The following is a 57671-nucleotide window of genomic DNA, read 5'->3' as shown; positions in this document are numbered from 1 at the left end:
GGTCTCGCAATCCCCTCAGGAACTGAGCATGAAAATCAAATATGCTCCGGCTTATTGGGATGACCGGGAGATCGAAAGAGCGTTCGTTTGGTACGAACGAATCCTTGAGGCTCTGTGTGTTGAGGAGACTGATCTCTTGTCGATAGAGCAGCTGATGACGGCTGGGGAACGGCAAGAGATCGTGTATGAAAAGAATCGGACGGATATGCCATATGCAGCAGAGAAGACACTGCACGGACTGTTCGAAGCGCAGGCGGAGAAGACGCCGGATGCGGTAGCGGTTGTGTATGGGGATCAGCAGCTGACCTACGCGGAGCTGAATGCGCAGGCGAATCAGCTGGCGTGGATGCTGCGCGGTCACGGCGTGGGGCCGGAGCGTATCGTTGCGGTTATGGCGGAACGCTCGCTAGAGCTGATGATAGGACTCTATGGCATCCTGAAGGCCGGCGGGGCGTACCTGCCGATCGATCCGGCGCTGCCTGCAGAGCGCATCCGCTATATGCTCAGCGACAGCGGCGCGGCGACGCTGCTGATACAGCCTGGGCTGGATGCATGCGGATTTGAGGGCACGGTAGTCGAGTTAACACCTGGGGGGCAAGCGCAATCTGAAGCCAATCCGCCGCTAGAGATGGATTCCCGGGGGCTGGCGTATGTAATCTACACCTCAGGGACAACAGGCAACCCCAAGGGGGTCATGATTGAACACCGGGCGGTTATTAACCGCCTGGAGTGGATGCAGAACCGCTACCCGATCGGAGCACAGGATGTCCTTCTGCAGAAGACGCCGATTACGTTCGACGTTTCGGTGTGGGAGCTGTTCTGGTGGGGCATGACGGGAGCCCGGGTCTGCATGCTTGCGCCGCAGGGAGAGAAGGATCCGGAGGTGCTGGCCGAAACGATTGGGCGTCACGGCGTCACGGTAATGCACTTTGTGCCGTCGATGCTGAGCGTGTTTCTGGAGCAGGCGGGGCAAGGTATTGGCAGGGAGCAGCTGGGCAGCTTGCGCCGGGTATTTGCCAGCGGGGAAGCATTGAAGCCGCAGCACGTGACTGGGTTCTATAAGGTCATGCAGGGTAGCGGAGCGACGCTTCACAACCTGTACGGACCAACGGAGGCTACGGTGGATGTCACGTATTACGACAGTGCTTCGACGTTCGCAGAGACGGCTGTGCCGATTGGCAAGCCAATCGCCAACACGCAGCTGTACATTGTCAATAGCGCCTATCAGCTGCAGCCGGTAGGCGTCGCGGGTGAACTGTGTATTGCAGGGGACGGCTTGGCACGGGGGTACTTGAACAATCCGGAGCTGACGGCGGAGAAATTCGTGGATAACCCGTTTGAGCCGGAGACACGGATGTACCGGACCGGAGATTTGGCGAGATGGCTGCCGGACGGCAATCTGGAATACCTGGGCCGGATCGACCATCAGGTGAAGATTCGGGGCTACCGGATCGAGTGCGGGGAGATCGAGGCGCGGCTTCTGGCGCATACGTCTATCCGCGAAGCGGTAGTCATCGGCCGGAAGGATGAGCAGGGACAGGCGTACTTATGCGCATATGTAGTGAGCGATAAGGCGGCTATGGCACCGGAGCTGCGTTCGCACTTAGCAGGACAGCTGCCGGATTATATGATCCCGTCCTATTTTGTTGAGTTGGAATCCATACCACTCAACACCAACGGCAAGGTGGACCGCAAGGCGTTGCCGGAGCCGGAAGCAGCGCATACAAGTAGGGTTTACGAAGCACCGCGGACAGCGCGGGAAGCCTTGTTGGCATCGGTTTGGCAGGAGGTTCTGGGCGTAAAGCGGCTGGGAATCAAAGATTCCTTCTTTGAGCTGGGCGGGGATTCGATCAAAGCCGTTCAGATAGCTGCGCGGCTGCGGGGACATCAGCTGCACCTGGCGATCCGGGATCTGTTCCGGTATCCGACGGTCCTGGAGCTAAGCCCGCATGTACAGACGCTGACACGTCAGACCGATCAAGGGCCAGTAGAAGGTGAAGTGCGGTTAACGCCAATCCAGCAGGGACTGTTTGAACGGTCGGCGCAGCTGCCGCACCATTATAACCAGGCGGTGATGCTGTATCGGCGGGACGGATTTGACGAAGCCATCCTGGGCCGTGTATTTGAGGGGATCGTGTCGCACCATGATGCGCTGCGGATGAGGTACCGGAAAGAAGCGGAGGGCATCGTGCAGTGGAACGGCGGGCTGGCAGAGGCGGGCTTTAGCCTGGACGTCATCGACTTGCACGCTGAACCTGACGTGGAGACGCGGATCGCGGCGGAAGCTGAGCGCCTGCAGCGGGGGCTGCACCTGGAGCAGGGACCGCTGCTGCGCCTGGGGCTGATGAAGACCGGTGAGGGCGATCATCTGCTGATCGTCATCCACCATCTGGTGATGGACGGGGTGTCATGGCGGATTCTGTTCGAAGATGTGCAGACGGGTTATGAGCAGGCAGAGCGGGGCGGGGAGATCCGCTTCCCGGAGAAGACGGATGCGTTCCGGACGTGGTCGGAAGCACTAGCGCGCTATGCGGACAGTAAGGAACAGCTGGGTGAAATCGCCTATTGGAAACAAATCGAGCAGACGCCGGCTGGGGTGCTGCCGGAGGAGGAAAGACCGGGAGAATCCGACCGGAGCGGCGGAGCGGTGACCATTGAGCTGTCGCAGGAAGAGACGGATCAGCTTCTGAACCAGGCGGGCCGGGCGTACCATACGGAAATCAACGACATCCTGCTGACGGGGCTAGGGCTGGTGCTGCGGGAATGGAGCGGCGGGCGGCAATTTGTAGTGGACCTGGAAGGGCATGGCCGTGAAGAGATCGGGGAAGCGGTGGATGTGAGCCGTACGGTCGGCTGGTTCACGGCGGTCGTGCCGACGCTGCTTGACCTGGGGGCATCCGAGGCGTTGTCCGACTGTATCAAAACAGTGAAAGAAGGGCTGCGCAGCGTACCGAACAAAGGTCTGGGGTATGGCGTGCTGAAGTATATGACGGCAGCGGAGCACAAGGGGGAGCTGAAGTTCGACCTTCGCCCGGAGATCTGCTTCAATTATCTGGGCCAGTTCGATCAGGACGTGACCGGTGGCGTATTCGAAGCGTCGGAGTACGGGACAGGCAGCAGCATGGATCGGAACCTTCAGAGTGAGTACAAGCTGAGTCTGAACGGGATGGTGAGCGGCGGGAAGCTTATGTTTACGTGTAACTATGCGGCGGATACTTACCGGAGGGCAACGGTGGAACGCTGGATGGCGCGTTATGCAGAGCAGCTTCGCAGGCTGATTGCCCACTGCACCGGGCAGGCGCATAGGGAGAAGACCGCGAGTGACTTCCGTTTGGCGGATGTGGAGCCGAAGGAAGCGAGAAGCTTGCAGGAAGCTTACGGCTACAAGGTGCAAGACATCTATCCGCTGACACCAGTGCAGGAAGGCATGCTGTTTCACGCCCAGCTGGATCCGGAGTCCACTATGTATTTCGAGCAGTTTACGCTCCTGCTGGAAGGCACGCTGGATGTTGCGGTGTTCGAGAAAAGCTTGGAATGCTTAACGCAAAGGCACGAAATGCTGCGGACGGTATTCGTAAGCGCGCAGGTGAGACGGCCAGTGCAGCTGGTGCTGCAGGAACGGCAAGCAGATCTGCAGGTCAGGCATCAGGCAACAGATCTGGAGAAGATCAAACAGGAAGACCGGAAAAGAGGCTTTGACCTAAGCCGGGATGCACTGATGCGCGTCACGGTCGTGGTCGGGAAGGACGGAAGGCGGCATGTCATCTGGAGCTTTCATCACATCCTCATGGACGGCTGGTGCACAAGTATTCTTATGCAGGAGCTCATGACCATTTATCGGGGGATAAAGACGAAGCAGCCGGTGGAGCTAAGGCCTGTGGAGCCCTTTAGCCGGTATGTGCAATGGTTGAACAAGCAGGACCGGGAAGCGGCGCTTCAGTACTGGAGCGGATACTTGGCGAACTATGAGCAGCAGGCGAGTGTACCTCAAGCGGTTTGGAAAGCAGGACATGGGGAAGCCAAGCCGGAGGAGCATGGCTTCCGACTGGAGCGGGAGCTGACCCGGGGGCTGGAGCAGCTGGCCCGCCAGGCACAGGTGACGCTGAATACAGTGATGCAGACGATCTGGGGACTTCTGCTGCAGAAATACAACCAAAGAGACGATGTGGTATTTGGAGCGGTTGTATCGGGAAGACCGGCGGAGGTGCCGGGGATTGAGCGGATGATCGGCCTGTTTATCAATACGACGCCTGTACGGGTCAGCAGTTCTCCCGGTCAGAGTGTAACGGCACTGCTGCAGCAGGTACAGGATGCGGCGTTGGCATCGGAAGCACACAGCCATTACCCGCTGTATGAAATCCAAGGGCTCAGCGCGCTTAAGCAGGGCCTTATTGACCACATTTTGGTGTTCGAGAACTATCCGATCGCCGAAGCGATTGGCCAAGCTGGCGGTACAGACGAGGCAGTGTTTAGAATCCGGGATATCGAAATATACGAGCAGACCAACTATGACCTCACCGTCGTGCTAGCCCCGGGCGAAACGATGTCGATTGAATTCCGGTACAATGCCAAGGTATACGATGGGATGTTCATCCGGCGAATGGAGGGGCATATCCGGGAGATCGCACGGCAGCTGCTGGAGGATGCTCAGCGGACAGCGGCCTCAATATCGCTTGTAACGGCAGAAGAGAAGGAACAACTGCTGTACGGGTTCAACGACACATCGGCAGCGTATCCGCGGGAAGCGACGATCCACGGGCTGTTCGAAGCACAGGCGGAGAAGACGCCGGATGCGATAGCGGTTGTACAAGGGGATCAGCAGCTGAGCTATGCGGAGCTGAACGCGCGGGCAAATCAGCTGGCCTGGACGCTGCGCGGTCACGGCGTGGGGCCCGAGCGTACCGTGGCGATTATGGCGGAACGCTCGCTGGAGCTGATGATCGGGGTGCTCGGCATCCTAAAAGCTGGCGGGGCGTACGTGCCGATCGATCCGGCGTATCCGGCAGAGCGGATTGCTTACATGTTGGAAGACAGCGGAGCCGGTCTGCTGCTCATCTCCGGAGACACGCAAGTACCAGCAGCCTATGCGGGAGAAGTGTTAACCCTGAACACGGCGCAGCATGCAGGGGATCCGGAGAACGTACCGGTAGTCAGTGGACCGGAGAATATGGCGTATGTCATCTACACGTCCGGATCGACGGGTCAGCCCAAAGGAGTCGTGATTACCCAGCAGAACCTGGTTAACTATATCAGTTGGGCGTGCAAGGTGTATGTACAGGGAGACCCGCTGGATTTCCCGCTGTATTCGTCGGTTGCTTTCGACCTCACGGTCACTTCTATGTTTACTCCGCTTGTGAGCGGCAATCGGGTTGTCATCTATTCCGGCCAAGACATCGTCCTGGTGCTGGAGCGGATGCTGACTGAAAATCAAGTCGGGATTGTGAAGCTCACCCCGACGCATTTGAGTCTGCTGGGCGAAATCCCGGCTGCCGGTTCGAATCTGAAGCGGATTATCGTGGGAGGGGAGCAGCTCGAAGCTCATGTGGCAAGGAAATTTGCCAGCCGCTGTGCTTTTCCCGTTGAAATCTATAATGAATACGGGCCAACGGAAACCACGGTCGGCTGCATGATTTACCGCTATGACGAGTCCCAAGGAGGCATGCATGCGGTTCCTATCGGCATACCGGCAGATAATGCAAAAGTCTATGTGCTGGATGGAAGCCGGCGTCCGGTAGCCACGGGCGTTCCCGGAGAAATGTATATCGGAGGGGAAGGGCTGGCTAGAGGATACCTCAACCGTCCGGAACTGACGGCGGAGAAATTCGTAGCCAATCCGTTTGAACCGGGAACGCGGATGTACCGGACCGGGGATTTGGCGAGAAGGCTGGCGGACGGGAATCTGGAGTATCTGGGGCGGATCGACCAGCAAGTGAAGATCCGGGGCTACCGGATTGAGTGCGGAGAGATCGAGGCGCGGCTTCTGGCGCATACGTCTATCCGCGAAGCGGTAGTCATCGGCCGGAAGGATGAGCAGGGACAAGCGTATTTATGCGCATATGTAGTGAGCGATAAGGCGGCTAAGGCACCGGAGCTGCGCTCGCACTTAGCAGGACAGCTGCCGGATTACATGATCCCGTCTTACTTTGTGGAGCTGGAGCAGCTGCCGCTGAATACTAACGGCAAGGTAGACCGCAAGGAACTTCCAGCGCCGGACCGGGAAGCGTACACCGAAGGCTACGAAGCACCGCGGGATGCGCTGGAGATACAATTATCAGAGTTGTTCGCGGTGGTGCTCGGGGTCAATGAGGTCGGGATCAGCGATTCGTTCTTCGAGCGCGGCGGCCACTCGCTGAAAGCGGTGACGCTGGTATCGCAGATTCATCAGCAGCTGGGCGTCGAGCTGCCGCTGCGGGAGCTGTTTGCGCGTCCGACAGTGAAGGCGCTGGCGGCCTATGTGCGCAGCGCGGAGGAAAGCGGCTACGGCCGGATCGAGCCGGTTGCAGCGCGGGCCTCGTACCCGCTGTCTTCGTCGCAGCGGCGGCTATATGTGCTGCATGAGATGGAGCCGGAGAGCACGCGCTACAACATGCCGGGGGTCATGGAACTCACGGGGTCGGTGGATACGGAACGGCTGGAACAGGCTATCCGTTCGGTCATCGCCCGTCATGAGTCGCTGCGTACATCGTTCACGTGGGCTGACGGCGAACCGAGACAGGAGATACACGAAGACATAGCGTTTGAATGGGCATGCCGCGATGTGGAAGAATCGCAGGCACAGGAGTTCATCCGGAATTTCGTACGGCCGTTCGCATTGGATGAGGCACCGCTGCTGCGCATTAAACTTCTGCGGCTGGCGGCGGAACGCTACTGGCTGGTGTGGGACATGCATCATATCGTGTCAGACGGTGTGTCGATGAATATTCTGGTGTCGGACTTCATGGCGATGTATGCCGGTGAGGAGCTGGCGCCGCTGCGGATCCAGTACAAAGACTACGCGGTATGGCAGCAGGGCACGCTCGAAATGGAGCGGATGCAAGCGCATGAGGCGTACTGGCTATCGGCTTATGCGGAAGAGGCGCCAGTGCTGGAGCTGCCGGCCGACCGGCTGCGTCCGGTGGTGCCAGGCAGCGAAGGCGGCCGGATACACACCGAAGTAAACGCCAAGATGTTAGATGCCCTAAAAAAGATCGCAGCAGAGACGGGAGCAACACTGTACATGGTGCTGCTGGCAGCGTATAACGTGTGGCTGCACAAGTATACGGGGCAGAGCGACATTGTGGTGGGGACGCCGGTGTCGGGCCGGACACATGGGGATACGGAGCCCGTGATCGGGATGTTCCTGAACACGCTGGCGCTGCGCAATGCCCCGTCCGGGGAGAAGCGGTTTATCGATTTCGTGCGCGAAGTGAAGGAACGGACGCTGGCAGCGTTCGAGCATCAGGATTATCCGTTCGAGGAACTGGTGGAGAAGCTCGACGTGCGGCGCGATCTAAGCCGCAACCCGCTGTTTGACACGATGCTGGTACTGCATAACATGGAGCAGGCCCGCTTTGGGCTGACGGATATTGACGTTCGTGCAGTCGAGCTGAACAACCCGGCGGAGAAATTAGACTTAACGCTGAACGCCATGGAAGCCCATCAAAGCCTGCACCTGACGCTGGAATATAGCCGTGCATTATTCAGCGTGGAGACGGCTGAACGGTACCTTATGCACTTTGTGCAGCTCTTATCCCAACTGGCGGAGCAGCCGGAAGCAAGCATCGGCGTGTATGAGCTTGTTATGTCGGAAGAGAAGGAGCAACTGCTGCACGGATTCAATGACACGGTGGTAGTGTATCCGCAGGAAGCGACGATCCAAGGGCTGTTTGAAGCACAGGCGGAGAAGACGCCGGACGCGGTGGCGGCCGTGTACTTGGATCAGCGGCTGAGCTATGCGGAGCTGAACGCGCGCGCGAATCAGCTGGCCTGGACGCTGCGCGGTCACGGCGTGGGGCCGGACCGCATCGTGGCAATTATGGCAGAACCCTCGCTGGAGCTGATATTCGGAATGCTCGGCATTCTGAAGGCCGGCGGGGCGTACCTGCCGATTGATCCGGCGCTGTCGGCTGAACGCATACAGTATATGCTCAGCGACAGCGGCGCGGCAGTGCTGCTGATGGGGCCTGGCCTTGATGCAGGCGGATTTAAGGGCATAGTGCTGGATCTGGCGGAAGCCGGGCATGCCCCGGCCGGGGAGAATCCCGCACTTCACGCAATGCCGGGCGATTTGGCGTATATGATCTACACTTCAGGCACGACCGGAAACCCCAAAGGAGTCATGATAGAACACCGCTCGGTGGTTAACTTCATCACCGGGATGACGCAGGTGGTTCCTTTTGCCCCAGAGAAGACAATATTATTTGCGACCACACTGTCGTTCGACATTTCGGTGGTGGAGACGCTGCTGGCGTTGACTCAAGGCATGCGGGTGGTTGCAGCGAGCAAAGAGCAGCAAAAGGATCCTCAGCAGCTGGCAGAGCTGATTGAACGTGAGCGCATCGGCATGGTGCAGATGACGCCGTCGCGGGTGAAGATGCTGTTGTTGGCGGGCTGCGAGGCGTGGCTGGAAGGGGTAACCGAAATCCTGATCGGTGGAGAGGCCTGGACGGGTGAGCTGCTGACGGAGCTGCAAAGCAAATCGAGGGCGTCTTTGTTCAATATGTACGGTCCGACTGAGACAACCATTTGGTCTGCGGTGCGGGAAGTCACTACCGAGCAAATGGTGACTGTCGGGGGGCCGATGGCCAATACGCGGATGTATATTGTGAATGGCGACTGTCAGCTGCAGCCGGTAGGCGTTGCGGGTGAACTGTGCATAGCAGGAGACGGCTTGGCACGCGGGTACTACAACCGGCCGGAGCTGACGGCGGAGAAATTTGTGGATAACCCGTTTGAGCCGGGGACTCGGATGTACCGGACCGGTGATCTGGCGAGACGGCTGGCGGACGGCAGCCTGGAGTACTTGGGCCGGATGGATCATCAGGTGAAGATCCGGGGTTACCGGATCGAGTGCGGGGAGATTGAGGCGCAGCTTCTGGCGCATGCGTACATTCGCGAAGCAGTCGTGCTGGCCCGCGAGGATGAGCAGGGACAGGCGTATCTATGCGCATATCTGGTATGCATCAAGCCGGTGACAGTAGACCAGCTACATGATCACCTGTCTAGATATTTACCGGACTATATGATTCCGTCCTATTTCGTTGAGCTGGACAGCATTCCGCTGAGTAATAACGGCAAAGTGAATCGAAAGCTTCTGCCTGTTCCAGCGTTGTCCATGAATACTCAAGAAGACAAACTGCCGCCTGCTACGGAGATTGAGTCGGATATTCTGAAGGTATGGCAAGCGGTTCTTCACAATAACGACATTGGGGTTAAGGATAACTTCTTCCATGTTGGTGGAAACTCACTGAGGATTGTGGAAGTATACGCCAGATTACAGCAAAAGTATCCGGATGTACTAGTTGTAGCGGATTTGTTCGGAAAACCGAATGTGCGTCAATTGGCCCAGTATATCGAAACGGTTTATGCGCCAAAACAAGCATTTACATGGAAGCCCCTCGTATTTCCAACGACAGGTATGGTCGGGCAAGGAGACTACATTCCGGGCAATGTATTGCGCTTTGAATTCCCTGAACGAGTAATTCAAAGCTTAGAATGTATTTCAACTCACTACAGCATTCAAAAAGTGTCTGTACTGATGACTGCTTTTGCATATTTGATGTCAGAATACGCAAAGACAGAAGTTGTTACTTTGCCTTGTTTGTTAGAAGGAAACGTTTTGTGCCAGGTTGAGGTTTCGTTCCAGGAAGCCGAAGAGCTGGAGGAAGTTTTTGCAGCAGTAGACGGTTACCTGCAAACAGAGGAACGTTTTCACTGGGATCAGGTGAGGTACACTGCTTATCAGCCGCAAGAAGGCCAAATTCTTTGTGCATTTACAGACGCTGTTCCATTACCAGCGGGCTTTGCCGAACAGTTCGATCTCGTGCTCAACTGTGGAGAAGAGGGTCGTGTCCTATTTATGACATGTGAGTATAATCAGGGCAGGATTTTACAAGCATCTGTAGAGAGGCTGCTTCGCCAGTTTGTAGGTCTATTGGATAAAATACTTGAAGAATGTGAGAAAAAAACCGGTCTGCTATAGCTGTAAAATGAACTGAAGAAAAGAGGGGAAGATAAGCAGCTGTTCTTCTCCTCTTTTCTACCGGTTAAACATCAAGAGTAAGTTTAGGATTGGAGGGCGCGTTGTGAAAAAAAGACTGGTCAATTTCGATGCTTCCGAAGTGCTGCTAACGAACGAGAATATCAAGTTTGAACAAATTTCAAGTAAGGATATTGCAGTGATTGGTATGTCGTGTCAGATTGGTAGCGCCAAAAATACGAATGAATTCTGGAATTGTATGGTTGAAGGGAAAACGCTGATTGAAGAACTGCCGCAAACCCGCAAAAAAGATATTACAGACGCACTAAAGCAAAGAGGCATCACTCATCAGGAATTTAAGAAAGCTACATATCTTGGAAATATCGATACGTTCGATTATAAATTTTTTTCTCTAACCGCTATTGAAGCTCAGTTAATGGATCCGCATCAACGGCTTTTTCTGGAGACTGTCTACGCCACTATGGAGGATGCAGGATACGGGGGGAGGGAACTGATTGGCAGCGAAACTGGTGTATTCGTCGGACTATCAAGCGGTGGGGCAATTGAATACAAAACATTCGCTCAAATGTCCGCGCCGGAGCTTGTGGATATTATAAATTCAGGCAATTCAAATTCGGTTATTGCAGGCAGGATTTCCTATACATTTGATTTTAAAGGCCCCAGCAGTGTAGTGGATACTGCATGCTCTTCATCCTTGTCTGCACTTCATCTGGCATGCCGCTCCATTCACACAGGCGAATGCAATACTGCCATAGCTGGAAGCGTCAAGATTAATATGTTACCGGCTAGCCAGTCGAATGACTATAAAATGGGAATTGAATCATCAGACGGGTATACGCGGGCATTTGATGCAGATTCGGATGGAACAAATTTTGGAGAGGGAGTCGCGGCTGTTCTGCTGAAACCACTGCATCAAGCGGTGTTAGACCATGATCATATTTATGCAGTCGTGAAGGGCAGCGCATGGAATCAGGATGGGAGTTCCTTAGGACTAACAGCACCGAATCCGGCTGCGCAGGAGCGGGTCATTCTAAGAGCATGGAAGGATGCGGGAATCCATCCTGAATCTATTTCATATCTGGAGGCCAATAGCACGGCAACAAAGCTGGGAGATCCCATCGAAATCCAAGGATTACATAATGCATTCCGCAAGCATACCCCGAAGCTGCAATTTTGCGCAATCGGTTCTGTCAAAACAAATATTGGCCATTTGGATCATGCAGCGGGAATTGCGGGTTTTATTAAAGCAGTGCTCTCGTTAGAGCATCAAAAAATTCCGCCGATGCTGCATTTTAAAAAACCTAATCCTAATATATCCTTTAAAGACTCACCAGTTTATGTGGCGGACCGGTTAATCCAGTGGGAGCGTTCACCAGGTACGGTAAGAAGATGCGGTGTAAGTGCATTCGGTATAAGCGGAACGAATTGTCATGTTGTATTAGAGGAGGCACCTGAACGAACGGAGACTTCCGAGGACCATTTGCATCATATTTTCACCTTATCTGCTATGGAACAGACGAACCTGTTAGATATTGTGCAAAGATATATACGTTTCCTTTCCAGCTCTGTCAGCAGGTATAGACTCGGGGATGTTTGCTACACCGTTAATACAGGGAGAGGCCACTACCCTCACCGCCTGGTGCTGAAGGCATGCAGCATAGAAGAACTGCTTCTGCAATTGGAACGATTCGTTAATACTCCATTTGTTACGATGGAAGAGCATCATATTTATTACGGCAAACATAACATCAGCCCCAACAGAACTACCGGGCCGAATGCTGAAAGTATATCCGCTTCCACCTTCAAGCACGTGAAAGAGCTGCTGTTCAATATTAGCCAAGATCCGTCCGATATGAGCAGAGTGTTCCATGATTTTGCAATGGCTTATACTCAAGGAGCAGAAATGAATTGGAAAGGGTTATACCCGAAACGATCTTACAGCAAGGTCAGTTTGCCGACCTACAGCTATTCGAAAAGCAGATGCTGGTTCAGCATTCCGGAGAAGCATACACAGTCTATTGAGAGAGATGAGACTTTAACAATCGTGCCTAAAGCAGAGATTTGTTATTATCAGCCGAAATGGGTGCCCCGCAGGATTCATGACAAGCTGCCGGAGCCCATTGGCGGGCAGACTGTTTTTTTTCGGACAACAGCTCCGGATTGCGGCCAGATCCGTACCTTACTGAAAAGACAAAACCGGGAGTATATTGAAGTTTATTATGGGCCCGAGTTCAAGAAGGTTTCTGATGCTGAATTTGTGATTTCGGGCGATGATTCTGACTACCACTTGCTGCTTGAACAAATAGGGAAGGTTGGACATGTCATCCATGCCTTTGATCTCGAGGAGCGGATTCCGCACTCTACATTGGAGCTGCAGCAACATCTCATTCGTAGCGTGCATAGCTTGGCTTCTTTAACGAAAGCATTATTTAAGAAACAGCGAAGACAAGAAGCAGTGATTACCGTGCTTACCCGGTTTGCAAATGCCGTGACAGGAGACGAGAAACAGATTCATCCGACCGGCGCCGCTATGCTCGGACTGGCAAAGGTTATGCACCAAGAGCATCCGTACCTGTACATCCGCAGCTTTGATTTGGACGGAACCCTTGAGCGTTCTGCACTTGATCACATCGTCTCTCCAATCAGGGAAACGACAGAATATGCTTTCCGAAACGGTGTTACCTATTTAGAAAGCTTTCAGGCAGTTGATTTTGAAAGAACAGAAGCAGTTTCCTTTCGCAGCAACGGCGTCTATATCATTACTGGAGGACATGGGGATATCGGTTTAGAAGTAGCCAAATATTGGGCAAGACAACAGAAAATCACCATTGCACTTGTAAGCAGGACACCACTGCCTGACCGCGAAAAGATTAAAGCGGGAGAGAATCCAAAACATAAACGCATCATTGAGAGTATAGAAGAAATGGAGAGCCTGGGATCCTCCATACATTCTTACAGCGCAGACGTTTCTGATTATAATCAAATGAACTTGCTGATCCGGCAGATTAGAGGCAGTCTCGGAAATATAAACGGTATTTTTCATGCAGCAGGCACAGCGGGAGACGGTATGCTGTTCAGGAGAAGCCAAGAGCAAATTGACGCGGTTCTTTCTCCTAAAGTAACGGGGACATGGAACTTACACTTGCTGACGAAAGACAATGACCTGGACTTTTTTGTGCTGTGTTCGTCGGTCGCTTCCTTGACTGGAGGGGTAGCTCAAGGGGTACAAACGGCTGCCAGCCGGTTTATGGATGCCTTCGCTTCTTACCGGTTCAGCTTAGGTATGACGGCTTGTTCTATCAATTGGCCGGCCTGGAAAGAGGGGGAGATGGCTGTTGATCGCGATGGCAGGGAAAGTATCAGCATGGTCAGCCATATTTCGCCCGGTTCGGCGTTGATTGCGCTTGATGATATTCTAAAGGCGGATTCACCAAGAATTGTCCTGGGTGAAATCAACCCTGCAGATGTGAATCAACCAACGGTACAAGACATGATAAGCGTGCAGGAACCCTTCATGGACGTACAATTAGCTGGAAGAGAATCCGGTGAGTATACAGAAATTGAGAAACGGTTGGCACGCATATGGGGCGAACTGTTTGAACGTGATGTGATTAGGGTAGACGACAGTTTTTATGACTTAGGGGGTCACTCCTTACTCCTAATCCGGGTGGAGGTTGAGTTAGAAAAGTATGGCGTGGTGGCAGATCATTTAAATATTGAACGGGACCGGACGCTTGAGAATATAGCGAGAGCTCTGGAAAATTCGAATGATAAGGTTGGGGACTGAAGGCATGCTTCAATGAAAGCGGGGATAAGAGATGCAAACAATCATTGAACCGATAGAACCCTTTAATGAAATATATTATCAAAGCTGCTTCTATAATTCATTGTTCCCGGTTATACGGCATTTTCAGCTTAGTATATTACCGTTATTGACTAACGACTGGGCTGTGTATGAGGCGACCCGGACAGGGGAAGAAATGCTCTGCGGAATCTCTCACAGGACCAATAAGGGCCTTTTTGAAGCTCTTGCAGAACTTGGAGTCGGAGTTGAGAGGGAACGGCTGGTCGGGACCGTTGTTAACAAAATCAAGAGTGCAGTAGACATGGAGAGACCTGTTATACTGTGGGTTGATTGTTACGAATTGCCGCTCCGCAAAGATACTTTTCGAAAGAAGCATTTGCCGCACACCATCTTAGTTCATGGCTATGATGATTCTACCGGCCATTTTCATATTATTGAACAGCTGCAGATGGAAAACCTGTCCTACGATAAAAAAACAATCAAAATGGAAGATTTGGAGCGGGCATATTTTGGGTTTGATCATGAATTTAATCAAGGACAAATGAAGCTGGATTCCTATTATGAATTTTATAAGTTGAATCACGCTGTTCCAAGGATATCCGGTGAAGCTGAAATATACCAGGAACTCATTAAGGCGAATATGAATGGAATTACAGAAGGCCTGGACCATCTGCTGGAATTTTCGGAGCTCTTATATGGAAGGTTAATACAGCATGCACACTTATCTGTTGATTATGCTGCAAAGCAGCTGGATAAGCTGAATTCACTCATATTGGCAAAGCAAGCGGAACTCTATAAGCTTAGGCTTTTGGAGATGGAGCAGGAGCCTTCAGGTGCCATGCTGCACAGTATTACTAATGAATGGAGCATAATTAGAGCGGTTATGGCGAAGTATGTGTATTCCAGTCAGTTTAATGCTGAACAATTTAGCGAATTGCCGGATCGGATCAACAAAATCTACGATGCTGAATTACAGTTCTACGAAAACTTCCTAGTGAAGAAGTGAGCGTTTGACATAGTGTTATTACCTATCCAAGCCAACACAAAGGAGCGTCTGCTATGATTTCAATGGATACGATTAACCGGGAATTGCTTGAACTCATTAATGCTTATCTTTTGCAGAAAGCCGAAGAAACGGGCGGAACGAGTGAAACTGGACCGCTGGCCAGTCTGGAAGAGGATCTGGAATTATCCAATTATATTAACTCCCTTGATTTCATCGTCCTTATTGTTAATATTGAAAAAAAGTTTAACGTGATGCTGAAAGAAGATCTGTATATACTGACAAACAACAGTTTTAAACAAATTGCTGAGTTCATTGCACAAAACGCTTATAACACGCAGGATTAATTAGCTGATATATGATTAACTATTGAAAGGAGAGGGGAATGGCCGAGCTTTATGCTGTATCTATTACGGAGTTCCCGGGCTTTCTTATGGAACCCTTGTTAAACTGTGTGGCGGAAAAAAGGGAGAGACTATCCAGATTACAGCAAGAAAAAGACCGGATAAGAGGGTTGCTGGGTGATTTGCTTGTTAGAAAAGTAATATCACAAGCATTGAATATTCCTTATTTTAATCTTAGGTTTGCAAGGAATGCATACGGAAAGCCGTTCTTGTGCGAGGGTGGTCTGGAGTTTAATATTTCACACTCCGGAGATTGGGTGGTCTGTGCAGTCTCCAAGGAGCCGGTAGGTATCGATATCGAGAAAAAAGGAACCGTCGATCTTGAGTTGGCACGCCGTTTTTTTGCAAAGGATGAAGACAGATACATTAGAGAGCAAGATGATGAGGAATCACAGCTTGAACGTTTTTATCAGGTCTGGTCAGCTAAGGAAAGCTTGATTAAAGCGGTTGGAAGAGGGTTATCTCAGGGGCTTGATACTTTTAGCGTTGTCTCGGATTATAAGCTTACTCCGCACATTGAGATGGACGGCGTGATATGGAATTTGACGGGCGTTTCTCTGGATTCAGGGTACTCGCTTTATGCATGTACTGCCGGTACAAACACCTGCGAGAAGATCGAGATTATTGATGTGCGGCTGTTGATCGAGGAATTTTTATCATAACACTGTAAATGATGAAGGAATAAGCTCTCCGCACGCACTGAAGTGTGTACGGGAAGCTTATTTTGCGTGCAAACAAATGAGTAAAGCTGTCCACTGCCGCAAAGTGGAATCTGACGGGAGCTTTAGGGCAGCCTTTTAAAGGGTATATTATCCCTCCGTTTTCCGCAGACGTTTCCGCTGGAGTCAAATGGGTAAAATTTTGTAATGGGTACCCTATATACACCTGTAATTTTGCAAATGGTTCTGCGGAATCCTATAGTTTAGTTAGTGTTTGCTGCAAACGAGAGATCCGGCAGATCCGTTATAAGGAGTGGTCTCAACCATGGCTAAAATAAAATATAACAATATCGACAACGTCGGCGTGGACAAGACACTGAAGGAACTGCGCCAGTGGCGGGAGGAACGCCGCACCAAGCAGAAGGATTACTCCTATAAGGTGCCGAACCATCCGCCGGAGCTGACCTATCTGACGGGGAACCGGCTGGATACAACGATAACCTGGATCGGGCATTCGACCTTTTTTATGCAATATGAGGGCCTTAATATCATTACAGACCCGATCTGGGCCCGCCGGCTTGGCTTCGAGAAGCGGATCGGCCAGCCGGGAATTCCGCTGAATGAGGTGCCTCCGGTAGATCTGATCCTGATTTCGCATTCCCATTATGACCATTTGCATTTCCCTTCAGTCCGCAAGCTGTATAAGGCAGCAACGAAGATTATCGTACCGGCCGGACTGAAGCGGAAAATGCTCCGCAAGGGCTTTCCGAACTGCTACGAGATGCAGTGGTGGGAGGAGCTTACTGTGGGGCCCGTCAGGCTGACCTTTGTGCCGACCCAGCACTGGACCCGGCGCACGCCATTTGATACGAACAGTTCCCACTGGGGAGGCTATGTGCTTCAGCCGGCAGAGCCCGGCAGCCATCCGGAAGGGAAGCAGGACGGACAGAAGCGCAAGCTGCCGCCTAATCTGTATTTTGCCGGGGACAGCGGGTTCTTTCCCGGCTTTAAGGAGATTGGCAGCCGCTTCAAGCTGCATATTGCCCTGATGCCGATCGGGGCGTATGAGCCGGAGTGGTTCATGAGCTCACAGCATGTAAATCCTGAAGAAGCGGTGCAGGCCTTTCTGGATGTAGGCGCCGAGCTGATGATTCCGATGCATTTCGGTACCTTCCGGCTGGCCGACGACACGGCGCGCGAGGCACTGGACCGGATGGAGCTGGCCCGCAAGGCCCAGGGAATCAGTGCAGAGCGGATACGTACTCTGGGGTACGGCGAGACGCTGATTGTGCACCCGGAGGAGCGCTATTCGGGGCAATAAGGTGCCCGCCTAGGGATTTAGTGCCAAAACCGCAGGAACAACATGATCTTACGGGCTATTTGCCCTGATTTTATGCTATAATGAGCCGAAACCCAAAGTGAAAAGGATGGTAATGCTTAATGATTAGCACAAGCGGCGTAACACTCCGCTACGGAAAACGCGCACTTTTTGAAGACGTAAACATAAAATTCACACCAGGAAACTGCTACGGCCTGATCGGGGCGAACGGTGCCGGTAAATCTACTTTTCTAAAAATCCTGTCCGGCGAGATTGAAGCCAATATCGGGGATGTACACATCACTCCGGGCGAACGTCTGGCAATCCTGAAGCAGAACCATTTCGAGTATGATGAATTTCAGGTGCTGGAAACGGTAATTATGGGTCACACCCGCCTTTATGAAATTATGAAGGAAAAGGATGCCCTGTACGCCAAGAGTGACTTCACGGAAGCTGACGGCCTGCGCGCAGGTGAGCTTGAAGGCGAATTTGCCGAGCTGAACGGCTGGGACGCCGAGCCGGATGCAGCAGCGATGCTGATCGGCCTGGGCATTATGCGTGAAATGCATGACAAGAAGATGGCCGAACTCAGCGGCAACGAAAAGGTCCGGGTATTGCTTGCTCAAGCTCTGTTCGGCCGTCCGAACAACCTGCTGCTGGATGAGCCTACCAACCACTTGGATCTTGAATCCATCGGCTGGCTGGAGAACTTCCTGATGGATTATGAAGGTACTGTTATCGTGGTATCCCATGACCGTCACTTCCTGAACAAGGTCTGCACGCATATTGCGGATATCGATTTCGGCAAAATCCAGATGTACGTCGGCAACTATGATTTCTGGTATGAGTCCAGCCAGCTGGCCCAGACCCTGCAGCGTGATGCCAACAAGAAGAAGGAAGATAAGATCAAGGAGCTGCAGGCCTTCATTCAGCGCTTCTCGGCCAATGCTTCCAAATCCAAGCAGGCGACTTCCCGTAAGAAGCAGCTCGAGAAGATTACACTGGACGACATCCGTCCTTCCAACCGTAAATATCCGTTCCTCAACTTCAAGCCGGAGCGTGAAGCCGGTAAGCAGCTGCTTACAGTCACTGGTCTGAGCAAGACGGTTGAAGGCGAGAAGATGCTGGATGAATTCAGTATTGTAGTAAACAAAGGCGACAAGATTGCTTTTGTAGGTCCGCATTCCCAGCCAAAGTCCCTGCTGTTTGATATTCTGATGGGCGAAAAGGAAGCCGACAGCGGTGAGTTCTCATGGGGCGTAACCACAACCCAGGCTTATTTCCCTAAAGACAACTCCAGCTATTTCGATGGTGTCAATCTGAACCTTGTGGAATGGCTGCGCCAGTACTCCAAGGATCAGGACGAAACCTTCCTGCGCGGGTTCCTGGGCCGGATGCTGTTTGCCGGTGAGGAGGCGCTGAAGAAGGCGAGCGTGCTGTCCGGGGGAGAGAAGGTCCGCTGTATGCTGGCCAAAATGATGCTGAACGGCGCTAACGTGCTCGTATTCGATGAGCCTACGAACCACTTGGATCTGGAATCGATCACTGCGCTGAATAATGGACTGATTGATTTTGACGGGACGATTCTCTTTACTTCCCATGACCATCAGTTCATCCAGACCATTGCCAACCGGATTATTGAGATTACACCGACAGGCGTCATTGACCGCTCCATGAGCTACGATGAATACCTGGAGAATCCGGAAATTAAGGAACTGCGCCAGCGCATGTATCCTGTAGAAGCGTAATAGAATAAATAAATGTCCATAACACAAACGGCTGCGCTATCCTGTATAGGATGACGCAGCCGTTTGTGTTAACCGTATTAAGTTATCTCCCTTAGGACCAAAGGTCCTAGGAACCACCGGTGCGGCGGCGCTGATTGTTAGGCTTTTTGTTGTTTTGGCTCTTCAGCGGCTTGGCTGAGCCGGCCTGAAACGACGAGCCCTGCTGCTTAAAATTCTGCTGCTTCTTCTGCTCCAGCTTCTGGCGGATGGCATCGGCCAGATTGATCTTCGGCTTTTCGGTATTTTCGCTCATTATGTTACCCCCTTATGAAGCAAGTCCTATTCCTCATTTTAATTGTTTTTAAATCCCGCCACAAGGGCAAGAATAATTCAAGAAATCAATTGCCGGAGTGTGTCCGGGCAAACAAATTTAAACAACAGGGAGTGTCAGCCGGTGGCCGATATTTACGAGGATATACGCAAAGGTGAACGCGGGGCGATGGTCAGTATTGCCGCCTATCTGGTCCTGTCTGCATTTAAGCTGGTCAGCGGCTATTTGTTCAATTCCAGCGCACTGCTGGCCGACGGCTTCAATAACCTGACTGATATTGTAGCTTCAGCCGCGGTGCTGATCGGGCTGCGGATTTCACGTAAGCCGCCTGACTCGGATCATCCCTACGGGCATTTCCGGGCTGAGACTGTAGCGGCTCTGCTTGCTTCGTTTATTATGGCGATGGTTGGGATACAGGTTATTGTTGAGGCAGTACGTTCACTATTTGAAGGAGCAAAGGCGGTTCCGGAGCTGTGGTCCGCAGCAGTAGCGGTGGTGTGTGCCGCGGCGATGATGGGGGTATATATATATAACAAGAGATTGGCCAAGCGGATTAACAACGGCGCCCTGATGGCTGCAGCCAAAGATAATTTCTCGGATGCCATGGTCAGTATCGGCGCGGCAGCAGGCATTGTCGGTGCACAGTTTGGCCTGCCGTGGATTGATTCGGCCGCCGCTGTCCTGGTAGGACTGCTTATTTCCAAGACGGCCTGGGATATTTTCCGTGATGCCACCTACCGGCTGACCGACGGGTTTGATCAGGATAAGCTGCTGGATCTGCGCAGCATGATCGCCCGTACCCCTGGTGTTGAGGGAATCAAGGATATTAAAGCCCGTGTGCACGGAAGCCAAGTGCTGGTTGATGTGGTCGTAGAGGTTGATGCCGGGATCAGTGTGGCGGAAGGCCACCGGATCAGTGATTCAATAGAAGAGCGGATGGGCAGCAGAGACAACATAATGAATGTGCATATTCATGTCGAGCCTAAAGAGTAGAAGCCCAGCATGCTCCTAATTAGCTGTAATTTCCACCAAATCCAAGGAGAAATCAAGACTATAGACCCGGTGCTTACCATAACTTGGCAAGTGTATTTGTGAGAATAGAAGCATGTTCCAATTCCCGCCTGCCCCTATAATGAGGGCAGAAAGCAACAAACGTAGCGCGCGCCGTTGTTGAATTCTTATCATGCATAAGCGGGGGAACGCTATGATCAGATCACATAAACAGCTAACAGCGTCGTTATTGGTCTCGGCATCAATTGCATTATCATGGGGAGTGTTCAGCCCTCAGCAGGCATTTGCCGCTTCATCAGCTTCAGCTGTAACGGCTTCTGCTTCACTGAATGGCGTTATTCAATCTTCGGTTCGTCTGCGCACCAGCCCATCTACAAGCGGCAGTGTGATCACATACCTGAGTAAAGGCGATCAGGTCGTTATACTAGAACAAACCAACAGCTACTGGTACAAAGTCAGAACCGCCTCCGGAGAGGTAGGCTATACAAGTACCGGAGAACAGTATATCAGTGTTACTGCTGCTCCTGCGGTGACTCCTGCTGTACAGACGGCAGTCATTCAGGCGTCTGTCCGGCTCCGCGAAACACCGTCAACCAGCGGCAAAGTGCTTGGTTACCTGAATGAAGGTGATCCGGTAGTAATACTGGAGGAGACCAACAGCTACTGGTACAGAGTGCAGACAACGAATGGGACTGTCGGCTACACCAGTTCGGCAGACCGTTATATTGAGCTGGATCAGGCTGCAGCAACACCGGCCCCGGCGACACCGGCGCCTGCGCCCGTTCCAACTCCAGCCCCGGCTCCTCCGGCACAGTCAGCTGTCATTGATAATGTCATTGCAGCAGGCATGAAATACCTGGGAACGCCTTATGAATTCGGCTCCAGCAGAAGCAATACAAGCACCTTTGACTGCTCTGATTTTATCCGGCAGATGTTCAAGGATGCACTGAACTTAACGCTGCCTGCCGATTCCCGGCAGCAGGGCACCTGGGTACGGGAGAACAGCCAGACGGTTACCGATATTTCCGGTCTTAAACGCGGCGACCTGATGTTCTTTATGGATTATAAGGGCAGCTCGGCTTCTGCTTATGTGGGAGTTAACAGATTTTCAGAGCGGATTTCACACGTAGCGATGTACCTTGGAGACGGAAAGATTCTGCATACGTATTCTGTTTCCTCCGGCGGTGTGAGAGTTGATAATTTAAGCTCTTCGTGGACGAACCGTTTCCTGTACGGTGGCGCGGTTGTCCGCTAGTTATATTTTTGGGCAGTAAAGGGAAGTAGAGTACAATGTTTGTGACGGGTGAACTAGGGCGGATATTTTTGCGGGGCTATCTCTTCAGTAGAGCGACTACTGAAGAGATAGCCCTTCCTTTTGGTATCATCTTACTGCAGAAGCGGCTGCACCCTCCTGTTTAGGAGGGCGCAGCCGCTTCTATTTGTGTTATCTTAAAAAGTAAGACAGCAGCCAAACGACCCTGGGGTCTCAGGCTGCTGTATATATGCCGTAATGCCGCACGGATTAATTTATGGAGTAATCACGTATGCGGAGGAAGGAACCTTGATCCATGCTTTGCCGAGCCAGGTATAAACCTCTCTCCATTCATTGCCCCAGGCATCGGTCATGACAGCGCCGGTAGTATCGATAGTCTGGGCGCTCAGCCAGCCGGCCGGAGTCATGCTGGTAGTGGAGAAATGGAAAGGAGTTGCTTTTGTCAAAATAATCATTGGAGTCGCCGGTTTGATATCAGCCGGTGTAATTACCGTTTCGAATTGTTCGTTGTAAGTGCTTCCGGTAACGGTTGACTGATCTGCAGTACCCGTAACTTCTGCCGCTGAAGCCGATGCTGCTATGGATGCCATAAGACCTACTGCTACGGTGAAACTGGCTAATTTTTTCATCTGTGATTCCTCCTAGTGTGGTTTTGGGTTAGCGGTTTTTTCCAAGTTTGTGCTGTGCTAATATGCATGTAAACAAAAAGGGGAGGCAGTGAACCAGCCCTCTGAAGAAATCTTTAAAATTGCAGGGCCAGGGGAAAGGCCTATACGTTCTGCACAGTGAATAGGATATAAAAAAACACTCTCTACATAACACAACCCGGAGCTCCTGAGACGGAGACACCGGGTCTATGACACCATAATGCTATGCAGGTTTATCCTCTGGGCATTCTGGACGGTTCTATTTACATTGACCTTCCGCGCCGTCCGGTGAAGAGGGATACAATGAACAGAATGAGGAAGATGAAGAACAATACCTTGGCGATGCCGACTGCCGCTCCTACAATGTTAAAGAATCCGAATACGCCGGCGATGAGGGCAATCACCAGCAGAATTACCGACCATTTCAGCATGAGAAGTCATCCTTTCTGTCGGGTAGTGTAGTCAATGTTTAAACGGGTGATCCCGGATTGAAACAAAATGGATTAATCTGGTCTTTAAGGCGCTTGACAGGCTGTTTCGGGCTATTGGCGTAGGGGTAACTATGCAGTAACAAGGCAGAGCAAGCCGACATTATGACACTTGGAAGGGGTTTTTGAAATGATCATTGAACTTAGCGTGGCACTCGTTGCTGTCGCATTCGCCGTACTTGTATTCTTCTTAATCAAAACCTTAAATTCAGCAAAGGAATCCCTCGACAAAGTCAGCCAGACTCTGCAGGAAGTGCAAAAGACTGTGGATGAGCTTACCTATGAAATCAAAACAACTGTCCGGCATGCCAACGACATTACTGCAGATGTCCAGGGCAAGATCCAGAAGATTGATCCGATTGTTGATTCCGTTAAGAATCTCGGTGATGTTATGAATGAGCTCACACTGACAGTGAAGCAGGTATCCGTTACGGTAATTGAGAAATACCGGAAATCCCGTGAGCTTAAGCAGAAGGCGGGAAGTGTTGCCATCGATGAGAAGACACTGACTCCGGCAGAAGAGCGCACCGTGAAATCCTATGATACCGCATATGCCCAGAAGGCTCCGGGAAAAATAGCGATGGCGCTTAAAGGAGTAGACACAGCAGCTGCAATCTGGCAGAAGTTCCGGCACTGATTACCGTAACAGTCCCATTCACACAGCACCGGTGCATCCAATGAAAGGCGGGACGTCTTATGAACGTCATCATTCTTTTGTTTAGCCTGCTTTCCTCATATATGTCTCCATCTGCACAGAGGGAGGAGGTCCCTGCTGCATTTTTCTCCATGGAACCGCAGGCCGTGCTTGCCTTTGAACGCCATACGGTCCCGGATCCTTATATCAGCAGCTTTGATTCCCTGGCAGGAGCAGCATTATTTACGTCAACGGAGGAGCTCCTGCTTAATAAGGGCACGCCGCTGAATATCGCTCCTGACCCCTGGCAGGAATGCCTGGAATATCATTACGCAGATATGACGGCCGGCATATGCGGGGGTATCGTTACCTACGTTCATGTGGATCCGGCTCAGGCAGGACTATATGGCCTCCGTCTTAACGGGGTTTCGCTGAATCCCGCTGCTGATAATGTGCGTGAGCTGCTGGGGAACCCGGACTTCATCGCTGATGACGGTGATGTCTATATAAGAGGAAGTGCAGCACTGAAGATTTACCGCAATCCGTTCACCGGTGAATGGGACGGAATTGATTTATTTGATGCGAATGCATCATAAGGTGTTTCATAGGCTTACTGTAAGGTTAATAAGAGTACAGTTGTCTTTATACTGAGACATATTAACCTCACAATCTAAGCTTAAGGAGCGTGATCTCATGGGTTCAATCGGTACACAGTCGTACGCCAAGCTTCTGGAGAACGGTATCCAGGCGATAGAAGAAGTGAACCGGCTGCGTGACAGCGGCTATACGAAGGATAACATCTATGTTATCAGTCATGATCAGGACCGTGAAAACCGCATTGTTGATGCGGCAGACACAAATGAGGTCGGCTTAGGCGAAGAGGGTTTGTTTGGCGCTATCGCCAATCTCTTCCGTTCGCGCGGGGACGCCTTGCGTTCCAAAATTACGGCGCTTGGCTTCAGCAGTGCGGAAGCAGGATTCTATGAGAAGGAACTGAGTGCGGGCAAGGTTCTTGTCATTGCCAAGAAATACCCGCAATAACCCCGTTTTCCGGCGTACCGGAACTATAGCACAATAGCGTAACCTCCAGCTCCACTATTTGTAGTGGGGCTGGAGGTTACTTTGTTGAATACGGAAACAATAACACCCTTATCTGCCAATTTATAGAATGTTGGAAAGGGGCTGCTTAAATATCGTATGATAATAGGATGGAATAACAGAGAAGATAGATTACGGGGCTTATATTATTCGTGTGAGGTGAAGATGCTTGAAAATATTAATTGTAGACGATAATCCGACCAATGTTATTATAATCCGCGAAATCCTGAAGAAGGAGGATTACCGGAACTTTATCACAGCATCATCTGCAAAGGAGATGCTGAAAATTCTGGGCGTAGGAGCAGGGAGTGAAACGCAGCGTCCGCGTCCTTCGGATGTGGATCTGATTTTGCTGGATATGATGATGCCGGAAATGGACGGCATCGAGGCTTGCCGCGTAGTGCAGCAGTATGACCATCTGCGGGATATTCCGATTATTATGGTGACCGCAGTCGGCGACTCCAAAAAGCTGGCGGAAGCGCTTGATGCCGGGGCAGGTGACTATGTTACGAAGCCGATCAATAAGGTTGAGCTGATGGCACGGATCCGTCTGGCGCTGCGCCTGAAGCGCGAGAAGGACTGGCACAACGAGCGGGACCAGCGGATTAAGGACGAACTGAAGCTTGCCGCGCTCGTACAGAATGCCGTGCTGAGCCTGCCGGTTAAGGAAGAGGATTTTGAAGTGCATGCAATCTATCAGCCCTCTTTCGAGCTGGCCGGCGACCTGTACGCCTGGTATCCGCTTGGAGACGGAAGATATGCCGTCATTCTGCTTGATATGATGGGCCACGGGATTTCTTCTTCGCTTTTCTGTATGTTCCTGGCTTCCGTGCTCAAGGATACGGTAACTACATATGTGGAACCGGAAAAGGTCATTCAGGAGCTGAACCGCAGGTTTAACCAGCTGTACATCGAGAAGCAGCTTGTCCAATATTATTTTACCGCCATCTATCTCGTTATTGACACCCGGATCAAGCGGATCGATTTCGTGAATGCAGGCCATCCGCCGGGACTGTTCTTTGAGGGCGGAGCTAAGGAGCCGGTTCTTCTTGAAAGCAACTGCCACCCTGTAGGCTTGTTTGACCGGATTGATATTCAGCCGCAGAGCCTGAGCTATGAAGAGGAAGGGCATTTGGTGCTTTATACGGACGGGCTGCTTGAAATGGCTGAGGGCGACCAGGAGGACCAGCTGAAGTTTATGACCGGTCACTTAAACGGCGGACATGATTGGAATGAGGAAGCTATGCGTGAAGTCTTCTTTGTAGATGAAGCTGACGTAGAGCGCGATGACGATAAATGCCTGGTATGGATTACCCTGGGGAAAGGAACTGAACAATAATGAAAATAAAAGCCAAGCTGCTGATCGGATTCAGTTCGATGCTGGCCATTATGCTGGCATTAACAATGATTGGCTACGATCGGCTTAATTATATGAGCGATCAGCTCGACAGCTTTACCGCAAGGTATGATAAGGGCCGTGCTTCGTCCGGGCTGCGCGGTGAGGTCAATGATATGGCCCGCATCCTGACGACCGCAATGCTTAATGCAGATGTAGAGACAGTAGATATCCAGAAGACAGAGCTTGAGAATAAAGTGGTTAAGGCAGATGGACATCTTAAGACTATCGAAGCTTCACTTACCTCTGCAGATGAAATAGAAATACTCAACCGGATAGAGAATGCATATGCCGCTTATATGAATTATCAGAACAAGGCAGTAGAGATGCTTGAAGCCGGTTATTTCCAGAACGCCAACGCTTACCGTAACTCCGAAGGGCAGGATATCCAGAATGAAATGCTTAACAGCCTGAACTCCCTGTCGGACTATAACGCCAACCGGATGACTGAGGAAACAAACCTGGCACAGGACGCTTCGGAACGTTCCATTCAGATGGTGACGTTAATTATGGTAGTCGGGCTGCTGCTGGGGCTGGGGGTCATTCTATGGGTGATTCCGAGCATCACGCGCGGACTTAATGTGGTGTCCATGATGATTAACAGCTTCGGAAGCGGAAGAATGCGGGCAATCCGCCGGATCAAGGTCAATTCGAAGGACGAGATTGGTGATGTGGCCAGGGTCTTTCAGCAGATGGCCGAGGATATCGAGCAGAAGCAGCAGCTGGAGAAGGCCTATACCCAGGCGCAGAGCGATCAGGCCTGGCTTAATGGCAATATCGCGCGCGTGACGGAGCTGCTGCGCGGTGTCAGCTCGTTGGACCAGGTCTCCCAGACCTTCATCAGTGAATTTACCCCTGTGCTTGGAGCACAATACGGGGCGCTATACCTGAAGGATCTCCATAACCCTAACCGGCTGCTGGCAAGCGCTTTTTATGCCGGTGATGCCGAGGATGGCCTTAAAGAGTACTTTGATATAGGCCAGGGCCTTGTAGGACAATGTGCTTTGGACAAGAAGCCGCTCAAGCTTGAGAAGGCTCCTGATGATTATATTAATGTCTCCTCAGGCTTCGGGGATGCACATCCGGACCATATTTTTATTTATCCTGTATTTTTTGAGGATGAGGTTCTGGGTGTGCTCGAGTTTGCCTCCTTTACACCGTTTACTGTGCTGCAGAATGAGCTCCTCCACCAGCTGGCTAATAATCTGGGCATTATCCTTAATAATATTATCCGCCGGATGACTGTTGAAGAGCTGCTGCGTGAATCGCAGGCGCTGACGGAGGAGCTGCAGTGCCAGTCAGAGGAGCTGCAGACCCAGCAGGAGGAGCTGCGCCGGTCCAACGAGAACCTGGAAGAGCAGACCGATGCGCTGAAGCGTTCCGAGGAGCTGCTGCAGCGGCAGCAGGGCGAGCTGGAGCACTTTAATATCGAGCTTATGGCCAAGACCCGCGCCCTTGAGGAGCAGGTTCAGGAGGTCGAGGAGAAGAAGGATGAAATTGAGCATGCCCGCAGCCAGCTGGAGAAGCAGGCAATGCAGCTGGCTGTTACAGGAAAATACAAATCAGAGTTTCTCGCTAACATGTCCCATGAGCTGCGGACTCCGCTGAACAGCCTGCTGATTCTCTCCCAGCTGCTCACCGAGAACAAAGAAGGCAACCTGTCGGATAAGCAGGTGGAATTTGCCCATACGATCTATATGTCCGGTGCCGATCTGCTGAAGATGATTGATGAGATCCTCGACCTGTCCAAGGTGGATGCCGGTAAGATGGAGCTGAATTACGAAGATATCCCGATTACCGAGCTCAAAGCCTTTGTGAAGCAGAATTTTGCGCCACAGGCGGCCAAGAAGGGGCTGTCTCTGCGCTTAGCCTTTGATGAGCCTCTGCCGGACAGCCTGTATACAGACAGCCACCGGCTCAAGCAGATTCTGCGCAATCTGCTGTCCAATGCCTTCAAGTTTACGAGTGAAGGCTTTGTGGAATTCTCAATCAGCCGTGCTGAACCCGGCCGTCTGCCGTCATTTCTGCCGGATGAATTCGATTATGTGGCCATTGCAGTTAAAGACAGCGGGATAGGTATTCCTTCTGACAAGACGGAAATTGTGTTTGAGGCGTTCCAGCAGGTGGACGGTACAACCAGCCGCAAATACGGGGGAACCGGGCTGGGATTGTCCATCAGCCGTGAGCTGGCCCGGCTGATGGGCGGCGCAATAGGACTGGACTCACGTGAAGGCCAGGGTAGCGTGTTTACCCTCTACCTGCCTGTGAAGGGGCATTACAGCCTGCTCCCGGGTGCTGTGGAAGTGGCTGCTGCCCATACCCGGACCGAATATGCAGAGAATCTGCAGCCTGCCGGAGCGGATGAGGCGATGCCGGTACCGCTGAATCCGGTTATTGTTGACGATGACCGTGAGGGGCTTCAGCCGGAAGATAAGGTTATCCTGATTATTGAGGATGATGACAGCTTCGCCAAGATTCTGCTTGGCATGGCCCGCGGCCGCGGCTTCAAGGGTCTGGTTGCCCTGCAGGGGGATACCGGACTTCAGATGGCCAAGACGTTCCTGCCGGATGCCATCATCCTGGACATTCAGCTGCCTGTCATGGACGGCTGGTCGATCCTTAGGGAGCTCAAGGGAGCCTCGCAGACCCGGCACATTCCTGTGCATGTCATCTCTGTCAATGACGAGGTCAAGCAGGGGCTTATGATGGGGGCGATGGCCTACCTGAAGAAGCCTTCCTCCAAACAGGCGCTGGACCGGGCCTTTTCACAGATCGAAAACTATACCTCCAGCACATTGAAGCATCTTCTGATTGTTGAGGATGATGAGATCCAGCGACGTTCCATTATGGAGCTGATCGGTCATGACGATGTTGCCATTACGGCAGTGTCTACCGGCGGGGAAGCGCTCAGTGAGCTGCGCAAGCAGCGGTATGACTGTATGGTGCTTGACCTTATGCTGGAAGATATGACCGGCTTTGAGCTGCTGGACCAGATCCGCGACGATGAAGAGCTCAACGATCTGCCAATCATTATTTATACAGGCAAGGATCTGGACAGCAAAGAAGAGACACAGCTGCGTAAATATGCAGAATCCATTATTATTAAGGATGTCCGCTCTCCGGAGCGTCTGCTTGACGAGACAACGCTGTTCCTGCACCGGGTGGAAGCCAACCTGCCGGAGGACAAGCGTAAAATTCTGCAGAAGCTGCACAATAAGGAGGAGCTCTTCGACGGCAAGAAAATACTGCTCGTCGATGATGACATACGTAACGTCTTTGCCCTGTCCAGCGTGCTCGAAGGATACCACATGGAAGTGAAGTTCGCCGAGAACGGCCGCGAGGCACTCGAACTGCTGGTTGAGCACAATGATTTTGATCTGGTGCTTATGGATATGATGATGCCGGAAATGGACGGATATGAGGCTATGCGCCGTATCCGCGAGATGCCGCAATATCAGAAGCTGCCGATTATCGCGCTCACAGCGAAGGCGATGAAGGAGGACCGGGCCAAGTGTATTGAGGCCGGAGCGTCCGATTACATGAAGAAGCCGATCAGTACCGACCAGCTTCTTTCCCTAATGCGTGTATGGCTGTATTCGTAAGCCGATTATTGGGGTAATAGCATTACAGTAAGAGCAAAATAACAGTCCGGAAACACGGAAGTAAGCAGGAGAGCAGGGATATTGATGACAGCAATGGAACGCGGATATGATGAACAGGCTGATAGTCCGGGAAGCAGGCAGGAGCTGGAGCAGATCGAAATTGAGCTGCTGCTCAGCGGAGTGCACCGCTTGTACGGGTATGATTTCAGAAATTATGCGCTCCCTTCACTGAAGCGGCGTATCTGGCATCATGTCCATGCCGAGAATGTACCTACCATATCTGCGCTTCAGGAGAAGGTTCTGCATGACCGTGCCTGCTTTGAACGTTTTGTGTACAGCCTTTCTATTCCTGTTACAGAAATGTTCCGTGATCCCGGCCTCTTCCTAACCTTCCGCCAGAAGGTCGTGCCGCTGCTGAGGACCTACCCGTATATCAGAATATGGCATGCGGGCTGCTCCACCGGTGAAGAGGTGTACTCGATGGCGATTCTGCTGCATGAGGAGGGGCTGTATGATAAAGCCCGTATTTATGCAACGGATATGAATGCGCGTTCCCTGCAGCAGGCCAAAGAAGGGGTATACGAGATCAGCAGAATGAAGCAATACACCAAGAACTACATGGAAGCGGGCGGAACCCGCGCCTTTTCAGAATATTACACGGCAAAATATAATTCAGTCATTCTCCAGCCGTTTCTGCGCAAAAACATTATTTTTGCCGAGCATAATCTGGCGACAGATACTTCCTTCAATGAATTTAATGTCATTTTTTGCCGTAACGTAATGATTTATTTCAACGATGAGCTGCGCGATCATGTGCACGGCCTGTTTTATGAGAGCCTCAGCCGGTTTGGTGTACTGGTACTTGGATCAAAGGAATCTATTCATTTCACCAGGTACAGCAACGGCTACGAGCCCCTGGACAGAGTGGAAAAAATATACCGTAAGAATCAATAACGGGATTGGAGGGACCTGATGGGGGTTCAAGAACCGGTTCATATACTGCTCGTTGACGACCGTCCTGAAAATCTGCTGGCACTGGAAGCTGTGCTTGAGAGCCAGCATTACAAGCTTGTCAAAGCCAATTCCGGTGAAGAAGCACTGCGGAGTTTATTAAGATATGAGTTCGCTGTTATTGTTCTGGATGTACAGATGCCGGGAATGGACGGTATTGAAACCGCCAAATTAATCAAGGCCAGAGAAAAGACCAAGGATATTCCGATTATCTTTATCTCGGCCAACAGCAAGGAAGCAGAGCATCTGTTTGCCGGATATTCTGCCGGTGCGATTGATTATATGGTCAAGCCCTTCATCCCGCAGATTCTCAAGTCCAAAATTGAAGGCTTCGTCAACATGCATCTAACCAACAAAAAGCATCAGATGCAGTCCATGCTGCTGCAGCAAAAAACGCAGGAGCTGGAAAAAATCAACGGTGAGCTGGTCAAGGCCAAGGAAGCGGCGGAGATTGCCGCCAATGCCAAGACAGAGTTTCTGGCAATGATGAGTCATGAAATCCGTACGCCGATGAACGGTGTAGTGGGCATGATTGACCTGCTCATGGAGACAGAGCTTGCTCCTGAGCAGAAGGAATATACGGAGATCATCCGCAAAAGTGCGGACACACTCATAACCGTAATCAATGATATTCTCGATTTTACCAAGATGGAATCCGGGAAAATGGAGATGGAGGAGCAGCTGTTTGAGCTGCAGGGGACGATTCAGGAGGTGTTCAGCCTGTTCTCCGCCGAGGCGGGCAAGAAGAATCTGGAGCTGGCCTACTTCATCGACCAGAACCTGCCTAAGCTGATCTACGGGGATATGGCTAGGCTGCGCCAGGTGCTCATTAATCTGGTCGCTAACGCGGTTAAATTCACAAACCAGGGCGGAGTGTATCTCGTTGCCTCAAGAACGGCGGATACTGACGGGAAGCTGATGGTGGAATTTACCGTTAAGGATACGGGGATCGGCATCTCACCGGAGAAATGCGACCGGCTGTTCCAGCCGTTTTCCCAGCTTGATTCCTCCATGACACGGAAATATGGCGGAACGGGCCTCGGGCTTGCGATCTGCAAATCACTTGTCGGAATGATGGGCGGAGATATCCGTGTAGAATCAATGGAGGAGAAGGGGGCAACCTTTGTATTCACCATTCAGGCGGCTATGCCTGAGGACGAACTTGCCAGAGGCTTTCAGACAGAGGAGCCGTATGGGGAGATAAACAAGGAGCGGCTGCACAAAAAGGTACTTGTTGTGGACGATCATCCGATTAATCAGCGGCTGATGGTCAGTATGCTCGACAAGCTGGGCTACAGCGCCGATATAGCCGAGGACGGAAGCCAGGCGGTAGAGCTGGCTGCGCAGAACGGCTATGAATTTATTTTTATGGATTTGCAGATGCCGGTAATGGACGGCCTCACAGCAACCTCCAGAATCCGCTCAGGCAGCAGCCTGTCCGCTGAGAAGGCTGTTATTATCGCCATGACGGCTAACGTCATGGAAGGCATTCAGACCCGCTGTAAGGCGGCAGGGATGGACGGGTACGTCAGCAAGCCGCTGAAGCTAAGCAGCATTAAGCAGATTATCAGCCGTTATGAGCCTCATGACAGCACCATGATTGAACGTAACGCCTCACTATTTTAACGGACATCCAGGAATTACCTGATGCAGATTGTCCGTTTTTTGTTTCAACACTATGCCTTTAGGGTTATTGGTAAAGAAAACATTTAATCAGGAGAGATTGTCTATGAATACACATAAAAGCGAAAAATTCCACGCAAAAACCGAAACTGAAGGCAATGTATGTACGGTTTATCTGATTGGAGAGCTGGATTTGTCAGTCGCTCCTGATTTCCGTCTGGTAATGGAGCCGCTTGTGGGAGACACGGGACTGGATCTCGTTATTAATCTGAAAGATCTGAAATATATCGACAGCACAGGCATCGGTATTCTGCTCTCGATTCTCAAGGCAAGACACGGAATGGATGTTAAATTTACGGTGGAGGAAGTTCCGCCGCAAATTCAGAAGCTGTTTGATATGACCGGTATTTCCAAGTTTTTTGCCCCCCAAGAGAACTCCAACTAAGGAAAGGATCGAAACAAGGATGAATGATGACGTACAAAAAGTAATTCTTCAGTTACCCGCCAGCGCAGAATATGTCGATATCGTCAGATTGAATTTATATGGAATTGCCTCAAAAATGGGTTTCACCTATGAGGATATTGAAGACATGAAGGTAGCCGTTTCGGAAGCCTGTAATAACTCTGTATTGTACGCTTACGGCCAGGAAGACGGGCTTGTAGATGTGATTTTTGAAGTAGGGGCAAGTGCCTTGTCCATCACTGTCAAAGACGAGGGGGAGAGCTTTGACGGAGTGGGTTCACCTGAACCGCGCATGACGCTGCATGACAAAGAGCTGAATGATGTTGAGGTAGGCGGATTGGGCTTTTATCTTATGCAGGCACTCATGGATGATGTTAGCGTCGTGAGTGAAGCTGGGAGAGGGACGGTCGTTACCCTGACAAAACGGCTTAATTTTAGCGAGGAGAAAGTATGAGTGACAAAGTGACTCCCCCAGAGTCCATGAACGAAGCGGTAAGTCTGATCTGGGAATACCAGCAGACCAAGGATAATGAAATTGCTACTGTACTGATCCGCAAATACGAACCTATGGTCAAGATGGCGGCAGGCAAAATTGCCCGCAACCGTCCCGATCTCTATGAAGATCTGTACCAGGTAGGACAGATGGCGCTGATCAGACTGCTTCAGCAATATGATATCAGCCTGGGAATTCCCTTCGAGCCGTATGCGATGAAGAGTATGATCGGCCATATGAAGAATTTCCTTCGGGACAAATCCTGGTACATACAGGTTCCAAGACGAATCAAGGAGAAGGGTGCACTCGTTCAGCAGGCTATTGATGAGCTAACCATCAGGCTGGAGCGGTCGCCCGCAGTTGAGGAAATTGCCCATTATCTTGATCTTACCGTGGAAGAAACTGTAGAAGTTCTGGCCGGCAGAGAATGCTACCACTACGTATCGCTTGATTCCCCGCTCTCCCAGGAGGAGACGGGTGCAACACTCGGCGAGCTGATCAGCTCTGACGCCAACGACTATGAAACGGTCGAAAAGCGGATGGATCTGCAGCAGGCGCTGGGCCAGCTCAAGGAACAGGAGCAGCAGGTGCTGCTGCTTGCTTTCCAGGACGGCCAATCCCAGCGGGCCATTGCCCAGAAGCTGGGAGTATCGCAGATGAGCGTGTCGCGGATTCAGAAGCGCGCCACCGAGAAGCTGAAGCAGATCATGGCGAACTCTTCCTACTGATGCTGAAGCCGTTATAAGCCGTACCATAAAGGACATGCCTCCCCTCAGGGACTGGCATGTCCTTTATTATTGCCCCCGAGTAGGCAGCCGCTGCAACACTTGTACCCCGCCTGTATCCCGTATATGTACAGGCTGCAGGCGGGGTACAAGTAAAGTGAGCATATCAGCTGTTCGCATCAATATAGGTTTTGATCTCCCCAAGATACTCCCCGATAACCGGAACATCCAGAAACAGGCTGAGAACATAACCGAGTAGACCGAGAATAACGAAGGTACCGAGAGAAAGCCCCAGCCCCCGGGATATGCCGGCCATCAGGTTGGTGACAATCCGCTTCTTGGGGTTCGTGTAGTTCTCAAGGATGTCCTTGAACTCGGATTTCTCCAGTGAATCGGCTATTTTGTCCAGTCTGGCATTCAGCCGCTTAACCTCATGCCGCAGCTCAAAGGGATGCTCATCGACTTCATACGTTTTGGTCTTGCTGCCCGCATCTCCCATCAGGTCTCCCCGCTTTCTTAAGCCATAAAGGCTCTAGTGTAATGCATATTTATTCTTGTTAGAAGAAGTTTTGTTAGCATGAGAACAGCCAGCTGCAGTGAGCTGGCTGTTCTCCATTTTAGAATAAGCCGTAGATCACAGCGTTTTAGTAAGAGGACTTGTAGGAGGATTTAACCTCTTCCTTGGCATCTTTAGCTTCACTGGCGACCTCATCCTTAGCATCCTTAGCTTTGTCAGCAACCTCTTTGGAAGAGGCCTTGGCTTCTTCTGTAACGTCATCGGACGCCTTTTTAACATCGGAAGCGACATCGCTGGATGCTTCGGCAACGGTATCACCGATCTTTTTGCCGGTCTCCTGCAGGGTAGCAGCAATCTGCTGCTTACTGTCGCTTACTGTCGTGAAGATGTCGGAGGCTTTAGCGGACACTGTGCTGGCCAGATCCGTCGCCTTTTCTCCAACAGTAGTGGCAATAGTCTTGGTTTTATCTGTTACAACACCGGCAACTTCCTTTGTTTTGTCTGTTGCAAGCGTAAGCTTGTCAGACAAGTCGCTGCGCATTTCGCGGCCTGGTTTTGGTGCGAACAATAATGCAGCTGCGGCACCTAACAATCCGCCGATAAAAATACCTTTGAAAAATGTGCTTCCGCTCTCTACCGGATATTCTGTCTCTGCCTTGTTCATTATTAATCACTCCTTAAATAGAATAGGTTCACTTGGTGTTCAGGATAGCCTGAATGTTCTTACTTCGTATATAAACTTTGGGGTATGGGCTGAAACAGCAGGAAGGCTAAGGAAACATTACCCATGCCCGGATATATTGTATGGAATAATATAGGAAATAGCCCTGATTGACTGATAAAGGTTGGGGGTAAGAAATACATAATTAAGGCGCCTATCATCAACATAAAGCGGGCTTAAGCCCTTCCCGTTTATTTAAAGAATGCAGAGATTTGAACATCTTTGGAGGTGCATAACTAATGATAAAAATAATCACGTCAGCAGAGCGTCATACTTCGAATAGAGAATGGATACACAGCGAATTCAGCTTTTCCTTTGCCGATTATGATGATCCCAGTAACGCGCATTTTGGCGCACTCCTGGCCCATAACGACAATGAGCTGAAGCCGAAGCAGGGGATGGAGGAGCATCCGCATCACGATCTGGAGATTATTACTTATGTAATATCAGGCGTGCTGAACCATCAGGATGATCTCGGAAATCATGCCGAGCTTCAGGCGGGCAGTGTCCAGGTAATGAGCGCGGGGACAGGGATCAACCATTCGGAGACCAATTCCTCTGAAGCAGACAACGTACGGTTTCTGCAGATGTGGCTCCTGCCTGATCGTCCGGGGGTTGCTCCAGCCTGGGATGCCAAATTTTTTCCGCGAGAGCTGAAGAGGGGGACTCTGCTTCCTGTAGCCTCAGGTGCAGACATAGACGGGGCGCTTAAGCTTGGTGAGGATGTAACCATTTATTTGTCGGTGCTGGAAGCGAACAGGCTGGTGCAATATCCGCAAAAAGAGGACAGACGCACGCATATTTATCTGATTAGCGGAAATCTGGAGGTTAGCTGCAGTGACGGGACGTTTCAGCTGAACCCCGGTGACGCCGCCCGTATCCGTAAAAGCTGTGATCTGACGCTTAAGGGAACAAACGGCGACGAGGCAGCAGAATTCGTTCTGATCGATCTTCCGTAAGTAAAAGGAGCTCTCCGCGCAGCGCCATCTGTAAGAATGGCAGCTTAAGGCGGAGGGCTCCTGTCTGTATCAGGCTTATTATTTATTGCGCAGACGGCCAAGCTCGGATACCAGTGCTTCGACCTGAGAGATGCTGAGCCGGTCACTGCCCATAGCAACCTCGTAAATATCCAGAATATCCTCATAGTGGTCTACCGAGAAAGCAGATGCCTGCATGGCGGCCGCGCTTGCCATTTTGAGCTTGCTCTTAATGCCCTCGATCATAAATTCCACATTTTCCTGGCTGGGCTTTGTCAGATCCATGGAGTGCAAACAGTCCTTTCTGAGTATGATCCGTTGAAATGCCGGCTTACTGTGTAAGTATACGGCGGTTCCTTCTGGAGTATTTTATCATGACAGGGTAAATAAACACCATTTTTTTGTCTGCTCTCCCCAAAACATGCTAAATTAAAGGGAATAACTGCGAGCATGTATAGGATAAAAGGAGGCAAGGACAATGGCAATCAGGGAGCAGGAGAGCAGAAAGCGGATTAAAATGGACTCAGAACAGCTAATTACCTTCTTCCATGAGATTGCCGGCCGCCATCAGACAGAGCAGATTACCTTTCTGTGCATTGGCACGGACCGCTCTACGGGCGATGCCCTGGGACCTTTAACCGGCAGCAGGCTGCTGATGCACGGATTCCCCAATGTCACCGGCACTCTGCCGTTACCCTGTGACGCGGATACACTGGCAGCACAGCTTGCGGCCATTCCGGAAGGGCAGATTGTGATTGCCATCGATGCCTGCCTGGGACCTCCGGCTGCCCTGGGCTGCTACTTTGCGGCCAGTGAGCCGCTGCGTCCTGCACAATCGGTTGGGCTGAGCCTGCCAGAGGTTGGAAATTACAGTCTCGCTGCCATCGTCGGAGTGAACGGCCCTTTTCCTTACCGCACACTGCAGACCACGCCGCTGTACCGGGTAATGCAGATGGCCGAGCAGATTGCGCTGGCCGCAGCCAAAGGTTTCGGACTGGCGCCCTAGAGACGTTTCAAGCGGAGCCGTTCGGCTTAATAATTAGAACAAGCCTTAGCCATTACATAGAAAGAAGGAAACGGCCATGGAAAATATCCGTTGTGAAGGAAGCAATATTTGTTACAGTGATCAGGGGCAGGGTGAGGTTATTGTACTGCTCCACGGCTTCTGCGGAAGCTCGGCGTACTTTGAGCAGGTCATTCCTTATCTGAGCGGCAGCTACCGGGTAATTGCTCCCGATCTGCGCGGCCACGGCGCATCGGATGCTCCGCTTGGCGCATACAATATCGATCAGATGGCGGATGATGTGCTCTCGCTGCTGAATTCGCTAGAAATAGAGAAGGCCTATCTGCTGGGCCATTCCATGGGCGGCTATGTCACGTTATCCTTTGCCCAGCGCTATGCGTCCCGGCTGAAGGGCTTCGGGCTTATCCATTCAACCGGCTATCCGGACAGTGAGGAAGCCAGAGAGAAACGGCTCAAGAGCGTCAGCACGATCCAGAATGAAGGGATTACCGCATTTGTGGATGCGCTGATTCCCGGACTGTTCGCTGTGGATGCTGCTCCGCAGCTGCTCGAACGGGCCAAGGAGATCGGCTACAAGACGCCGCCGCAAGGCGCAGCCGGTGCAGCACTGGCAATGCGTGAGCGCCCGGACCGCCGGGATGTAATCTCTGCAGCTGCTGTGCCGGTGCTGCTTGTTGCAGGTACGGAAGACAGCCTGGTGCCGGCTGAACGGATCTTTACCTCCGATAAGGCCAATATAACGAAGGCAGCGATCTCCGGAGCAGGCCATATGAGCATGTATGAGGCGCCGGAGCGTCTGGCCGAGATTATTAAGGATTTTGTACAGGTGCCTGCAGCTAAGAAATAAGCGGCATGCCGGAATAACACAGGTAAGCCCAAAAAGGCAGCTGCCGCAGATATGCGGACGGCTGCCTTTTTGGGCTATGTATGGCTGAAGGGGTGCGCGTGGTGGCGCAGAGGAGCGGGAATGGTTTAAGATGATCGTTAGAGGCATCTTATACTCAGTTGACTGCGGTTATATAAAACGGCAGTTAGCATATTTTCCGGGGAGGCGTGGCAGTAATGTTCCGAAGAGACTATATCGTCCGGATGATTGAAGATATGACAGCAATGGTGGCTAAGGTACTGACCCTTAAGCAGGAGAAGAAGACGACGGAGGCCCTGTGGGAAGTGGATGAGCTGTTTAACCGGCATTTCCGGCTGAATTCCCGGCTGCTGAACTCCCTATCCGTGGAAGACATGATCGAAATGTTCCGCATGGGCGGTGTAATAGAGTCCGACAAGCTGCAGGGTGTAGCCCGGCTGCTTAAGGAGGAGGGCGGCATTTATGCGGCTGCCGGGAATAAGGAAGCTTCAATGCTGAGATACATGCGTTCCCTGCATTTATTCCTCTATGCAGACCAGCACGGTGCTGACCGGGAGCTGCTGGGGATGACCGGGGAAATCGGAGAGCTGCTGGATAACATACAGGGCTACCAGCTTCCGGTCAAAACAGAACGGCTGCTGCTTCCCTATCTGGAGTCTGACGGGCGTTATGCCAAGGCTGAGGACAGCCTGTACCGGCTGTGGGAGCAGGGGGCGGATGTGGCTGCGGAAGGACATGGACTGTACCGGCGGCTGCTGCTTAAGGAGCCGGAGGCGCTGGAGCTTGGCGGTCTGCCGCTGGAGGAAGTCCGCCAGGGACAGGCAGAGTGGGAGAGGATTACTGAAACCAGGGAATTATAAAATGCAGACAGCAGGCTGCTGCAGTCTTTTATAATATCAATGTGCTGGACATGCTATAATATAACGGCTACTAAGGAGAACCCGTTCTCCATTTCAATATGTGAAAGTGAGATGTACCCCGTGGAATCTTTAAATACATTAATCGTACAGGTGATTAACAACCGCACCTTAATATCGGCTACTTTAAGCCAACTGCGCAGTAAAGGCGAGGTCGCCTACAGTAAGGTGCAGGTCAAGCCGGTTGAGCTCAAAGGGAAGCTGCATTACCAGTTTGCCTACTTTACCGGACCTAAGGTTGAGCACCGGAACATTCCGGCTGAAGAAGCTGCCGCAGAGATGATGTCCCTGCTGCGGTCAACCTTCCGCCAGGCGCTGGTGTGCACCATTGAGGCAGACTATCAGGTGCTGATCAGCAAGAAGTACAAAGTGTCGATCCTGACCAAATCTGCCAGCAAGGAGGAGGCGCCTGATCTGGCCCATAACCGCAAGAAGCGCTACGTGCTGGATGAAGGAGAGCCTGTTCCGTTTCTGGTCGAGCTGGGGATAATGAACAGCGAAGGCAAGGTGCTGGCCAAGAAATACGATAAGTTCCGCCAGATTAACCGTTTCCTGGAGATGGTTGAGGATGTGCTGGCCGACCTGCCGGCCGGACGGCCTTTAACCATTGTTGATTTCGGCTGCGGCAAATCGTACCTGACATTTGCCTTGTATCATTACCTGGCCGTCCGGGAGCGCCGGGAGCTGAATATTGTCGGCCTGGACCTGAAAGCGGACGTTATCGCCCACTGCAGCCAGCTGGCTGCGAAGCTGGGCTATACTCAGCTGAAGTTCCTTGTAGGCGACATTGCGGATTACAACGAGCTGGATCAGGTGGATATGGTCGTGACTCTGCATGCCTGCGATACCGCCACGGATGCCGCGCTGGAAAAAGCGGTCCGCTGGGGCGCCTCGGTCATCCTTTCAGTCCCCTGCTGCCAGCATGAGCTGTTTAACCAGGTAGAGAATGAGGTGCTGAATCCGCTGCTGTCACACGGAATTCTCAAGGAGCGCTTCTCGGCGCTTGCCACCGATGCGATCCGGGCCAAGCTGCTGGAGCTGATGGGCTACCGCAGCCAGCTGCTGGAGTTCATTGATATGGAGCATACACCCAAAAACATTCTGATCCGCGCCGTCAAAGCCGGCGGCGGGGACAAAGCCGCCAAGTGGCGTGAATACAGCGCCTTCCGTGATTTTCTGGGGGCAAAGCCTTATCTGGAACGCGTCTGCGCGGACCTGCTGCCCGGGGAGTCTCCGGCACAGGGCTGACAGCCGCCCGGATGACCCAAAGATAAATAAGTGCGATACGAGCAGGACAGCTTTTCTCCGGTTGGAGCAGGGCTGTCCTGCTGTTTGTTTTGGTCCGGGACTGCCAGACCTCCGTTGCGGCCGGGCGAATCTGGACATACTGGCAGATATCCTGGATGTCCGGAGTGGTGAGATGAGTATGGATAAAATGAACCGCAGGCTAAGGACTGCTGTGATATGGGGAGGGGCAGGACTGACCGCTGCTGCAGCGGCTGCGGCCTGTGTGCTGCGCGGCTTATTTTTTGCCAGAGAAATGTACGGGCTTATGACACTATGGTTCGGTCTGTGTGCGGCCGCTGCGGCTGTCTGCCTGTTTGCAGGCTGGCGGCAGGCTAGAGTGCCCGCGTGTCCGGCCCAGCCCGCTATAAGTAAACCTTCTGTACCAGCTCCATTCCTGCGCAGGCTGAGCTATAGTACCGGAGAGGCGAAGGGAGGTCAGCGGGCAGACAATGCCGGTATTGTCCGCGGGACCGGTAATGCGGCCTTCGTAGCGGCGGGCTGTCTGCTGCTGATTTTGGCGCTATATGCCGTTCAGCTGCTGCGGGAGCCGTTATCAGTGCTGGGCACGCTCAATGAGCTGCTGCGCTGGGGTTTGTATGCGGGCTTTGCTTTTTTTGCCGCCCTGTGTGCAGGCAGCCGCCGGGGAGTGCGGTTTCTTGAAGCGCTCTGGACGATGCTTGGAATGACAATCTGCTTAAGCGGCCTGCTGGCAGTCTGCGGCGGCCTGCCGGTTCCCTTCGCTATTGCTTACACAGCTTCTCCGGCAGTCAGTGTTACCGGAGCGAGGCTGGCCGGACTGCTCCAGTACCCGAATGCCTTCGGTGCCGTGATGGCCGTCTTTCTGCTGGAGCGGGCTATAGCTGCCGCTGCTGATGAAGACGCAGCGGGCACATTGGCACGCGGCCCGCTCCGCGCAAGGCAGCTGCTGCGCATGCTGCCTCTGTTCCCTTACGCCGCCGCGCTGCTGCTCAGCGAGTCGCGCGGCGCCATGCTCGCTGCGGCCTGCGCCGCCGCAGCAGCAGTGCTCCTGCAGCGGCAGCTTGCCGTGCCGCTGCTTATGTGCGCCGCCGCGCCTGCGGCTGCTGCGGCGCTGCTCTACCGCCAGCTGGCCCGCACCGGGCTGGCGGCAGAGCCCTTGCCCGGCCTGCTGCTGCTGGCCGGGTGCTGGGCCGGCGCGCTGCTCGCCGGCCTGTGGCTGTGCCGCCGCAGCCGGCGCGCGGCGGGCAGGCACCCCGCCGCCATGCTGCTGGCGGCGGGGCTCTGGACGGCGGCGGGCAGCGCCGTCCTGGTACTGCTGCGCGGGCGGATCAGCGGGCCGTCCCCGACGGCCGCCGCCCGCGGGCTGTTCTACCGCGACGCCCTGCGCCTCGCGGGGGAAGCGCCCTGGCTGGGGCAGGGGGGCGAAACCTGGCGCAGCGCGTACCTCGCCGCCCAGTCCCGCCCCTATGTCGGCAGCCAGGTACACAGCGGCTACCTCGATTTCCTGCTGAATCTCGGCATCGCCGGAAGTGCCGTTCTGCTGCTGATGCTGCTGGTAGCACTATATATAGCCGGCAGGAACGCCCCGGGGCTGCTGCCGCCGATGCTTGTAATCCTTCTGCACGGGGCGGCGGATTTCAGCTGGACCTACGGGCTGTTCTGGCTGCTGCTGTTTCTGCTGGCAGCAAGAGCGCTGGCCGGGTCGCCGTCCCGCAGGTTAGCTAACCGGGAAGGGGCATCTGGAGTCCGCCGGCGGCCTATAGAGAGCGGCACTTCAGTTCAGCGGTCCGGAGTGCGGGAATTACTGATCGCTACGCTCTGCTTTTGTCTGATATTTGGCGGATGCTCCTTCAAGCTGTGGAGGGGAGAGGCCTTGTTCAGGCAGGCCGCCCGTTCTTCAGATCCTGAGGCCCGGAGCGTGCTGCTCCAGAAATCGCTGCGCTACAATCCGTATGCTCCCCGAACAGCTATACAGCTGGCGGCGCTGCTTCCGGAGAAGGAGCGGATAGGGCTTCTGCACAGCAGTCTTAAATATTCCCCGGAGGATGCCGGATTGAGCTGGCTGCTGGCAGATTCGTATTTGGTTGGCCGTGATCCGGGGAGAGCATTGTACTGGATGAGAAGGAGCCTGGATTTGGACAGGTTTAATACCTTCAAATGGGAGAGCGCAGCAAAGGGCATGCTGCAGATGGGGCAGCATTATTGGGTGATGGGTGACCGGCAGAGGGCAGCAGCCAGTGCATTTGCCGGGCAGGAGCTGATGAGGGGATACCGGCTGCTGGCACTTTATGAACACCATAAAGGTCCGGCGCATAATGACCGGGGGTTTACATTTTTATCTGAAGCCGAAGAGGTGGGGGCGGAGCTGAATCGGCTAATTGCAGCAGCCTCCCCTGTTAATGCGCCGTATGAAGCTTCGGGAAACGCTTTTGACTAGCAAGTGCCCTATGCCTTCATCCGCTGAGTAATAAACCAGGAGTAAACATAAGGGACAATGACAGCAATCAGCAGAGAGGTGATGATGAGACTGATGGACACCGTCCGGGGTAAAAAGGCAGCAAGCACGAGCATTACTCCCCCGGCCACCCACATGTATCCGGAAAAACGGTGGGTTTTCCGCCACACTTCAGGGCTCGCAAGCGTCCAGGGTGTCTTGATGCCGGTAAAATAGTTGTCTTTAATCTGCGGCATGTAATTGCCCAGCGCGATGAACAGTACCCCGACGACCGCAATGGCAAGCTTGCCTGCAGCAAAATCCGGATTCAGTCCTTTGGCCACAGCAAGCACCAGCATAGCATCCATCATGACGGCTATAGCCAGACGGATCATTTTATAAGCCCCGGTAAATTTGCTGTAATTGTCCTGCTTGGGATCAATCCGCCGGATGAACTGCATAGCCAGCGGAAGAACGAGGCCCAGGAGGACACCTTGGATAATAATTGAGCTTTTCGGCCAATACCTGTTCACTTCTCCGGTAATGCTGAATTGGGCAGGCAGCTGGTCAGGCAGTTTGCTGTAATTAATCAGTGCGTACCCGAGTGCAAGCACACCGAGAATAACGATCAGCGTGTCCTGCCATTTCCATTTAAAATCCTTCATCACAATTCCTCCTTGTCTGATTGAAGCTTACGGACGGGATCCCCGGCTGCCGGGAGCTTAGCCTCACTGCTTTTCCCGGTACCGGTCAGCTCCAGAAACCACCCCAGAACCTCTTCGAGCACAGTCGTATCGAGTGAATACACAATAAACTGCCCCTTGCGCTCATCCTGTACCAGTCCTGCGTGCTTAAGGGCGCTCAAGTGATGGGAGATGCTGGGCTTGGTCATCTGAAAATAATCGGCGATCTCTCCGGCGGTCCGGTCCTTCTCACGCAGCAGCCGGATAATTTGTCTGCGGGTTGGATCGGCGAGCGCCTTAAAGGATTCATTCATCTTCTGTCCAACCTTTCGATATTTAGGTAAATGTCTAAATATATAATCTAACGTATTCCGGTAATTGTCAATGGCAGATATGCAGCTGTGTGTCCCAACTAGAAGTTGTAAGCAGGCATATGCTAGAATAAGCTAGTAGAAGCCGGGTACATAGAGCAGAAAATGCCGGGATTTCCGGCAGTTAACATTTTGTATGCACAAGGGAGGAGGGCTGGAATTGCATGTTATATCTGATCTGATCTCACATCTGTTTGAGTGGATTCAGAGCCTTGGTTATTTCGGGATTATGATCGGGCTGATGCTGGAGGTTATTCCGAGTGAAATCGTGCTGGCGTTCGGGGGCTATCTCGTTTCCCAGGGCGACATTAATTTCTTCGGAGCGATTATTTTTGGTACAATCGGTGGTGTTATTGCGCAAATTTTTGTGTACTGGATCGGCCGCTACGGGGGAAGACCGGTGCTGGAGAAATACGGAAAGTATATTCTGATCAACAAAAAGCATATCGACCACTCGGAGGAATGGTTTAAAAAGTACGGTACCGGTGTTATTTTCACCGCCCGGTTCATTCCGGTCGTCCGTCATGCGATCTCTGTGCCTGCAGGTATTTCACGCATGCCGCTTGGCAAATTTACGCTGCTGACTACACTGGCCGTCATTCCGTGGAGTGCGCTGTTTGTATACCTGGGTTATACCCTGGGTGACAAGTGGGAGACGATTGATGAGGTTGCGGGTAAATATACCCGTGAGATTCTTCTGGTTGCCATTGCCGTTATTATTATCTATTTTCTGTTTAAGTGGTATAAATCAAAAAAGAAGGGTAGTGCAGCATGAAGCAGAACGTAGCCCATAAGTTTGGCCAAGGCCTGACCCCCCGCCAGTTCGTGGAGAGTATGACCAAAAACCAGCAGGCGTTTGAATCCTGGTATGAGAAGTTTGCCTGGGATAAGGAAGAAGACCGTGAATTTTTTGAAAGCCTGAACCACCGTGACGATCTGCGTGTGCTCATTCTGGCTGCGGACTGGTGCGGTGATGTTGTTCGCAATGTGCCGGTTGTATTCCGGATTCTGGAGACCGCAGGAATCAAGACCGAAGTGCTGATTCTTGAGGAGAATCAGGATATTATGGATGATTTTCTTACCATGGGCGGAAGATCCGTGCCGGTCGTAATCTTTGCCGATACGGGCGGATACGTGCTGGGTCACTGGGGACCGCGTCCGGAGCATGTGCAGACGCTGATGCGTGCCTTCAAGCAGGAGAACCCGGACCGTGAAGCTGCCGATTATGACAGTAAAATTGCGGAAGTGCGCAAGGCCATGGGGCAAGCCTACGGGGAAGGAACGGAGTCGCATGCAGTCATTGCCAATGAACTGCGCACTCTGATTTCAGGCTTCTAATCCATGCTGAATATCCGTTCCTATAATCTGGGGCCGCTCCAGACCAATGCCTATCTGCTAACCGGAGCTGATCCGCAGCGGGGTGTCATTATCGACCCCGGCATGAATCCTGCTGCACTGCTGCGCGCTGTCAAGGATATGGAGATTGAGGCTATTCTGCTGACCCACGCCCATTTTGACCATATCGGCGGCGTAGATGAGCTACGCAAAGCCAAAAACTGCCCTGTCTATGTACATGCCCTTGAGAGTGAATGGCTGGTCAGCCCCAAGCTGAACGGCTCCCTGATGTGGCCTGAGGCATCACCTCCAATTCGTACGGAGCCTGCGGAATATGATCTGGCCGAGGGCCAGATTCTGGAGCTGCTCGGACTCACCTTTAAGGTTTTCCATACTCCGGGCCATTCGCCGGGGAGTGTGAGCTTCCTTTGCGGGAACGATCTTTTTTCCGGAGATGTCCTGTTTAAGCTTGGCGTGGGACGTACGGATCTGCCTGGAGGCCGTGAGCGTGATCTGGTTGATTCACTGCGCGGCAAGCTGTACCGTCTGGATGAAGAAGTGAAGGTGTATCCGGGGCACGGACAGCGGACGACCATAGGCTTTGAGCGCCGGAACAATCCTTACGTATCCATGCCTTGACGTTATTTCTTACCAGCTGACAAAAAGCGGGAAAATAGGGATAGACATAAGGATACAAAGTTGCTACAATAACGTTAATTAAATGTAACATTTACCTCGCGAAGCACGCAGACTGCGGAACTAATCCCGGTTTGCGTTCTTTTTTTGTCTGTTTATACGGGTTTTATTTGTATGGGAGGAAGTTAATTGAAGAACGATATTATTGATTTATATGATTACTCCAATTTAAGTGAAGCTGATTTCAAGGCTGAAAGCATAGAGGGACCGGCGTTCTACCAGCCAAGGGCGAAGGAGAAGCCGGCAGTTAGGGAAACGCCGGGCAATTTGTGCTTTTGGGGATTTCCCGGCGGCCGGGGGCGCTATCAGCCCTGGCGGCGCAGATTGTGGGAACTGCAAAATAACCTGGACCGTGAGTGAACGATCCTGCTGCCCTGCACGTATTACAGCTGTGCACAAATGAAGGAGGGAACAGGGGGCTGATGAATGAAGGGACGCTGGAGTTAATCAGGCAGGCACAGAAGGGTGATGCTTCGGCGCTGGCCGCGCTTTTGCGGGAGCATTACAGCTTCTTGTTCAAATATTTAATCAAGGCTACTATGGACCCTTCGCTGGCGGAGGAGCTGGCCCAGGATACTATGGTGCGGGCCATGGAGAAGATTGGCCATTACAACGGGACCTCCGCTTTTTCCTCATGGCTGATCACTATTGCAACCCGGCTGTACATTGACCGTAAACGGCGTTGGAAGCGGGAAACAGAGTGGCTGCGCCGGGAACGGGGGACAGCTGCGATCCGCTGGAGGTTCGAGAGCCGTAATATGGAGTGGAGCGAGGTGCTTGATGCACTGTCCAGACTGCCGCTGCCCCAGCGGGTGGCTGTACTGCTCAAGCATTATTACGGCTACAGCTATGAAGAGATCGGGACCATTATAGAGGTTCCTTCCGGAACCGTTAAATCGCGTGTGTCTGCAGGCCTGCAGCAGCTGAGAAAGGAGCTTAAAGAGGATGAATGAGGATACGGGGAACCAGAAGCTTTTAACTAAGCTGTCCGCTGAGCTGGAACGGCTGGATGCACAGTATGATGACATCTCGGCGCCGTCCTTACCGGCGGTGCAGCAGTTTTTGGCCGCCGAGGCTGTCCGCAGACGGCGCCAGAGCCGCCGGGAGCTGCTGCTGTTTTTACTGGCTGCGATACTTCTCCTGGGTATTGTTCTGGCCGTTCTTGGTTTCGCGCCTGCAGTCTACTGGATTCTCCAGGCGGTAATTCCGCTTGCTGTACTTGGCGGCCTGACAGCGGCAAGGATCAGGCAGCGGCAGGGGGATAGAGGGCAATGAAGGAGCTGCATGATGTGCCCTATTGGCTGTGGGCTGTTATTGCAGCCATATTGCTGATTCAGGGAACATGGCTTTTCCAAGATGCCCGGAGCAGGGATAAGGGCAGGGCGGCCTGGTTCTGGGGATTATGGGGGATGACCGGATTGCCCACTCCGCTGATTGTTTACCTGCTGTTTGTTGTGCTGCCGGAACACCGCCGGAGAACCGGACGGAAAAGCTGAACCCTTAATTGAAAATGTTTATTTTCAGAAAACTTTTGTGAACTTTCATTTAACACTCCTGCTGCTGCTGGACAGCTCTAGCTTTTTCTAGTAGACTGTTGAAACAAGTAGAACCATGATAGATTTTGGAGCAGGAGGTAAGGCGATGCTGCGGTTGGGAGAGAAGATTGTCATTGTTGCTGACGCGTTTGAACAGAGTCTTCCTATCGGAGACTACGGCTACCTGATTGCTTATGACCGGAATCCTGACAATGCATTTGATTACGTCATCCGGGTCCCTCAGGCTAACAGGAATTTTTATGTTACCGCGGAGGATATTGAGGCGGAGGAGCAGCTGCTGGAGGCGGAAGCCGAAAGAGCAACGCATGAAGCATTGATCGACTATGCTTTGTCGACGTATAATGAGAAGCTGTTTCATCACCTGATGAACGGCGAAGATGCGGAAGCGGAAGAAGTGGAAGCAGCCCCTAAAGAGAGTTTGTCCCAGGCGGAATTCATCAAGCAGGTGAATCTCCGGGCTTGGATTTAAGGAGGACCGGCGCAAGCCGGTCTTTTTGTTATGCGGATAAGGGCGGAATGACAAGTACATTGAATTGTCCAGGCTTCTACAATATAATTAAAAACGTTATCCGGGCGCTTTAGCCCTTTAAACAGGAGGGATATTCTTTATGAGCATTACTGTCAAAGATGTGCAGCATGTGGCCAAGCTGGCCAGACTGCAGCTAAGCCCGGAAGAAGAGGCTACCTTTACTGAACAAATGAATGCTATCTTACAATATGCCGAGAAATTAAATGAGCTGGATACGGAGAATGTGAAGCCGACGACGCATGTGCTGCAGGTCAGCAATGTCATGCGTGAGGATGCCGTGAAGGAGAGCCTGTCCCAGGAAGAGGCTCTGCTTAATGCACCAGATGATGAAGACGGTCACTTTAAGGTTCCGGCTGTACTGGAATAACCACACCAAAAAGGAGGAAACATGTTGAGCCTGTTTCAATATCGATTGCCAGAACTACATAACATGCTGCAGGGCAAAGAAATTTCCGTCAGTGAGCTGACGGAGCAGTCACTGGCTGCTATTGCCGAGCGTGACAGCAAGGTGCATGCGTTTTTAACGCTGAACGAGGAAGGGGCACGCCAGTCTGCACGTGCACTGGATGACAAGCTGGCTTCCGGCGCGGAGCGCGGCCTGCTGTTTGGACTTCCTGCCGGGATTAAGGACAATATTGTAACGAAGGGACTGCGCACTACCTGTGCCAGCAAGTTCCTTGACAATTTCCAGCCGATTTATGATGCAACCGTTGTCTCCAAGCTGCGTCAGGCTGATGCGGTAACAGTCGGCAAGCTGAATATGGACGAGTTCGCCATGGGCGGCTCCAATGAGAATTCTGCATACGGCGCTGTGCGCAATCCGTGGAATCTCGAGCATGTTCCCGGCGGCTCAAGCGGCGGCTCGGCAGCGGCTGTTGCAGCAGGTGAAGTGCTGTTCGCGCTTGGCTCCGATACCGGCGGCTCCATCCGTCAGCCGGCCTCATACTGCGGTGTAGTCGGGCTTAAGCCAACCTACGGTCTGGTTTCCCGCTATGGCCTGGTAGCCTTCGCCTCCTCACTGGATCAGATTGGCCCCGTAACCCGTAATGTAGAGGATTCCGCATATGTGCTGCAGGCGATTGCAGGCTATGATGCCCAGGACTCCACATCGGCAAAGGTGGACATCCCTGACTATCTGAGCGCATTGACCGGAGATATTTCCGGGCTCCGCATTGCTGTGCCTAAGGAGTATATCGGTGAAGGTGTAGATGCTTCTGTCCGCGAACAGGTCATGTCTGCACTCAAAGTGCTGGAGAGCCTCGGCGCGGTATGGGAAGAAGTCTCGCTGCCGCATACGGAATATGCAGTGGCAGCTTATTATCTGCTTGCTTCATCGGAAGCCTCCTCCAACCTGGCCCGCTTTGACGGTGTCCGTTATGGCGTGCGTGTCGATGAGGGCGGCGGCCTGCTTGATCTGTACCGCAATTCCCGCAGCCGCGGCTTCGGCCCTGAGGTGAAACGCCGGATCATGCTAGGCACTTATGCGCTGAGCTCGGGCTATTATGATGCTTATTATCTGAAGGCCCAGAAGGTGCGCACCCTGATTAAGCAGGACTTTGATGAGGTTTTCAAGAAGTATGACGTGGTAATCGGCCCTACAGCGCCGACCACTGCCTTTAAGCTGGGCTCGCAGACGGAAGATCCGCTGACTATGTATTTGAACGATATACTGACCATTCCGGTCAATCTTGCCGGCATTCCTGCGGTCAGCATTCCATGCGGCTTTGCCGGAGGTTTGCCGGTAGGACTGCAGATTATCGGTAAGGAATTTGATGAGAGCACCGTGCTGCGCGTTGCGCATGCCTTTGAACAGAATACAGGCTACCACAAAGAGCGGCCACAGCTGTAAGTTCCGCCGGATCATACGCTGTACAGGGAACAGGCTCACAAAACTTTTAAGGGATGAGATCATTTATGTCTAAATACGAAACGGTCATCGGGCTGGAAGTTCATGTGGAGCTTCATACCAAGTCCAAAATTTTCTGCGGCTGCTCGACGGAATTCGGGGCCCCGCCTAATACCCATACCTGTCCGGTCTGCCTGGGCCATCCCGGCGTACTGCCTGTGCTGAACCGCCAGGCGGTGGACTATGCAATGAAAGCGGCTATGGCGCTCAACTGCACTATAGGTGATGTGAGCAAATTCGACCGCAAGAATTACTTTTATCCCGATTCGCCAAAAGCCTACCAGATCTCGCAATTTGATCAGCCGATCGGCTTGAACGGATGGATTGACATTGAGGTTAATGGTGAAACCAAACGCATCGGGATTACCCGCCTTCATCTGGAAGAGGATGCAGGCAAGCTGACTCACGTTGACGGCGGTTTTGCTTCACTGGTTGACTTCAACCGTGTAGGCACACCGCTGATTGAGATTGTTTCCGAGCCTGATCTGCGTTCACCTGAAGAGGCGCGTGCTTATCTGGAGAAGATCCGCGCGATCATGCAGTATTGCGATGTCTCTGACGTTAAGATGGAGGAAGGCTCGATGCGCTGTGATGCGAACATCAGTCTGCGCCCTGTAGGCCAGGAAGAGTTCGGCATCCGTGCGGAGCTGAAGAATATGAACTCCTTCCGCGGCGTGCTGCGCGGATTAGAATATGAACAGTTCCGCCAGGGCGAGATTCTGGATGACGGCGGTGTAGTAGTGCAGGAAACCCGCCGCTGGGATGAGGCACAGGGCAAAACGCTGTCCATGCGCGGCAAAGAGGAAGCGCATGACTACCGTTACTTCCCGGACCCGGATCTCATTGTGCTGCATATCGATGATGCCTGGAAGGAATCCATCCGCCAGTCCATTCCGGAGCTGCCGGATGCCCGCCAGGCCCGGTACAGCGAGGAATACGGACTTACGGCTTACGATGCGGGAGTGCTGACCTCCTCCAAGCCGCTGGCTGATTTCTTTGAAGGCAGCCTTGCTTATACCAAGGATGCGAAGGCTGTTGCCAACTGGATGATGGGCGATCTGCTCGGGTATCTGAACAGCAACAGCTTCGAATTGTCCCAGGTTAAGATTACACCGCAGGGACTGGGCGAGATGATCGGGCTGATCGCCGGCGGCACCATCAGCAGCAAAATCGCCAAAACCGTATTCAAGGAAATGCTGGAAAGCGGTAAGCTGCCTGCAGTAATTGTTGAAGAAAAGGGCCTTGTGCAGATCAGTGACGAAGGCGCGATTAAGCAGATTGTCGAAGCGGTAGTAGCTGCGAACCCGCAGTCTGTAGAGGATTATAAGGCAGGCAAGCAGAAGGCGATCGGCTTCCTCGTCGGCCAGGTAATGAAAGAAAGTAAAGGCAAAGCCAATCCGGGGCTTGTGAATACACTTCTGGCTGAAGTGTTGAACGGCTAGGAGCGGTTTTGGGTAATTTATTATAGGATCTTCAGCACAGGGCTTGTCGGCAACGGCAGGCCCTGTGCTGGCATATAAGGGGAATGTAAGGATGAATACAATAGTCAGACTGGATCTGCAGGATGATTACACCCTGAGCGAGCTCTGGAGTCTTCAGCACAAAGCCTACAGGCTGGAGGCGGAAATGATCGGCTTCAATGAAATTCCTCCGCTGCTGGAGACAAGAGAGATGCTGGCAGCGGTAAAAGAGGTGTTCTACGGCTGCTTTGACGACAACAGCGATTTACTGGGCGCCGTTGCTGTTCTGGAGGAAACACCGGGCAGGCTGACGGTTACCCGGATGATGGTGAATCCGGAGTATTTCCGCCAGGGCATTGCCGGAGGCCTGCTTGAATTTATTTTCGGACAGTATTCCGCAATGGAGCAGTTTATAGTATCTACAGGGAAGCTGAATCACCCTGCCGTAACCCTCTATACAAAGCACGGATTTGTTCCTGCGGGTGTAGAGGAAGTGGCTCCCGGAGTAGAGCTGATTGAATTTTACCGGGGTGGGAAGCCTTGAGCAGGAAGAACTATACCTTTCGTGAGAGGAAGAGTCCAGATATGAGTTCCGAACAGCAGGATGAATCTGTTATGCCGCCTAAGCCGCCTGAAATCCCGCCGCGCCAGAAAAAACGCCCCCGCAAGCGCAAATTTATAGCAGGACTGCTCGCGGCTGTTATCCCTGGTTCCGGGCATCTCTATTTCGGGCTTCTCCGTAAGGGGATCTCTTTTCTGTTTATCATTTTATTGGACATAGCAGCTATGCTGTATTTCTCATCGATCGGCATGCAGATTAATGTTCCGCTGCTTATTTTGCTGGGGCTGCTGATTCCGGTTGTTTATTTCTACAATGTATTTGATGTGCTGCAGTCTGCTGACCGTATTCTGCTGCTGCCGGAGGAGTCTGACCCTGAGCTGCCGATAACAGCGGGCAAGACATCCGGGCGCCGTGCCTGGATCAGCGAACCTGGGATTTCCTTTGGGCTGCTGCTGCTGGTTGGCGGAGCGCTTATGTTTCTTTTCCGCCAAAAGCCCCCCTGGCTGCAGCAATATATGGAGAGCTACGCGGGGGTTACGGTTGCGGGAGTACTGAGTCTCTGTGCGCTGTGGCTGGGAGTGCGTGAAATTGCCAAAAGCATCCTGATCCGCCGGAGCGATGAACGCCGCCCCCGCCGGGTAGGCCGGTATACAGCCGTTACGGTGCTGGCAGGCGTAGGTGTTCTTATGCTGCTGGACTGGCTGAACGGTACCGAAACGATGCTGCTGCTGCTCAAATGGTGGCCGCTGATTCCAGTGCTGTGGGGCGTGGAATATCTGCTGATTTCCTTGATTACACGCCGCAGAGGCAAAATGGCCAATGCACCGAGACCCCGGATGGATCTGCGCGGACTGCTGTCGGCTGTAATCCTTGGGGCCAGCATATTCATTGTGGCTGAGCAGGAGCATTATTTGCACCTGTGGAACAAGGTCAGCCTGAACCTGACTGCTGCTGCAGTAGATTACGGGGAAGCTGAAGGTAACCGTTACGAGAAGGCGCCGCTGATTGTGCCGGTTGAGCTTAACACCTCCAAAATTACAGTCGACGGCATTAACGGGGATATCCTGATCCACCGCGCCGCAGTAGAGGACATAGAAATTACAGCCACTGTGTGGGTGGACCAGCTGGAAGGGGCGCAGGCAGAGGCTGTTTCAGAACAATCCTTTGTCCAGATAGAGGAAGGCCCGACTATCAAAATCACTCCCCAATATAAAGCATACGGTGATTCAGGCAAGCGTCAGCCGCGAATCGACCTGGATATCTCACTGCCGGAAGACCGGCGGTTTAATCTGGATGTCCGGACGATGAACGGGGGCATAACGCTGCAGAATGTCGAGGCTATTGAAGATATCGCTCTGGAAACTGGAAACGGAGAGCTGATTCTGCACCGTATTTATGGGAATGTAAAAGGAAAAACGCTGAACGGGGCCGTCCGTGCCCGTACAGTTCAAGGAAGCGTTGATCTTTCTACAGGAGGCGGGAAGATGGATGCCTGGGATGTTACTGGTGCGCTCAAGCTGACTGCTGTTGTCGGCGATATCTCTGCTGCAGGCAGCGGAGATGAAGTCAGCCTGTCCAGCAAGAACGGTAATCTAACGGTGGACGGTGCGAGAGCGAAGCTGCATGCTGAGTCGCTGAACGGTACGATTGATATCCGCTCAGAAGTGATTGGCGGGGACTGGGAGGTTTATAGTGCAGTTGGAGACATCAGCCTGTATCTGCCGGCCGCAGCAGATTATACAGTGGAGGGTTCCAGTGGTTACGGGAATATCAGCTCCGAAATTGACGGGCTGATCATTGATAAAAAAACCATTTCCGGCGAAGCGGGCAGCGGCGAGTTTAAGCTGCGTGTGGAAGGAAACAGCAGTTTAAATGTGAAGGAATATTGAAAAAAGTAATTTTTATTATATAATAATGAATATAATGTATCTGTTGCGTTGACAACATTCAAATCGGGGTTTTACAATTGCATTATAGTTTTATTTTTGTACATTAAAGGTTTAATTTAAAGGCGGTGGAATTGATGGGTAGTGGTGTACAGCATGCATTGGAACAATTGAAGACTACCGGTGTCCGTATTACACCCCAGCGTCATGCAATCTTGACGTATCTGATGGAGGCTTTGAATCATCCGACGGCAGACGATATTTACCGTGCGCTGGAGCCGCAGTTTCCAAGCATGAGTGTGGCTACGGTCTACAACAATCTCAAGATGTTTATGGAAGCCGGAATGGTGCGTGAATTGACCTACGGTGATAGCTCCAGCCGTTTTGATGCCAATGTGTCCGATCATTATCATGTCATCTGCCAGGAATGCGGTAAAATTGAAGATTTCAGTTATCCTTCCCTTCATGAGGTAGAGCACGCGGCCGAGCTGGCAACGGGCTTCAAGGTTCACGGGTTGCGTATGGAGATGTACGGAGTCTGCAAATGCTGCAGCGATAACAAGCATTAAGCTTAGAAGGATTTTAAGCTGATAGCCAGAATTTATAACGTGTGGGATCCGGCAACGGGTATCACGCGTTTTTTGTTTTGACTGGATTAGAGGGCCATTTTATGCCTGCCCTTCCAGCAGATATGCGCAACCTATGTGTTAAACATAGCGTATACTTAAGATTAGTAACTGCACTTAAATCTATAGATAGTTTTGGAGGATATACATTGGAGAGCAGACCGAGACAGGGACGTACCCGCAAGCGCGGGAGCCGCTTTAGCCTTTTTGCAGTACTTGTAATTATCGCCGCAGCCGCTTATTGGGTCGCTTTTTATGTATTGCCAAACCGTGAGCATATCGAGCCTGACTGGGAGGGTATGAAGCAGCCGGTTTTTGTAAAGGGCCAGTTAACTGGCTATTCAGCCAGTGGCACCGGCGATGAATTGCTGCTGCCGCTTCCTTTGCTGCAGGAATATGTTGATCCGGCTATCCGTTATGAAGAGGCCACCAAGTCAGTAATTCTGTCTACAGATAATGATTTGCTATATATGCGGGAGGATTCAACTTCAGCCAGCCTGAATAATGAGCCGGTTCAGCTCCGGCTTGCTCCGGAAGAGAAGGATGGGGTGACCTATCTGCCGGCTGTTTCCCTGGAGGAGCTGTACGGGTTAGAGGTAGAGGAGGATAGCGGCACCGGCGCTGTTCTGCTGATGACAGCCGGAGAAAGCGTGCCGCTCGGCACAGTAAAAGGCGAAGAGGGCGGTCGTACAAAGGCATTGCGCAAGGGGCCGACCATTCATGCACCGATTATTGCGGATATGCCACCGGGTACAGTGGTACGGATCTGGCATTCAGCTGCCGAGAATGAGGAATGGCTGTATGTACAGATGAACAGCGGCTATACCGGATTTATCAAAACCGCCGACATTACTGCTGACGGAGAAAAGACTGTGGAACAGAGGGAGTACGTACCTACGCGTGCAGAGCGCAGCTGGAAAGGGAAGGCTGTGAACCTGTTCTGGGAAGCTGTATATGAGCGTAAGCCTAACCCGGCTAATTTTGGAGAGCTGCCCGGGGTTAACGTGGTCAGTCCAACCTGGTTCAGTATTGTGGATGTTGACGGTAATGTGCGGAGTAAGGCCGACAGTGCTTATGTTGAGTGGGCGCATAGCCAAGGCATGGAAGTCTGGGGACTGCTCAGCAACAGTTTTGATGCAGATTTAACCACCGAGGCTTTGTCGAGCTATGAGAAGCGGATGACTACCATCGTTCAGATGCTGGAGTATGCTGATTTATATGATCTTGACGGCATTAATATTGATTTTGAGAATGTGTATACCAAGGACGGCGGCAACGTCACGCAGTTTATGCGGGAGCTTAAGCCGATGGCCCAGGCCAAAAATCTGATTACCTCCATAGACGTTACTCCAAAGTCCAACAGTGAAATGTGGTCGCTGTTTTTGGACCGTAGAGCGCTCAGCTCAGCCACGGACTTTTTGATTGTTATGGCGTATGACGAGCATTGGGCGTCCAGCCCTACAGCAGGCTCTGTAGCTTCCTTGCCTTGGGTGGAGAGCTCGATTAGCCGGATTATTGAGGAGGATGACGTGCCGGCCGAGAAGCTGATTCTCGGTGTACCGCTCTACACCCGCATCTGGACCGAGACAACGGAGAACGGGGAGAAGAAGGTAAGCTCCAAGGCAGTCGGCATGAAAACTGTTCAGGAGCTGCTGGCAGACAAGAAGCTGACCCCTTCCTTTGACAGCAAAGCGGGCCAGAACTATGTGGAGTACAAAGAAGACGGTGCGCTTCACAAAATCTGGATTGAAGACAAGGTGTCCCTGAAATCACGGGTTGAGCTAGCCAAATCCTTCGGACTTGGCGGAGTGGCATCCTGGACACGCAGCTTCGGAACGCTGGAGGCTTGGCAGACGCTGCAGGAAATAAGCAAATAGCAATTTTTAGTTTACAAAAGAAAGAAAGGTGCCCCGTTTGGGAGCACCTTTCTTTGTTTGCAGCCATTTTTCAGTGATTTTTCAGTAGAGGAGAAGATAATAAGAAGAGAATTGCATAATGGGCTTTTCTAAGGATGCTGAAGCTTCTGACTTTCAAGCTGCTCTGCAGTCATAGTGGCCTTTGCAGGGTCCAGGGTAAGCAGGGTGTGGCAGAACATGCAGCGGTCGGTTTTGCCAAGCATCTTGGTCAGCTTCCGGCATTCCGGGCATTCCAGCTGGACAGCGCTCGTAGACAGCATGCCCGCCCAAAAGTAGATGGCAAGACTGGCAGTCATAGAGATAAGGCCAATAACGAGTCCGATTGCGGCAGCTATTTTTCCTGCAGACCCCCAGAATACAATGCCTGCTGTTCCGGCAATCATGAGGCCCATTCCAAGCATGGTGAGCAGCAGTCCCCAGGTGCGAAAAGCATTGATTTTAGCCGACTTCATCTTCATATCGATTAGCTCCTAACTAAAATATAGTTGGGACTTCCAGAAGGAACTGACATGACTATGTAGAATATTAATATTTAAGAGAATTATAACTGACGTGATGCAAATTCGCCAAATTTGATGGAGGGAAGCATGGAACTATCCAATTTGACCCTATTGAGTGGAGAAACGTTTGATGAGACTGTCCTGGGCGCCATAGCATTGCGGCAAAAGGGTAATGCTCCGTTTCAGAGCGCTCTGCTTCACGATTTTGATATGGTGGTACTGATGCTGCATGAGGAGCAGGACAAGGAACGGGTACTGACTCATACTGTTGCGGGAGAGCGGCGGACGCAGACTGTTCATGTAGGCCTGCCGGCACTGGAACGGGCTGTGTTGGCCGGCGATAATAATGAGCTGCTTACCAGTCTGATGTCTGGTGAGGTGATCTGGGATCCCGAGGGGATACTGGAAGCAATGCGGCGTGAAATAGCGCGTTTTCAGGGGGGGCTTAAAGAGCGGGTGCTGTTTACGGAATTTGCCCGTTTTCTGCATATGTATGTAAAGTCTAAGCGTTATCTGGAAGCCGGGTATACGATGGATGCTTACAATTGTGTGCTTATGGCCTTGTATCACTGGGCCCGTATTGAAGTCGGTGAGGCCGGGTGCTTTCCGAATCCTGCGGTATGGGAGCAGGTAAAAAGTCTGAATACCCCGGTGCACAAGCTATATGAGGAACTGACGGTGAGCAAGGAAACCCTTGATCAGAGAGTTGAGCTTATTTTGCTTGCTTGTGAGTTTGCCCTGATGTCCAAAATGTCCGACTGCTGCAGACTGCTGCTTGAGATTCTCGGAAGCCGCAAAGAGTCCTGGAGCATAAAAGAATTGTTACAGCATTCAGGTCTCAGCCAGCTTGGTGCTGAATTGCCTCTTGTGCTGCGCAAGCTGGTATCCCGTTCACAGATTAGAGAAATTACTGTATGGGCTGATGATGCTGCCGGAGGCCGGGCAGTCCGTTATACACTATAAATATAAAATGATTACTGCACGAATGCTGTTGAGCTGAATAGGTCAAGCTAAG

General features: G+C 52.2%; 50 protein-coding genes and 1 pseudogene (1 of these 51 cut by a window edge). 42 read left to right on the top strand and 9 right to left on the bottom strand.

Translation table 11 applies throughout. The features are described 5' to 3' along the window. The 7 genes from R70723_RS27485 to R70723_RS27455 all read left to right on the top strand — a co-directional run. A protein-coding gene (locus tag R70723_RS27485) for a non-ribosomal peptide synthetase (RefSeq protein ID WP_331281994.1) crosses the window boundary here: on the top strand, nt 1–10180 show its 3' portion. Its footprint begins 13523 nt before the window's first position; the window shows 10180 of its 23703 coding nt (coding positions 13524–23703); the start codon falls outside the window, past its left edge; it ends in the stop codon at nt 10178–10180. Between the two features lie 103 nt (nt 10181–10283). After that, nucleotides 10284–13985, top strand: a complete 3702-nt coding sequence (locus tag R70723_RS32415) for an SDR family NAD(P)-dependent oxidoreductase (RefSeq protein ID WP_052421497.1) — start codon at nt 10284–10286, stop codon at nt 13983–13985. A 31-nt stretch (nt 13986–14016) separates the two neighbouring features. Continuing rightward, nucleotides 14017–15009 carry a BtrH N-terminal domain-containing protein gene (locus R70723_RS27475; protein ID WP_039877243.1) on the top strand — a complete coding sequence of 331 codons (993 nt, stop codon included), beginning with the start codon at nt 14017–14019 and terminating at the stop codon, nt 15007–15009. Nucleotides 15010–15062: 53 nt separating this feature from the next. Next, nucleotides 15063–15353, top strand: coding sequence for a phosphopantetheine-binding protein (locus tag R70723_RS27470; protein WP_039877241.1), 291 nt, complete (start codon nt 15063–15065; stop codon nt 15351–15353). 38 nt (nt 15354–15391) lie between these two features. Further along, nucleotides 15392–16072 (top strand): 4'-phosphopantetheinyl transferase family protein, encoded by a 681-nt coding sequence (locus R70723_RS27465; RefSeq protein WP_052421496.1) that lies wholly within the window; start codon nt 15392–15394, stop codon nt 16070–16072. Nucleotides 16073–16394: 322 nt separating this feature from the next. Beyond that, the gene (locus R70723_RS27460) at nt 16395–17390 is read left to right on the top strand and encodes an MBL fold metallo-hydrolase (RefSeq protein WP_039877240.1); all 996 of its coding nucleotides are present in this window, start codon (nt 16395–16397) and stop codon (nt 17388–17390) included. Between the two features lie 119 nt (nt 17391–17509). Beyond that, on the top strand, nt 17510–19135 hold the full coding sequence (locus R70723_RS27455) for an ABC-F family ATP-binding cassette domain-containing protein (protein WP_039877239.1): 1626 nt from the start codon (nt 17510–17512) through the stop codon (nt 19133–19135). Nucleotides 19136–19241: 106 nt separating this feature from the next. Here the strand turns inward: R70723_RS27455 and R70723_RS27450 are convergent, their stop codons facing one another. Then, nucleotides 19242–19427, bottom strand: a complete 186-nt coding sequence (locus tag R70723_RS27450) for a hypothetical protein (RefSeq protein ID WP_039877237.1) — start codon at nt 19425–19427, stop codon at nt 19242–19244. Between the two features lie 186 nt (nt 19428–19613). Between R70723_RS27450 and R70723_RS27445 the strand changes: the two genes are divergently transcribed. Both R70723_RS27445 and R70723_RS27440 read left to right on the top strand, forming a co-directional pair. Beyond that, nucleotides 19614–20438, top strand: coding sequence for a cation diffusion facilitator family transporter (locus tag R70723_RS27445; RefSeq protein WP_179088111.1), 825 nt, complete (start codon nt 19614–19616; stop codon nt 20436–20438). 211 nt (nt 20439–20649) lie between these two features. After that, nucleotides 20650–21711 (top strand): C40 family peptidase, encoded by a 1062-nt coding sequence (locus tag R70723_RS27440; protein WP_039877234.1) that lies wholly within the window; start codon nt 20650–20652, stop codon nt 21709–21711. 272 nt (nt 21712–21983) lie between these two features. Here R70723_RS27440 and R70723_RS27435 read toward each other — a convergent pair whose 3' ends face one another. Together R70723_RS27435 and R70723_RS33130 are read right to left on the bottom strand one after the other, a co-directional pair. Next, nucleotides 21984–22358 (bottom strand): hypothetical protein, encoded by a 375-nt coding sequence (locus tag R70723_RS27435; RefSeq protein WP_039877232.1) that lies wholly within the window; start codon nt 22356–22358, stop codon nt 21984–21986. Between the two features lie 281 nt (nt 22359–22639). After that, on the bottom strand, nt 22640–22807 hold the full coding sequence (locus R70723_RS33130; RefSeq protein ID WP_039877231.1) for a DUF1328 domain-containing protein: 168 nt from the start codon (nt 22805–22807) through the stop codon (nt 22640–22642). Between the two features lie 187 nt (nt 22808–22994). Here R70723_RS33130 and R70723_RS27425 point away from each other — a divergent pair, with 187 nt between their 5' ends. The 10 genes from R70723_RS27425 to R70723_RS27380 all read left to right on the top strand — a co-directional run bounded on the left by R70723_RS27425 (nt 22995) and on the right by R70723_RS27380 (nt 33912). Then, complete coding sequence (locus tag R70723_RS27425) at nt 22995–23501, top strand: DUF948 domain-containing protein (RefSeq protein WP_039877230.1); 507 nt, start codon at nt 22995–22997, stop codon at nt 23499–23501. A 59-nt stretch (nt 23502–23560) separates the two neighbouring features. Next, nucleotides 23561–24094 (top strand): hypothetical protein, encoded by a 534-nt coding sequence (locus R70723_RS32410; protein WP_144027196.1) that lies wholly within the window; start codon nt 23561–23563, stop codon nt 24092–24094. Between the two features lie 97 nt (nt 24095–24191). Continuing rightward, nucleotides 24192–24539: a YflT domain-containing protein gene (locus tag R70723_RS27415; protein ID WP_039877228.1), complete on the top strand. Its 348-nt coding sequence runs from the start codon at nt 24192–24194 to the stop codon at nt 24537–24539. A gap of 226 nt (nt 24540–24765) precedes the next feature. Further along, nucleotides 24766–25935: a SpoIIE family protein phosphatase gene (locus R70723_RS27410; RefSeq protein WP_039877227.1), complete on the top strand. Its 1170-nt coding sequence runs from the start codon at nt 24766–24768 to the stop codon at nt 25933–25935. After that, nucleotides 25935–29594: a response regulator gene (locus tag R70723_RS27405; RefSeq protein ID WP_039877225.1), complete on the top strand. Its 3660-nt coding sequence runs from the start codon at nt 25935–25937 to the stop codon at nt 29592–29594. Before R70723_RS27410 ends, R70723_RS27405 begins: the two co-directional genes overlap by 1 nt. Nucleotides 29595–29678: 84 nt before the next feature. After that, entirely contained in the window at nt 29679–30548 is an 870-nt protein-coding gene (locus R70723_RS27400; protein ID WP_039877224.1) for a CheR family methyltransferase, read from the top strand. Nucleotides 30549–30566: 18 nt separating this feature from the next. After that, complete coding sequence (locus tag R70723_RS27395; RefSeq protein WP_039877223.1) at nt 30567–32231, top strand: response regulator; 1665 nt, start codon at nt 30567–30569, stop codon at nt 32229–32231. 103 nt (nt 32232–32334) lie between these two features. Continuing rightward, entirely contained in the window at nt 32335–32673 is a 339-nt protein-coding gene (locus R70723_RS27390; protein ID WP_039877221.1) for an STAS domain-containing protein, read from the top strand. Nucleotides 32674–32692: 19 nt separating this feature from the next. Then, entirely contained in the window at nt 32693–33145 is a 453-nt protein-coding gene (gene rsbW, locus R70723_RS27385; RefSeq protein ID WP_039877219.1) for an anti-sigma B factor RsbW, read from the top strand. Beyond that, nucleotides 33142–33912 (top strand): sigma-70 family RNA polymerase sigma factor, encoded by a 771-nt coding sequence (locus R70723_RS27380; protein WP_039877218.1) that lies wholly within the window; start codon nt 33142–33144, stop codon nt 33910–33912. The genes rsbW and R70723_RS27380 overlap by 4 nt, the downstream gene beginning before the upstream one ends. A 163-nt stretch (nt 33913–34075) precedes the next feature. On the opposite strand, the gene R70723_RS27375 is transcribed toward R70723_RS27380, so the two are convergent. Together R70723_RS27375 and R70723_RS27370 are read right to left on the bottom strand one after the other, a co-directional pair. Continuing rightward, the gene (locus R70723_RS27375) at nt 34076–34408 is read right to left on the bottom strand and encodes a DUF5665 domain-containing protein (protein WP_039877217.1); all 333 of its coding nucleotides are present in this window, start codon (nt 34406–34408) and stop codon (nt 34076–34078) included. Nucleotides 34409–34553: 145 nt separating this feature from the next. After that, nucleotides 34554–35090, bottom strand: coding sequence for a YtxH domain-containing protein (locus R70723_RS27370; protein WP_047171250.1), 537 nt, complete (start codon nt 35088–35090; stop codon nt 34554–34556). Between the two features lie 296 nt (nt 35091–35386). Between R70723_RS27370 and R70723_RS27365 the strand changes: the two genes are divergently transcribed. Next, nucleotides 35387–36106 carry a pirin family protein gene (locus R70723_RS27365; RefSeq protein ID WP_039877215.1) on the top strand — a complete coding sequence of 240 codons (720 nt, stop codon included), beginning with the start codon at nt 35387–35389 and terminating at the stop codon, nt 36104–36106. A gap of 78 nt (nt 36107–36184) precedes the next feature. Here R70723_RS27365 and R70723_RS27360 read toward each other — a convergent pair whose 3' ends face one another. Next, nucleotides 36185–36409 carry a DUF1128 domain-containing protein gene (locus tag R70723_RS27360; protein WP_039877214.1) on the bottom strand — a complete coding sequence of 75 codons (225 nt, stop codon included), beginning with the start codon at nt 36407–36409 and terminating at the stop codon, nt 36185–36187. 193 nt (nt 36410–36602) lie between these two features. Here R70723_RS27360 and yyaC point away from each other — a divergent pair, with 193 nt between their 5' ends. From yyaC to R70723_RS27335, 5 genes are all read left to right on the top strand, one after another. Beyond that, on the top strand, nt 36603–37130 hold the full coding sequence (gene yyaC / locus R70723_RS27355) for a spore protease YyaC (RefSeq protein ID WP_039877212.1): 528 nt from the start codon (nt 36603–36605) through the stop codon (nt 37128–37130). A 76-nt stretch (nt 37131–37206) separates the two neighbouring features. After that, nucleotides 37207–37995, top strand: coding sequence for an alpha/beta fold hydrolase (locus tag R70723_RS27350; RefSeq protein ID WP_039877211.1), 789 nt, complete (start codon nt 37207–37209; stop codon nt 37993–37995). A 215-nt stretch (nt 37996–38210) separates the two neighbouring features. Further along, nucleotides 38211–38873 (top strand): DUF6483 family protein, encoded by a 663-nt coding sequence (locus R70723_RS27345; RefSeq protein WP_039877209.1) that lies wholly within the window; start codon nt 38211–38213, stop codon nt 38871–38873. Between the two features lie 111 nt (nt 38874–38984). Beyond that, nucleotides 38985–40178: a class I SAM-dependent methyltransferase gene (locus R70723_RS27340; RefSeq protein ID WP_179088110.1), complete on the top strand. Its 1194-nt coding sequence runs from the start codon at nt 38985–38987 to the stop codon at nt 40176–40178. Between the two features lie 172 nt (nt 40179–40350). Next, entirely contained in the window at nt 40351–42633 is a 2283-nt protein-coding gene (locus R70723_RS27335; protein ID WP_052421494.1) for an O-antigen ligase family protein, read from the top strand. Nucleotides 42634–42641: 8 nt separating this feature from the next. On the opposite strand, the gene R70723_RS27330 is transcribed toward R70723_RS27335, so the two are convergent. Both R70723_RS27330 and R70723_RS31735 read right to left on the bottom strand, forming a co-directional pair. After that, complete coding sequence (locus R70723_RS27330) at nt 42642–43295, bottom strand: SdpI family protein (protein WP_047171249.1); 654 nt, start codon at nt 43293–43295, stop codon at nt 42642–42644. Further along, nucleotides 43295–43627, bottom strand: a complete 333-nt coding sequence (locus R70723_RS31735; protein ID WP_047171248.1) for an autorepressor SdpR family transcription factor — start codon at nt 43625–43627, stop codon at nt 43295–43297. Before R70723_RS31735 ends, R70723_RS27330 begins: the two co-directional genes overlap by 1 nt. Nucleotides 43628–43844: 217 nt before the next feature. On the opposite strand from R70723_RS31735, the gene R70723_RS27320 reads away from it, so the two are divergent. The 16 genes and pseudogenes from R70723_RS27320 (at nt 43845) to R70723_RS27250 (ending at nt 56117) form a co-directional block, all read left to right on the top strand. Further along, complete coding sequence (locus tag R70723_RS27320) at nt 43845–44459, top strand: undecaprenyl phosphate transporter UptA (protein WP_039877205.1); 615 nt, start codon at nt 43845–43847, stop codon at nt 44457–44459. After that, complete coding sequence (locus R70723_RS27315) at nt 44456–45022, top strand: thioredoxin family protein (protein WP_039877204.1); 567 nt, start codon at nt 44456–44458, stop codon at nt 45020–45022. The genes R70723_RS27320 and R70723_RS27315 overlap by 4 nt, the downstream gene beginning before the upstream one ends. Before the next feature lie 3 nt (nt 45023–45025). Continuing rightward, nucleotides 45026–45658 (top strand): MBL fold metallo-hydrolase, encoded by a 633-nt coding sequence (locus R70723_RS27310; protein WP_039877203.1) that lies wholly within the window; start codon nt 45026–45028, stop codon nt 45656–45658. 186 nt (nt 45659–45844) lie between these two features. Beyond that, the gene (locus tag R70723_RS27305; RefSeq protein WP_039877202.1) at nt 45845–46075 is read left to right on the top strand and encodes a hypothetical protein; all 231 of its coding nucleotides are present in this window, start codon (nt 45845–45847) and stop codon (nt 46073–46075) included. Between the two features lie 62 nt (nt 46076–46137). After that, entirely contained in the window at nt 46138–46668 is a 531-nt protein-coding gene (gene sigY / locus R70723_RS27300) for an RNA polymerase sigma factor SigY (protein WP_039877199.1), read from the top strand. Continuing rightward, nucleotides 46661–46990 carry a DUF5345 family protein gene (locus tag R70723_RS27295; RefSeq protein WP_039877197.1) on the top strand — a complete coding sequence of 110 codons (330 nt, stop codon included), beginning with the start codon at nt 46661–46663 and terminating at the stop codon, nt 46988–46990. The genes sigY and R70723_RS27295 overlap by 8 nt, the downstream gene beginning before the upstream one ends. Further along, on the top strand, nt 46987–47211 hold the full coding sequence (locus tag R70723_RS27290; protein WP_039877195.1) for a hypothetical protein: 225 nt from the start codon (nt 46987–46989) through the stop codon (nt 47209–47211). The genes R70723_RS27295 and R70723_RS27290 overlap by 4 nt, the downstream gene beginning before the upstream one ends. Before the next feature lie 145 nt (nt 47212–47356). Next, nucleotides 47357–47740 carry a hypothetical protein gene (locus tag R70723_RS27285; protein WP_039877194.1) on the top strand — a complete coding sequence of 128 codons (384 nt, stop codon included), beginning with the start codon at nt 47357–47359 and terminating at the stop codon, nt 47738–47740. Nucleotides 47741–47879: 139 nt separating this feature from the next. Next, the gene (gene gatC, locus R70723_RS27280) at nt 47880–48167 is read left to right on the top strand and encodes an Asp-tRNA(Asn)/Glu-tRNA(Gln) amidotransferase subunit GatC (RefSeq protein WP_039877192.1); all 288 of its coding nucleotides are present in this window, start codon (nt 47880–47882) and stop codon (nt 48165–48167) included. 24 nt (nt 48168–48191) lie between these two features. Then, nucleotides 48192–49649 (top strand): Asp-tRNA(Asn)/Glu-tRNA(Gln) amidotransferase subunit GatA, encoded by a 1458-nt coding sequence (gene gatA, locus R70723_RS27275; protein WP_039877190.1) that lies wholly within the window; start codon nt 48192–48194, stop codon nt 49647–49649. Between the two features lie 53 nt (nt 49650–49702). Then, nucleotides 49703–51148, top strand: coding sequence for an Asp-tRNA(Asn)/Glu-tRNA(Gln) amidotransferase subunit GatB (gene gatB / locus R70723_RS27270; RefSeq protein ID WP_039877188.1), 1446 nt, complete (start codon nt 49703–49705; stop codon nt 51146–51148). A 91-nt stretch (nt 51149–51239) separates the two neighbouring features. After that, complete coding sequence (locus R70723_RS27265) at nt 51240–51710, top strand: GNAT family N-acetyltransferase (RefSeq protein WP_039877186.1); 471 nt, start codon at nt 51240–51242, stop codon at nt 51708–51710. A 539-nt stretch (nt 51711–52249) separates the two neighbouring features. Next, nucleotides 52250–52429, top strand: a pseudogene (locus tag R70723_RS34440) (hypothetical protein); the annotation flags it as partial. Next, nucleotides 52415–53617: a DUF4097 family beta strand repeat-containing protein gene (locus tag R70723_RS34435; protein ID WP_442950338.1), complete on the top strand. Its 1203-nt coding sequence runs from the start codon at nt 52415–52417 to the stop codon at nt 53615–53617. The pseudogene R70723_RS34440 and the gene R70723_RS34435, both read left to right, overlap by 15 nt. A gap of 134 nt (nt 53618–53751) precedes the next feature. Continuing rightward, nucleotides 53752–54183, top strand: coding sequence for a peroxide-responsive transcriptional repressor PerR (perR, locus tag R70723_RS27255; protein ID WP_039877185.1), 432 nt, complete (start codon nt 53752–53754; stop codon nt 54181–54183). 206 nt (nt 54184–54389) lie between these two features. Next, nucleotides 54390–56117: a glycosyl hydrolase family 18 protein gene (locus R70723_RS27250; RefSeq protein ID WP_039877183.1), complete on the top strand. Its 1728-nt coding sequence runs from the start codon at nt 54390–54392 to the stop codon at nt 56115–56117. Nucleotides 56118–56245: 128 nt separating this feature from the next. Here the strand turns inward: R70723_RS27250 and R70723_RS27245 are convergent, their stop codons facing one another. Further along, entirely contained in the window at nt 56246–56614 is a 369-nt protein-coding gene (locus R70723_RS27245; protein ID WP_039877181.1) for a DUF2614 family zinc ribbon-containing protein, read from the bottom strand. Nucleotides 56615–56743: 129 nt separating this feature from the next. Here R70723_RS27245 and R70723_RS27240 point away from each other — a divergent pair, with 129 nt between their 5' ends. Then, on the top strand, nt 56744–57619 hold the full coding sequence (locus R70723_RS27240; protein ID WP_039877178.1) for a nucleotidyltransferase-like protein: 876 nt from the start codon (nt 56744–56746) through the stop codon (nt 57617–57619). Nucleotides 57620–57671: the final 52 nt, after the last annotated feature.

It is taken from the genome of Paenibacillus sp. FSL R7-0273 (assembly GCF_000758625.1).
Taxonomy (GTDB): Bacteria; Bacillota; Bacilli; order Paenibacillales; family Paenibacillaceae; genus Paenibacillus_AQ.
Note: the sequence above shows the minus strand (reverse complement) of the source record. Positions and strands in the feature narration are given on the sequence as shown.

Bases quoted from the DNA above. Each gene is read 5' to 3' on its own strand.
- R70723_RS27310 (WP_039877203.1), top strand. From the start codon at position 45,026: ATGCTGAATATCCGTTCCTATAATCTGGGGCCGCTCCAGACCAATGCC.
- R70723_RS27460 (WP_039877240.1), top strand. From the start codon at position 16,395: ATGGCTAAAATAAAATATAACAATATCGACAACGTCGGCGTGGACAAG.
- R70723_RS27345 (WP_039877209.1), top strand. From the start codon at position 38,211: ATGTTCCGAAGAGACTATATCGTCCGGATGATTGAAGATATGACAGCA.
- R70723_RS32410 (WP_144027196.1), top strand. From the start codon at position 23,561: ATGAACGTCATCATTCTTTTGTTTAGCCTGCTTTCCTCATATATGTCT.
- R70723_RS27245 (WP_039877181.1), bottom strand. From the start codon at position 56,614: ATGAAGATGAAGTCGGCTAAAATCAATGCTTTTCGCACCTGGGGACTG.
- R70723_RS27440 (WP_039877234.1), top strand. From the start codon at position 20,650: ATGATCAGATCACATAAACAGCTAACAGCGTCGTTATTGGTCTCGGCA.
- R70723_RS27370 (WP_047171250.1), bottom strand. From the start codon at position 35,090: ATGAACAAGGCAGAGACAGAATATCCGGTAGAGAGCGGAAGCACATTT.
- R70723_RS27390 (WP_039877221.1), top strand. From the start codon at position 32,335: ATGAATACACATAAAAGCGAAAAATTCCACGCAAAAACCGAAACTGAA.
- R70723_RS33130 (WP_039877231.1), bottom strand. From the start codon at position 22,807: ATGCTGAAATGGTCGGTAATTCTGCTGGTGATTGCCCTCATCGCCGGC.
- R70723_RS27295 (WP_039877197.1), top strand. From the start codon at position 46,661: ATGAATGAGGATACGGGGAACCAGAAGCTTTTAACTAAGCTGTCCGCT.
- R70723_RS27395 (WP_039877223.1), top strand. From the start codon at position 30,567: ATGGGGGTTCAAGAACCGGTTCATATACTGCTCGTTGACGACCGTCCT.
- R70723_RS27365 (WP_039877215.1), top strand. From the start codon at position 35,387: ATGATAAAAATAATCACGTCAGCAGAGCGTCATACTTCGAATAGAGAA.
- R70723_RS34435 (WP_442950338.1), top strand. From the start codon at position 52,415: ATGCTGCTGGACTGGCTGAACGGTACCGAAACGATGCTGCTGCTGCTC.
- R70723_RS27290 (WP_039877195.1), top strand. From the start codon at position 46,987: ATGAAGGAGCTGCATGATGTGCCCTATTGGCTGTGGGCTGTTATTGCA.
- R70723_RS27330 (WP_047171249.1), bottom strand. From the start codon at position 43,295: ATGAAGGATTTTAAATGGAAATGGCAGGACACGCTGATCGTTATTCTC.
- R70723_RS27350 (WP_039877211.1), top strand. From the start codon at position 37,207: ATGGAAAATATCCGTTGTGAAGGAAGCAATATTTGTTACAGTGATCAG.
- R70723_RS27240 (WP_039877178.1), top strand. From the start codon at position 56,744: ATGGAACTATCCAATTTGACCCTATTGAGTGGAGAAACGTTTGATGAG.
- R70723_RS27455 (WP_039877239.1), top strand. From the start codon at position 17,510: ATGATTAGCACAAGCGGCGTAACACTCCGCTACGGAAAACGCGCACTT.
- R70723_RS27265 (WP_039877186.1), top strand. From the start codon at position 51,240: ATGAATACAATAGTCAGACTGGATCTGCAGGATGATTACACCCTGAGC.
- R70723_RS27375 (WP_039877217.1), bottom strand. From the start codon at position 34,408: ATGGGAGATGCGGGCAGCAAGACCAAAACGTATGAAGTCGATGAGCAT.
- R70723_RS27405 (WP_039877225.1), top strand. From the start codon at position 25,935: ATGAAAATAAAAGCCAAGCTGCTGATCGGATTCAGTTCGATGCTGGCC.
- R70723_RS27465 (WP_052421496.1), top strand. From the start codon at position 15,392: ATGGCCGAGCTTTATGCTGTATCTATTACGGAGTTCCCGGGCTTTCTT.
- R70723_RS27360 (WP_039877214.1), bottom strand. From the start codon at position 36,409: ATGGATCTGACAAAGCCCAGCCAGGAAAATGTGGAATTTATGATCGAG.
- gatB (WP_039877188.1), top strand. From the start codon at position 49,703: ATGAGATCATTTATGTCTAAATACGAAACGGTCATCGGGCTGGAAGTT.
- perR (WP_039877185.1), top strand. From the start codon at position 53,752: ATGGGTAGTGGTGTACAGCATGCATTGGAACAATTGAAGACTACCGGT.
- R70723_RS27425 (WP_039877230.1), top strand. From the start codon at position 22,995: ATGATCATTGAACTTAGCGTGGCACTCGTTGCTGTCGCATTCGCCGTA.
- R70723_RS31735 (WP_047171248.1), bottom strand. From the start codon at position 43,627: ATGAATGAATCCTTTAAGGCGCTCGCCGATCCAACCCGCAGACAAATT.
- R70723_RS27475 (WP_039877243.1), top strand. From the start codon at position 14,017: ATGCAAACAATCATTGAACCGATAGAACCCTTTAATGAAATATATTAT.
- sigY (WP_039877199.1), top strand. From the start codon at position 46,138: ATGAATGAAGGGACGCTGGAGTTAATCAGGCAGGCACAGAAGGGTGAT.
- R70723_RS27415 (WP_039877228.1), top strand. From the start codon at position 24,192: ATGGGTTCAATCGGTACACAGTCGTACGCCAAGCTTCTGGAGAACGGT.
- R70723_RS27335 (WP_052421494.1), top strand. From the start codon at position 40,351: ATGAGTATGGATAAAATGAACCGCAGGCTAAGGACTGCTGTGATATGG.
- R70723_RS27380 (WP_039877218.1), top strand. From the start codon at position 33,142: ATGAGTGACAAAGTGACTCCCCCAGAGTCCATGAACGAAGCGGTAAGT.
- R70723_RS27435 (WP_039877232.1), bottom strand. From the start codon at position 22,358: ATGAAAAAATTAGCCAGTTTCACCGTAGCAGTAGGTCTTATGGCATCC.
- R70723_RS27445 (WP_179088111.1), top strand. From the start codon at position 19,614: ATGGTCAGTATTGCCGCCTATCTGGTCCTGTCTGCATTTAAGCTGGTC.
- R70723_RS27340 (WP_179088110.1), top strand. From the start codon at position 38,985: ATGTACCCCGTGGAATCTTTAAATACATTAATCGTACAGGTGATTAAC.
- R70723_RS27285 (WP_039877194.1), top strand. From the start codon at position 47,357: ATGCTGCGGTTGGGAGAGAAGATTGTCATTGTTGCTGACGCGTTTGAA.
- gatC (WP_039877192.1), top strand. From the start codon at position 47,880: ATGAGCATTACTGTCAAAGATGTGCAGCATGTGGCCAAGCTGGCCAGA.
- R70723_RS27400 (WP_039877224.1), top strand. From the start codon at position 29,679: ATGACAGCAATGGAACGCGGATATGATGAACAGGCTGATAGTCCGGGA.
- R70723_RS27315 (WP_039877204.1), top strand. From the start codon at position 44,456: ATGAAGCAGAACGTAGCCCATAAGTTTGGCCAAGGCCTGACCCCCCGC.
- rsbW (WP_039877219.1), top strand. From the start codon at position 32,693: ATGAATGATGACGTACAAAAAGTAATTCTTCAGTTACCCGCCAGCGCA.
- yyaC (WP_039877212.1), top strand. From the start codon at position 36,603: ATGGCAATCAGGGAGCAGGAGAGCAGAAAGCGGATTAAAATGGACTCA.
- R70723_RS27450 (WP_039877237.1), bottom strand. From the start codon at position 19,427: ATGAGCGAAAATACCGAAAAGCCGAAGATCAATCTGGCCGATGCCATC.
- R70723_RS27470 (WP_039877241.1), top strand. From the start codon at position 15,063: ATGATTTCAATGGATACGATTAACCGGGAATTGCTTGAACTCATTAAT.